Raw genomic sequence first — 56353 nt, forward strand, 5'->3', positions numbered from 1 at the left:
TTTGGCACTGGCTTATCAAACACCCTGTTGAGTTCTCAAAGAACAACCACACACCATCCAGCAACCCTGCAATCCACAGGACCCTGTCCGGGGCATTTCGTTCACCGCGACCGCCGCTCTCGCGCCGGGCACTTTTACTACGTTACCTCACCGTCTCCGCCGTGTCAAACCGTGTGTCCCGGTCTGTCGTGCTTCGTACGGGTTGGCACCGCTGAACTCGCACAGCGACGAACCGCTGCGCTCGATCATCGGATTTGGCAGGCCGGCCGTCGCGGTGACCGCGAACTCGCCCGGTGCCCTGCCGGTCGACAACCTTACCCGGTCGCTTCCGCTCCACCAAATCCGCCCTACGGCGTTTCCGGCGAGCCCCGCCCGGTCCAGGTCCGATGGTGTCAGCCATCCAAGCCTGGTCGTCGTTCCTGCGCCCCGGCCTCCAGGACTTTCGCCCTTTTTCGTCCGTTCCGCGCTGGCAGAGAGAAAGTTACGCGTCTTCGGCTTTGATCGTCAAATCCGCGGGTGGCGTCCCGCGTCACATCATCACGGTTGGACTATCTTCCCTGCTCAACCCGGGTTCGGGGCGTGACACCCCGAGCCGCACTGGCGCTTCGGGCGGTGGAACGACCCCGGCGAGCCGCGAGCCAGCCCCTGATGCCGAGCACTCCCACGGTGGTGCCGATCGCCAGCGAGGCCGCGATCAGCAGGGCGTGCACCCAGAGGAAGCTCGTCGGGGTGCCCTCGCCGATCGTGCCGGTCGACCAGGAGCGCGGGTCCTTCCAGATGGCGACCGCGAACCTCGGCCAGATCACCCAGGTCCACACCCCGACCCCGACCAGGAACAGCGACCAGCCACGCGACAGCACCATGGCAGGCCAGTATGCCAGCGTCGCCATGGCCGGCGGCCCGTTGCGGCGCGGGGACCAGCTGCGTGCCGGCCCGCGCTGGGTGAGGGCGGGCACCCGGCCCGCCCCACCCGACAGGCGGCCATCCTGGAACGGGTCCGCGCCACGACAGGCGTCAGAAGCAGGTGACGGCACCGCCGATGGCCGGGTTCGCCCGGTCGTGGCGATGCAGGGTGCCCGAGGCGTCGGCCATGGCGCCGCCCCAGATCGCGCAACCAGTGCCGACGTACCCGTAGACCGGGCCGGCGGCGTAGAGCCGGTTGCCGTCGTCGACCGAGAAGGAGGGGATCAGCTCCGGGTCCAGATAGACCTGGGTCCTGGTGAGGCTTCCGAGGTACGCCGACTTGAGGGTGACCGTGCACCCGTACCCGGTGAAGGGGTTGCGCAGCAGGTGGACGGTGCCGAGCCGCTCACCGGTGGTCGCGTTCCGGATGGGGTCCTGGTCGACGCTGACGAAGCCGGGCCCACAGAGCCCCTGGGCGGTGTACGGGTTGCCCACGGCGGCCTGCGCCCCGGTCCCGGCCAGCCCGACCAGTACGGCCACCGCGGCCGCCCCGATTCCGATTCGCCGAATTGCCCGCTGCATCTGCGCTTCCTTTCCTCGACACCGGGGACGCGCGACCAGAATCGTCGGGACGGTCGGCCCGACCGAATGTGCCCGACGAACACTCCGAGCCCTTTCCGGGTGTGCTGACGGGCAGGTTCACCCGGCCCCACCTGCGGAGAAGCCTGCTGCCCGGGGAATGGGCGCCGATTATGAGGTATCTCGCAGAAGCCGGAAATGATGAACCGAAAATTGCGTTGATGTTTCGGCGATTCAACGTGCGGGCAGAGTTTCCGTCGACGACGACAGCGGAGGTGGACCATGCAGCCGTTCAATCCGTGGAGTTGGCGGGACCCGGCCGCGCTCGCCGGCGGCTACGACGAGACCGGCCCGGACGACGTGCCGCGGCAGCGGTCGGCGGGCGCCGACGGTCCCGACGCACCCGGCCCGGGCACCCCGATCGACCTCACCGGTTACCGGGTGGAAGCGACCGACGGCCGGATCGGGTCGGTCGACCAGGCGAGCGAGGAAGCCGGGGCCCGCTATCTCGTGGTGGACACCGGGCCGTGGATCTTCGGCCGGAAGGTGCTGCTGCCGGTGGGCACGGTGGCCCGGGTTGACCACCTGGCGCGCGCGGTGCACGTGGACCGTACCCGGGAGCAGGTGAAGCACTCGCCGGCCTTCGAGCCGGACGACTTCGGCCGCCCCGAGTATCAGGAGCAGGTCGGCAGCTACTACGCGGAGAGCTACCGCGAGCGCTGAGCGGAACCCGGGTGATCCGGTGACCTCGGCCAGCCGGGGGCGGCGAGGACCACCGCCGACCGGCTAACCTGTCGGCATGGTCCGGCCGAGCACCCTCGCCCTGGAGACCGAGAACGGTCTCCCGGCGGCTGCTGCTCCAGTTCTTCCGGCCCGTGTCGACGACGGTCGGGAGCAGATCCTCGACGTACTCCGTGCCGGTGGGTTGCGGTTCCGCGCCGGCGGGCGATGGCGGTTCGCGCTCTGACGAGCCGCCTCCACTGATCCGGGTCCGCCCTGGGTCTCTTCCCGCGCGCCCGCGCGTCCTTCCACCGTTCTCTCGGCACGAAAGGCGTACCACCATGTCCGCAGCACGGATGCTCACCGGCGACCGCCCGACCGGGCAACTGCACCTGGGCCACTACGTCGGCAGCATCGCCAACCGGGTGCAGTTGCACCAGCGGTACGAGAGCTTCTTCATCATCGCCGACCTGCACATGCTCACCACGAAGAACAGCCGTGAGGACATCGAGCAGGTGGCCGGCAACGCCCGCGAGATGGTCACCGACATCCTCGCCGCCGGCGTCGACCCGGACCGCGCCACCTTCTACCTCCAGTCGGCGATCCCCGAGGTCGGGGACCTGAACACCCTCCTCCAGAACCTGATCACCGTGCCCCGGTTGGAGCGCGTCCCGTCGCTCAAGGAGATGGCCCGGGACGCCGGCAAGGAGGAGATGCCGTACGGCCTGCTCGGCTATCCCGTCCTCCAGGCCGCCGACATCCTCTGTGTGAAGGGGCAGGTCGTGCCGGTGGGCCGGGACAACGCCGCGCACGTCGAGGTGACCCGGGAGATCGCCCGGCGCTTCAACCACCTCTACGGCGAGGTCTTCCCGGTGCCGGAACTGATCATGTCGGAGACGCCCGCCCTGGTCGGCACCGATGGCCAGGGGAAGATGAGCAAGAGCAAGGGGAACGCGATCGGCCTCGCCGACGACCCGGCGACCGTCCGCCGCAAGGTGATGGGGATGTACACCGACCCGAACCGGGTGCGCGCCGACGTGCCCGGGACGGTGGAGGGCAACCCGGTGTTCGCGTACCACGACGTGTTCAACCCGGACCGGACGAAGGTCGAGGACCTGAAGGCGCGCTACCGGGCCGGCCGGGTCGGTGACGTCGAGGTCAAGGAGCAACTGGTCACCGCGTTGAACCGGTTCCTCGACCCGATCCGCGAGCGGCGGGCCCGCTTCGAGGCCGACCGCGGCCGGGTCGACGAGCTGATCGTCGAGGGCACTGAGCGGACCCGGGCCGAGGTGCACCGCACCCTGGTCGAGGTCCGCCGGGCGATGGGGTTGACCAGCGCGTACACCCAGGTGCGGCGGCGGGCCGAGCGGTACCGCAAGGCCGTCGCCACGCCAGCCTGAGCTTTCGCGTACGACCTGCCGACCGGCCCAGAAGAGCGCTTGCGCCGCCCCCGGGCCGGCCGGTTAGGCTGCTGACATGACCAGCGCGCACGCCCACCAGCCGACGTCCCCCGACGTCCAGCTCGGCGCGCTGCGACGCCGGCGGTCCCGCGACCGCCTGCGCTGAGCACCATCTCTTGCGACCGGCGGATCGAGCCGCCGGTCATCGCCGATCGTCCTCGGTCCGCCCGCATTCCCGTCCGGAGATCCGCGTGAGGCGGATCCAAGCGAGATCGGCGTACCCATGGATCTGGAGAAACTGCTGACCGACCGGCTGGCGCCGGCGTTCAAGAAGGTGGCCGGCCTACCGGTGGACCCGGTGGTGCGCCGCTCGCAGCGCGCGGACTTCCAGTCCGACGCGGCGTTGGCGCTGGCCCGGCGGCTCGGCCGGCCGCCGCGGTCGATCGCGGCGGAGGTGCTGGACCGCGCGGAGCTCGGCGACCTGTGCGCCGTGGCGGAGGTGTCCGGGCCGGGCTTCCTCAACCTGACCGTTGCGGACCGTGCCCTGGGCGGCCTGGTCGCCGCACTGGCCACCGACCCCCGGCTCGGCGTGCCGGTGGCGGCCGAGCCGGAGACCGTGGTGGTCGACTACTCCGGGCCGAACGTGGCCAAGGAGATGCACGTCGGGCACCTGCGGTCGACGGTGATCGGCGACGCGGCGGCCCGGCTGTTGGAGTGGCTGGGCCACCGGGTGGTCCGGGCCAACCACCTGGGCGACTGGGGTACGCCGTTCGGCATGCTGATCGAGCACCTGGCCGACCTGGGCGAGGCCGAGGCGGCACAGGAGCTGTCCATGGGCGACCTGGACGAGTTCTACAAGGCGGCCCGGGCCAAGTTCGACGCGGAGGAGGCGTTCCGGGAGCGGTCCCGGCAGCGGGTGGTGGCGCTGCAGGGCGGCGACGAGGCGACGCTGCGGCTGTGGCGGCTGCTGGTCGAGCAGTCCGAGCGCTACTTCCTCGCCGTGTACGAGCTGCTCGACGTGACCCTGACCGCGCGGGACTTCCAGGGCGAGAGCAGCTACAACGACCTGCTCGCCCCGGTGGTGGCGGACCTGGACCGGGCCGGGCTGCTGCGGGAGAGCGACGGCGCCGCCTGCGTCTTCCCGCCGGGCTTCGCCGGCCGGGACGGTGAGCCGCTGCCGCTGATCGTGCGCAAGTCCGACGGTGGATACGGCTACCCGGCGACCGACCTGGCTGCGATCCGGCACCGGACCGGGTCGCTGGGGGCGACCCGGCTGCTCTACGTGGTGGGCCTGCCGCAGCGCCGGCACTTCGAGCTGGTGTATGCGGCCGCGGCGCAGGCCGGCTGGCTGGTCCCGCCGGCCCGCGCCGAGCATGTGGGGTTCGGGTCGATCCTCGGCCCGGACGGGCGGATGCTGCGCAGCCGGTCCGGTGAATCGGTGAAGCTGGTCGCCCTGCTGGAGGAGGCGGTGGCCCGGGCCACCGCGCTGGCCCGGGAGCGCAACCCGGACCTGGGCGAGGCCGAGGCGGCCGAGGTGGGCAGGGCCGTCGGCATCGGCGCGATCAAGTACGCCGACCTGTCGAGCGACCGGCACAAGGACTACGTGCTGGACTGGGAACGGATGCTCTCGCTGGACGGGAACACCGCACCGTACCTGCAGTACGCGTACTCCCGGATCCGGTCGATCTTCCGGCGGGCCGGAACGTCAGCCCGGCCGGACGCGGCGGTCTCGCTGGTCGAGCCGGCCGAGCGGGCCCTCGCCATCGAGCTGCTCGGCTTCTCCGGGGTGGTCGCCGAGGTGGCGCGGAGTCTGGACTTCCACCAACTGGCCGCGTACCTGTACCGGCTGGCGGCGGCGTTCAGCGCCTTCTACGAGCGCTGCCCCGTGCTGCGGGCCGGTGGTGAGCTGCGGGAGAGCCGGCTGCTGCTCTGCGACCTGACCGCGCGGGTGCTCCGGCAGGGGCTGTATCTGCTGGGCATCCGGACCCCGGAGCGGCTGTGACGGAGCCGTACGCCGCACCCGCATCTGAGCGTGGCGGCAAACGCTGAAGCGGGATTTCCTCCTCGGGCAGCCGAACTGACCGCTCGTGGGCCGGCCGGTGCCGGGCGGAAGCCGCCAGGCCGGGGCCGGGCCCGCGCGCCCGCTTTGCAGATTCCACGGTCGCTTCTCGCACCTTCGGCCCAGGGCGCGTCGCAAGTCCGGCTGCCGTAGTGCGCGGATGACGAGGGTTTGGGTCAGCCTGGGGCAAGGAGGCAGAACTCGTTGCCCTCCGGGTCGGCGAGGACCGTCCACGGGACATCCAGGTCGATGGCGGTGGCGCCGATAGTCCGCAGTCTGGCCGCCTCGGCCTCCAGGTCGTCACCTGGATATGGGCGGACGTCGAGATGGACACGGTTCCACACGGTCTTCACGTCGGGTGTGCGGATGAACTGCAGATATGGGCCGACGCCCTTGGCGGAGCGCAGTACCGCGTTGTGGTCGGTCACCTCGTGCAGGGTCCAGTCCATGGCCTTGCCCCAGAAGCGGGCCATGGCTCGCGGATCCGCGCAGTCGACCACTACCGCGGCGATCGGTCCGGTGTCTCGGTAGAGCGGTCGGGGGTCCAGCACGCAGAACTCGTTGCCCTCTGGGTCGGCCATGACCGTCCATGGCACGTCGCCCTGGCCTACGTCGGCGGGTGTTGCGCCGAGAGCCTTCAGGCGCGTGACCACCTCCGCCTGATGGGCCGCCGAGGTGGTGGCGAGGTCGACGTGCACGCGGTTCTTCACCGTCTTGGATTCCGGGGAGGCGATGAGGTCGATGCAGACGGCGACGGGGTCGGGGTAGACGAAGCCCTCGGGTTCGAGGTTGGTCACGCCGGGTCCCTCGCTGGAGACTCTCCAGCCGAGCGCCTCCGCCCAGAAACCGCCCAGCGCGGAGTCGTTCCGAGCCTTCATGTTGATTTGAACGAGCCGCGTTGCCATCCCGACGATGCTAGGGCAGGGGTCGAGTCGGCGGTGGCGCCCGAACTAGCCGCCAAGGTAGGTCGACCATCGCCAACCATTGCCGCGGCGACTCTCCGTTGCAGTCAAGCATCCTCAGCGGCGGGGCGTGCATCCATGGATGCACGAAAAAGCCCCTCTGGTCGATCATTTTCGATCGCCAGAAGGGCGTTTTCCCTGCTCAACCGCTGCGCGCCCGAAGGGACTCGAACCCCTAACCTTCTGATCCGTAGTCAGATGCTCTATCCGTTGAGCTACGGGCGCTTGTTGCTCGGCCAGTCTACACACCCGGCTTTCGCGCGGAGACTCCGGGATTCGAACCCGGGAGGGGCTTTAAAACCCCAACCGCATTAGCAGTGCGGCGCCATAGACCAGACTAGGCGAAGTCTCCCCGGTGGCCCGGAGACCACCGCGCCCGAGGATACAGGCCCACACCCGCCCGGGGCAAAGCGACTACCGGGAAGGGCCCGTCCGCTGCGTTTCCCCCGTGTGCGACGTCACGCTCCGGACTAGGCTCCATCGATATGCAGGAGCAGCCGCCGAGCGATCCGCCCCGTCGCGAGCCAGCCGTCGACGCCCGGCGAAGCCGCTCCGCGAAACCGACCTTCACCCCGCCCCCGACCTCCGAACCGTCCACGGGCGGTGCCGGAGCCAGCTCCGGGCCACCGCCCCGCGCACGGCGGGCGAAGGTCGCTCCGATCGTGATCTTCCAGCCGCCCGACCCGGCCGCCACCGCGTCGCGCGCCGGCGGTCCCGACGGCAGGCCGGAGGCATCGGCCGCCGCGCCCCGCCCCCGCCCGTCCGCAGAAGATGGCCCGACCTCGAGTACGCGGGACAGCGCGGCCGGGCGTGGGGCGCCCCCGGCCGACGGCGGGACGCCAGACCCGACGGACGGCCGAAGGACGGACCCGGCGGACGGCGGGTCGGCCGAACCGGCCGACGGCCGGGCGACGAACCCGGCCGATGCCGCTCCGGCAGGTGAGGCGGCCCCGATGCCGACCCGCCGTACCCCGGCCCGGAAGGCAACCTCGCCGGCAAAGAAGGCCACCACGACCGGGAAAGCGACCCCGCCGGCAAAGAAGGACACCACGACCAGGAAGGCGGCCACGGCGAAGAAGGCCACCCCGGCCGCCCGGAAGCGGGCCGCCGAGACGGAAGCGGATCCGGCGGCAGCACCGGCGCAGGCCGGCGGGGCGGAGCCGATCGGACCAGCCGGCGCGGCCGGCGTCACGGTCGCTCAGGCGGACGTGTCGGGACCGGGCAGCGCGCCGAGCGGCACCGACGACGGGGCCACCGAAACGGACGGGACGGCAGCGGCCAGCCCGCCGGCTGCCTCCCGGACCGTCGAACCGGGCAGGCCGACCGATGTGGCTGGCGTCACCGAAGCGCGGACAGCGGGCACGGCTCCGGCCGGGACCGCGCGGGCGGAAGACCAACCGCCGGCTCGGACCGGACCGCAGAAGAAGGCCGCGAAGACTGCCAAGAAGGCGCCCCCGGCGGCGAAGGAGACCGGGCCGGCGAGGAGGACGGCCGGCGAAGACCCGACGCCTGCCGCTGCTCCGCCGCCGGAGAAGATCACCGCGGCGACCCCGGATCCGCTCGCCGGGGACGAGCCGGAGTCGGGGCGTACCCCTGAAGTGAGCTGGCGGGCGATGGGCGCGCGCCTGCTCGACCACCCCGGCTTCGCGCCGGAGCTGCTGGCCCGCGCCGCGGTGGAGGCCCTCGGGCCCCGCGCCGGCGCCTGGGTCGAGCGGACCCGGGACAGGTACCCGGACGCGGACGCCGACGGGCTGGCCCGGTTGGCGACCCGGCGGTTCGTCCGGCTGGCCGGGGCGGGTGGGGCGCTCGCGGCGGGCGCCGGGCTCCTCGCGCCGGTGGCCGAGCTGGCGGCGGTGCTGTGGTCCCAGGCCAACCTGGTGCTGCACCTGGCGGCGGTCTACGGCCGCGACCCCGGGCACCCGGACCGGGTGATCGAGCTGCTGGTGCTGACCCAGGTACACCCGGACGCCGGCACCGCCCGCGCGGCGCTGGCCGCGGTGACGTCGGCGGGCGCGCCGGCGGACGGCCCGTGGCCGCGGGCCGCCGAGGCGGCGTGGCGGCTGGCCACGCCGTTGGCCGCGCAGGCGGGCGGGTGGCTGGGACTGCGGGTGGCGTCGCGGCTGTTGCCGGGGGCGGCGCCGCTCGCTGCCGCGGCGGGCGACTCGGCCGCCGCCGAGCGGTTGGCCGCCCGTGCCGTCAGCCTCTACCGGCCAACTCGCCGCCGCTGACCGCGTCGCCGCCGGGGGGAGGCCAGGTTCGCCGGGATGCCCACCCACGGCCGTATCGGCGATCAGCAGGCGGGGACAACCCGAGCTGCCGCAACCAGTGGACGCGGCGGGGGCCGCCGACGGCGCCAGGGCGGTCAGAGCCAGCCGAACCAGGACTTCGGCAGCAGCGCATACCCGACGAAGGCGACCACGTCGAGCAGGGTGTGCGCGACGATCAGCGGGGCCACCCGCCGGGTGCGCAGGAAGAAGAGGCTGAACACCACGCCCATCACGGCGTTGCCGAGGAACGCGCCGAAGCCCTGGTAGAGGTGGTAGGAGCCGCGCAGCAGGGCGCTCGCCGCGATGACCGCCCCGAGCCGCCAGCCGAGCTGCCGCAGCCGGGTGACCAGGTAGCCGACCACGATCACCTCTTCCAGCACGGCGTTCTGCACGGCGGCAAGGATCAACACCGGCACCGCCCACCAGAGGTGCGGCAGGGCGGCCGGGACCAGGGTGGCGTTGATGCCGAGCTGCGCGGCCGCCCAGACCAGCGCCAGCCCGGGCAGGCCGATGAGCGCCGCCAGCGCCGCCCCCCGGGCCAGGTCGGCGCCGGGCCGGGTCAGGTCCACCCCGAGCGTCCGGGCCGGGTCGCCGGGGTCACGGGCCAGCAGATGTACGGCGAGCAGCACCGGCAGCAGCGCGAAGAAGATGCCGAGGAGCTGGTACGTCAGGTCGAGGTACGGCCGGGCCGACGCGGAGGTGTTCAGCGCCGCGGTCTGCTTCGCGAGCCCGCCCGTGGCGGTCAGCTTGGCGATCAGCGAGACCAGCGCGTACACCGCCGACTGCCCGAGGGAGAGGCCGAGCACCAGCAGCGCCTCGGTGCTCAGGGTCCGGCGGGACACTGGCCGGGTCAGCTCGTCAACCGTCACCCGACCACTGTGCCGCACGCGCGGGCGGGCCGGCACCTGTCCGGGCATGACCAGGACGGCGCGGCCTCGCGCGACCCGGGTGAGCCGGTCGCACATTCTGTGCGACCGGCGTACACGCTGCGTGGAGATTCTATGGGGGCCCGATCCGCCGTCAGAAGAAGGAGCGCCCCCCGTGGAGAACTTCGCGCGGCTGCTGAAGGAGAGCTGGACCCTGGTCGAGGAGAACCGGGAACGGCTGAGCGGTCACTTCTACGCCCGGCTGTTCCTCCTCGACCCGGAGCTGCGCAAGCTCTTCCCGGTGCAGATGAACGGGCAGGGCGACCGGATCCTGGAGGCGATCGTCACCGCCACCCAGACGGTGGGCGACCCGGAGAGCTTCGACGAATGCCTGCGGGCGCTGGGCCGGGACCACCGGAAGTACCACGTCGAGGCCGCGCACTACGAGACCATGGGGGTCGCCCTGCTGGACGCGCTGCGCAGCACCGCCGGGGACGGCTGGAACCTGGAGTACGACCAGGCGTGGCGGGAGGCGTACGCGAGCATCTCGGAGAAGATGCTGGCCGGGGCGGCGGCGGACGAGAACCCGCCGTTCTGGCACGCCGAGGTGCTCACCCACGAGCGGTACGGCCCGGACACCGCGGTGCTGACCGTCCGCGCTCTCCAGCAGCCGCTGCGCTGGCAGGCCGGCCAGTACGTCAGCGTCGAGGCGCCCCGCTACCACCCCCGCGTGTGGCGGACGTACTCGGTGGCGAACGCCCCGAACGACGACAACGTGCTCGAGTTCCACGTGCGGACGCCGGCCGGCGCGGCGGGGTGGTTGTCGGGGGCGCTGGTCCGCCGGACCAAGCCGGGTGACCTGCTGCGGGTGGCCGCCCCGATGGGTTCGATGACCCTGGACCGGTCGTCCACCCGGGACATCCTCTGCGTGGCCGGCGGGGTGGGGCTGGCCCCGATCAAGGCGCTGGTGGAGGAGCTGACCGGGTTCAACCGGACCCGCTGGGTGCACATCTTCTACGGGACGCGCCGGCCGGAGGAGCTGTACGGCCTGCCGGGCCTGGAGGAACTGGTGGCCGCGCATCCGTGGCTGTCGGTGACCCCGGCGTGCAGCGCGGATCCGGACTTCGACGGCGAAGTGGGCGACATCTCCGAGGTGGTCACCCGGTACGGCCCGTGGACGACCCACGACTGCTACGTCTCCGGCTCGGCGGCGATGGTCCGGGCCACCCTGCGCGCGCTCGCCGCGGACGACGTTCCGCCGGAGCACATCCGGTACGACACGTTCGGCAACCTGTAGGCGTTTCTCCCCCCAAGCCGGGTCGCGTGCCCCTGCCCCCTGGGGCACGCGACCCGGTCCCCGATCGCCGGTACGCGGGCCGGGCCGGCAACCGGCCCGCGTACCGGATTCTCCCGGCGTTCGGGGCGTCAGTAGCGCCAGGGGTTGCCGGTCTCCCGGTATTCCTCGACCGGCACCAGCGGCACACCGGGGGCCATCCGGTCGACGTAGAGGCGCCCGTCCAGGTGGTCGATCTCGTGGGCGACCAGCCGCGCCATGGCGTACTCGAAGGACGTGATGATCCGGCTGCCGTCCCACTGGGCGTGTTCCACGTCGATCCGCAGCGGCCGGGGCACCAGCCCCCGGTGATCGAAGAAGGAGAGGCAGCCCTCGTACTGCTCGTCGGTCTCGGACGCGGTGTCGACCACCCGCGGGTTGAGCAGGACGACCGGCTCGGCCGCCCGGTCGGCGGGGCGGACCAGCGCGGCGGCCCAGCCGAGCCCGAGCTGCGGGGCGGCGATGCCGACACCCTTGCTGAACGGGTGCAGCTCGTCGAGGCGGACCAGGACGGCGGAGAGCCGGTCGACGACGTCCCGGGCGGCGCGTTCGTCGCGGGGCAGGTCGAACTGGCGGACGGGCTGCCGGAGCAGGTCTTCGCCACGCTGCACGATGCCGAGGGCGCGCATCCGGTCGCTGGCGCGTACCCGGCCGTGGGGAGCGTCGGGCTCGGTGTCCGAGGGCTCGCTGCGGAACCGCCACTGCATCCGGTAGCGGGCGTTCAGCGGCGGGTCTTCGGTGGCCCAGTCGTAGCGTGCCCGGCCGCCGTCGTCACGCCGCTGGATGGGGGTACGCAGCGGCCCCTCCTCGGCGGAGAGGGAGGTCTCCATTCCCCACACCTTCGGGTCGAGCTCGGCGGGGAGGTCGAGCCGGACGGCGAGGTGCCGGGTGGGCAGGCGGACGGCGCGTTGAAACCACGGGCCCCACTTGTCCCGACCGACCTGGTACGCGTACTCGATGGTGACCCGGTCGCCGGGGTAGAGCGGGAAGCGGCCCTCGTCGTTCTCGAAGAGCAGCCAGATCTCCTTGAACGCGTCGCGGTCGTGCTTCGCCCGCCAGTGCATCGGCTCCCGCGCGCCGCCGTCGTCCCGGTAGGCCTGCAGCTGCAGCTCGGCGAAGGTGAGCGGGTGCTCCCGGTGGTGCCGGTTGGAGCGGCCCGGGTCGTTGGGGTAGCGGTCGACGGCGACCCGGACCAGGTAGCGGGTGACCGGTTCGGTGCCCGCGTTGTAGAGCTCACGTCGGATCGCGCAGTGGTAGCTCTCGCCGGTGTGGGTGAGGGTGGCTGACTCCCGCTCGACCACCAGGCCCGTGCCGGGGGGCAGCCACTGTCCGGGGGCGGGCTGGTCCCGGTGCGTCCCGCCGGAGCGGCCGTGCCGCAGCTCGTCGTACTCCCGGAAGCGCTGCCAGATCGCGCCGCTGGCCTCCAGGACGGCCTCGGCCCGGCGGGCGAAGTCCTCGGTGGGCCGGTGCCGGCGCCCCTCGACGTGGCTGACGTACGACGGGTCGAAGCCCATCAGGGTGGCCAACTGCTTCTTGGACAGCCCTCGGCCGGTGCGGTGCCGGGCGAGCTCGGCCGCGAACGAGTCGGCGGCACGCTCGATGGGTGAGGTCGTCATCGGCTTCCTCGGACGCGGGAAGACCATTTTCACGTTGGGTGGCCAAACGTGTACGGAAACTGCCTCGTATTCGACACTCACCTTGACAATCCAGCGGCTCCCGTCGATGCTTGCGCGGTCCGCCGGCCGGCCCCGTGGCGTTTTCCCCCGACCCTGGCGGGTACAACGCGACTGCTCCAGGTCGCGGCGTGGCGTCAGAAACGCCGAGCCGGAGTGGCCGAAGCAGGCCGGCGGAGTGACCGGGACCTCTCCCGCCACCCCTCGATGCGACTTTCCCCCGAGCGGTAGCTGTGGTTAGGCTAGCCTTAGTTCGGGCCGACGAGACGCGCCGGCCGGTGCGCGAGCAGACAGGGGCGGATCAGGTGACAGCGGTGATGCCGAGGCGCGACGCCGCCACGCCGCTCGCCCCGGTCACCGCGGCCCTGCGCGCCATGTTCGGCACCGACGACCTGCCCGGGCTCGCGCCCGGCCTGCTGGTCACCGAGGACGTGGCTCGCTGGGCCCCGGCCAGCCGGCTGGTCGACGGCACCCTGCTGCCGGAATTCCTGCACGCCGCGGCCCGGCGCTGGGGCGGCACCCCGCACGCCTGCGCCGCGGTGGCCTGGAAGTCGTACACCTACTGGACCGCGCTGCCGGTGGTGCTCGGCTGGGCCTCGGCGCGGCGGGTGCCGCTGCTGGACCCGGCCGACGTGCTGATCCACTTCGAGGACCACCACCAGCTGCTCACCCTGGGCCTGCGCAGCTCGACCACGATCGCCGTGCTGCCGAGCGATCCGCTGGCGCTGGCCGGCGCCCCGCACGTACGGGTGGTCGCCGACGAGGCCGCGCTGCTCGACGCGCTGCGCGCCTCGCTGCTCGACGCCCATTTCGCCCCGCTGATCGCGGCCATCCAGGCCGAGGTCCGGATCGGCACCCGTACGCTGCTCGGCTCGGTCGCCTCCGGCATCGCGCACGGCGTGCTGCGCGCCTCGGACGCGCTGCCCGGCTCCTCGACCGAGAGCATCGGGACGCTGCTGGACGCGCTCGGCCTGGGCGACCTGGTCGAGCTGGTGCCCGGCCCGGGTGGGGAGCCGACCGTGCAGCGGCGTACCTGCTGCCTGGCCTTCACCCTGCCCCGGCCGAAGATCTGCCAGGGCTGCTGCGTTCGCCCCTCCTGACCCGCACACCGGCCGCCGCCGAGGCGGTGTCAGTCGACCAGCGGGCGGACGTCCCAGAGCCACACCCCGCCGGTGGACACCGGCTGGATCCCGGTCAGCGCGATCATCCCCTCGCGCAACGCGTCGGCCTGCCGCAGCCGGGGGTCGAGGATCACCGCCCCCGCCCGCCAGTAGCGCAGGTCCTCCAGCGCGGCCATCCGGTCCGCCGGGCTGATCGGCGGCACTCCGTCCGTACGCCGGATCGTGGTGAAGAAGCTGCTGGTGGGGCGGGGCGGAGCGCTGAACAGGGCCACCCGGTGGCCGTCGGGGCGGGTGTCCGGGTAGAGGAAGTACCCACGGGCCAGCGGCATGCCCAGCCGGGTCTCGGCGGACCAGCGCAGCGGGTCGGCGTAGTCGGTGTCGGGCAGCGGCAGCGTGACGACGCTGTGCCCGCCGGCCACGTAGGGCCGCCAGGCGCCGGTGGTGACGAAGTCGGGTGTCGGGTTGAGGCGTACCGAGGGGAGCGGGGTGGGCAGGATCGGCAGCAGCGCCATGGTCAGCACGGTGGCCGTGGCGAACCGGATCTGCGGGCGGGCGGCCGGGTGTCGCCGAGCCACCCGCCGGACGTGGTCCGCGCCGAGCGCGAGCAGGATCCCGACGATCGGGGTGAGCGCCAGCGACCAGCGGGTGGGCACCACCGAGTGCAGCACCGGCAGCTTCTCCAGCACGGCCCACGGCCCGGGGATGCCGGTGTCCCGCCCGTCGAAGCGGACCTCCCGGCCGAGGGAGAAGGCCGCGAAGATCACTCCGACGGCGGCCAGGCCGAGCACCACGACGTTGCGCCGCAGCCACCACACCAGCGCGACCACCAGGACGGCGAGCGGCCAGCCGAAGAACGCGTTCTCCTCGGTGGCGTTCTTCACCAGCCGGGCGCTGGTCCGGGCGTCCCCGGCGATTGACTCCCGGGACCAGGCGACGAACGAGGCGAGGTCGGTGCGGTAGCCGCGGATCAGCCGGGACAGCCCCTCGTAGGCCCCGGGTCCGAAGAACTGCACGTACAGCGGGTACGCCAGCAGCACCACGGCGACGGCGGCGGCGACTCCGAGCCCGGCCCAGAAGGTCCGGGCCGACCGGCGCAGGTGTGGCCGGCCGAGGGCGAGCGCGACCACCACCACCCCGAGCCCGATCGCCGTCATCAGCAGGATCTCCAGGTTGAGGAAGGCCTGCCAGACGATTACCAGGCCGAGCAGCACGCCGTTGCGCAGCCAGCGGCCCGGGTCGGTCAGCCGCAGCGTCCGCCAGATGATCAGCGGCACCACGAACTGGCTGACGATGTTGGGGTGGGCGTTGGCGTGCGAGACCATCGCCGGCGCGAAGGCGCAGAAGCCGGCCCCGAGCCAGGCCGGCCCCCGGGCCCCGATCAGCACTCGGGACAGGACGAAATACCAGGCCACACCGGTGGCGAGCAGGCCGACGGTGAGAAAGACCAGAAATGACGTACGCGGTCCGAACAGCGAGGTGATCGGCGTCATTGGCAATGAAACCGATAATACCGACGTATTTGCCATCAAATTGACACCGTCCGGCACATTCATCCGGTCCGAGGTGAACGGGTAGACAAAATCCGTCACCACCCGGGCACCGTGCGCCATCATCCACTCGAACTGCGCCTGATCGGTGCGGTTGTCCCGCACCCCGTGCGCCGGGTTCAGCCAGAACCGGGCGGTCACCCAGAACGCGAGCAGCACGAAACTGAGCACGGCGGCGGCGTCGACCCACCTGCCCCGCGCCGGCCGTCCGCCCTCGTCGGGCCCGTCCTCGCCAGCGCCACCGGAGGCGGCGTCCGATTCAGGAGTAGTCATGACAATTCAGAGCGTAGTCAGGGAATCGCGGTGGCCGTGCATGTTTCTGGGTACTGGCGTACTATGTGCCGAGTTCGCCGACCGCCGATCACGTGCCCACCCCCGACCACAATTCGGCCACTCCCGGTACCCCGATTCCCGCACCATCCATCGGGATGGTTGACTCTGTCGGTCCAGGCGCGGGTCAGTCATATCGTGAGGAATCGACGCATGGCAGATATCACTGGGGATCAACGCGTCCAGTCGGAGGTGCTCGAAGGCCTGGCGACCGCGGTCAACCACCGGAGATGGTTCGTCGAGCTGGCGGTGCCCCACCTGGGTGACAACCCCATCGAGATCGGCAGCGGGCTGGGCGACTACGCCCTGGAGTGGTCCGCGCACCTGCCCCGACTCACCGCCACCGAGGCGGACCCGGACCGGCTGGTCCGGCTCAAGGAGCGGCTGGCCGAGCACCCCACCATCGAGGTACGGCAGATGCTGCTGCCGCACTCCGAGCGGGGCGACTACAGCGCGGCCGTGTCGTACAACGTGCTGGAGCACATCGAGGACCACGTGGGCGCGCTGCGCAGCATGCGCGACCTGGTCCGGCCCGGCGGCGCGGTGATCATCATCGTGCCGGCCTTCCAGTTCGCGATGAGCCCGGCGGACATCGCCACCGGTCACGTCCGGCGCTACACGAAGCAGACGCTCGCGGCGGCGATGACCGAGGCCGGGCTCACCGTGGAAAAGATCCACTACGCCAACGCGCTCGGCCTCATCGGCTACTTCATGGCCACCAAGGTCTTCCGGCTGATGCCGAAGGAGGGCCCGATGGTGAAGATCTACGACAGCCTGGTCCTCCCCGCCACCAAGGCGGCGGAGCAGCGGCTGCGCCCGCCCTTCGGCCAGTCCGTCTTCGCGGTCGCCCGGGTACCGGGCTGACGCTGCTACGGGCACGGGCCCCGCGTCGGCGGGGCCCGTGCCCTGTCACGGCTCGTGGACAGTCACTCCGCGATCTGGTACGTCGGACGGATGACCGCCCGGGCCAGGGTGTGGAACGCCAGGTTGAAGCCGACGTAGGCCGGGCTGGCGGTGGGGCCGACGTCGAGCTGATCCACGTCCACCGCGTGCACCGCGAAGACGTAGCGGTGCGGGCGGTCGCCGGCCGGCGGGGCGGCGCCGCCGTAGCCGGTGTCGCCGTAGTCGCTGCGGACGCTGAAGGCGGCGCCGAATTCGCTCTCCTTGACGCCGGTGGGCAGCTCGGTGACCGAGGCGGGCAGGTTCACCAGCACCCAGTGCCAGAAGCCGCTGCCGGTCGGGGCGTCCGGGTCGAAGCAGGTCACCACGAAGCTCCTGGTCTCGTCCGGGAAGCCCGACCAGGCCAGGTGCGGGGAGACGTTCTCGCCGCCGACGCTGCCGTGCGCGTACCGCACGTTCATCGGCTCGCCGTTACGCACGTCGTCACTGGTCAGCGTGAACGACGGTACCGTCGGCAGCAGCTCGTACGGGTCCGGGGCGATCGGTCGTTCCAGGGTCATCGAGAGGATCCTTCCGGGTGCGCGAGTTCCTGCGCCCCTTCATACCCCGCGAGCGCCCGCCGTGCGCGAGGACGCGACGGGGGACCCGGGTTGCGGAGGGTGTGGGATTCGAACCCACGAAGGACATCGCTGCCCTTACCGGTTTTCAAGACCAGCGCCATCGGCCACTAGGCGAACCCTCCCGGACACGTCCCCCACGGGGCGCGCGACCGTGCCTAGTCTGCCACGGACCGCACCGCGGGCGAGCCGCCGTCCCACCCTCGCTGGCAGGATGGCCCCGTGTGGGAAACCCCGGCGGTGGTGCTGATCACCGGAATCATGGCGGCGGGCAAGTCGACTGTGGCCGAACTGCTGGCCCGGCGGCTGCCCCGCTCGGTGCACCTGCGCGGTGACGTGTTCCGGCGGATGGTGGTGAACGGGCGCGCGGAGATGACCGCGCAGCTCTCGGACGAGGCGTGGCGGCAGCTCCGGCTCCGCTACGACCTGGCCGCCACGGCGGCGGACCGGTACGCCGCCGAGGGCTTCACCGTCGTGCTCCAGGACATCGTGGTCGGCGCCGAACTGTCGGCCATGGTCGAACGGATCCGGCACCGGCCGCTCGCGGTGGTGGTGCTCGCGCCGCACGCCGAGGTGGTCGCCGCCCGCGAGCGGGACCGGCCCAAGCAGGGGTATGGGGACTGGCCGGTCGCCGACTTCGACGCCGGGTTCCGCGCCGAGACGCCCCGGATCGGGCTCTGGCTGGACACCTCGGAGCAGACCCCGGCGGAGACGGTGGACGAGATCCTGACTCGGGCGTGGACGGACGGTCGGATCGGGTAAGACTGGGCCATGCACGCGATCACGATCCCGAAACCCGGCGGACCCGAGGCCCTCGTCTGGTCGGAGGTGCCCGATCCGGAGCCCGGCCCCGGCGAGGTGGTCGTCGAGGTGTCGGCGAGCGCGGTGAACCGCGCCGACCTGCTGCAACGGCAGGGGCAGTACCCGCCGCCGCCGGGCGCGCCGGCGTACCCGGGGCTGGAGTGCTCCGGGATGGTCGCCGCGCTCGGCCCGGGCGTGACCGGCTGGGCGGTCGGCGACGAGGTCTGTGCGCTGCTGGCCGGCGGCGGGTACGCCGAACGGGTGGCCGTGCCGGCCGGGCAGCTGCTGCCGGTCCCGCGCGGCGTCGACCTGGTCGACGCGGCCGCGCTGCCCGAGGTGGCCTGCACGGTCTGGTCGAACGTTGTCCAGCTCGCCCGGCTGGCCGAGGGCGAGACGCTCCTGGTGCACGGCGGGGGCAGCGGGATCGGCACCTTCGCCATCCAGCTCGGCGTGGCGCTCGGCGCCACGGTGGTGGTGACCGCCCGGTCGGGCAAGCACGACCGGCTGCGCGAGCTGGGCGCCGCGCACGCGATCGACTACCGGGAGCAGGACTTCGTCGAGGAGGTCCGCCGGGTCACCGACGGGCGGGGCGCGGACGTGATCCTGGACATCATGGGTGCCGCGTACCTGCCGCGGAACGTGGCGGCGCTGGCCACCGGTGGTCGGCTGGTGGTGATCGGCATGCAGGGCGGCCGCAAGGGCGAGCTGGACCTGGGAATGCTGCTGGCGAAACGCGGTTCGGTCCACGCGACGGCGCTGCGCTCCCGCCCGCTGGACGAGAAGGCGGGGATCGTCCGGGGGGTACGCGAACAGGTGTGGCCGCTGGTCGAGTCCGGGGCGGTCCGGCCGGTGGTGCACGCCCGGGCGAAGCTGGCCGACGCCGCCGACGCGCACCGCCTGCTGGAGACGAGCGACCACCTGGGCAAGGTGCTGCTGGTCCGGTGACCGGTCAGGCCGGCGCCGGGTCCGAGTCGGGGCGGGGCAGCATGAGCCGCGCGCCCGGGCCCTCGGCGGCCAGCGAGTCAGCGGGGTTGTAGAGGGTGCAGCGCTGCAGCGACAGGCAGCCACAGCCGATGCAGCCGTCCAGGTCGTCGCGGAGCTTGCCGAGCAGCCGGATCTTCTCGTCCAGCCGGTCCCGCCAGCTGCGGGAGAGGGCGGCCCAGTCGTCCGGGGTGGGCGTACGCGACGACGGCAGGGAGTCGAGCGCCTCCCGGATCTCTTCCAGCGAGACACCCACCTGCTGCGAGATCCGGATGAACGCCACCCGACGCAGCTCGGTGCGGGCGTACCGGCGCTGGTTGCCGCCGGTGCGCTGGGACCGGATCAGCCCGAGCCGCTCGTAGTAGCGCAGCGCGGAAGGGGCCACCCCGCTGCGGGCGGCGAGCTGTCCGATGGTGAGTGCTTCGTGCATCACAGGGCCTTGAGTTGAAGTGCGCTTCAACTCCGAGGCTAGCGGCATGACGACGACGACCGCCACCGACCCCGCCGTGCTGCGGGCGCTGCTCGACCGGGTCCGCGCCGGGCGCGAGTTCGGCGCGAACGTGTACTCGACGCTGGACGTGCTTCAGGTGCTCTACGACCGGGTGCTCCGGATCACCCCGGAGACCGTCGACGACCCCGACCGGGACCGCTTCCTGCTGTCCAAGGGGCACGCCGTCGCCGGCTACTACGCGCTGCTCGCCGCGAAGGGCTTCATCCCGCTCGAGTGGCTGGACGACCAGGGCGGGCCGGACAGCCGCCTCGGCGACCATCCGGACCGGCTCCTGGTGCCCGGCGTGGAGATCGGGTCCGGGTCGCTCGGGCACGGGCTCGGCCTGGGTGTGGGCACCGCGCTCGGGCTGCGGGCCCAGGGCCGGTTCGACCCCCGGGTGTACGTGCTGCTCGGCGACGCCGAACTGGACGAGGGCTCCAACCACGAGGCGATCGCGTACGCCGGGGCGACGGGGCTGGCCAACCTGACCGCGATCGTGCTGGACAACCGATCGGCAAGTCACGGCTGGCCGGGCGGCGCGGCGAGCCGGTTCACCGTCAACGGGTGGAGCGCCGCGACGGTGGCCGGCCGGGACCACGAGGCCCTGCACACCGCCCTCACCGGGCACGACAACCACCGGCCGCACGTCGTCGTCGCGGTCGTCACCGACGGGGAGTGATCATGCGCGACACCTTCGTGGCCACGGCCACCGCCTTCCTGGACGACCCCCGGACCACCATCGTGCTGGCCGACATCTCCGCCGCGGCGTTCGCCCCGGCCGCCGAACGCCACCCGGACCGGGTCATCAACGTCGGCATCCGGGAGCAGCTCATGGTGGGCGTGGCGGGTGGCCTCGCGCTGACCGGTCAGCGCCCGATCGTGCACAGCTACGCGCCGTTCCTCATCGAGCGGGCGTACGAGCAGATCAAGCTGGACCTCGACCACCAGGGGGTCGGGGCGGTGCTGGTCAGCGTCGGCGCGTCGTACGACCGGGCGACGGCGGGCCGCACCCACCTGAGCCCGGCGGACGTCGCGCTGATCGACACCCTGCACGACTGGACGGTCCACGTGCCCGGCCACCGGGACGAGGTGCCGGGGCTGCTGCGCGGCGTGGTGTGCGGGTCGGATTCGGCGTACGTGCGGTTGTCCACCCAGAGCAACGCGCGGGCGTACCCGGAGGCGGGTGACCTGCGGGTGGTCCGCGACGCGGGACCGGGTGCGCCGCTGCTGGTGGCGGTCGGGCCGCTGCTCGACCAGGCCCTCGCGGCAGTCGCCGACCGGCCGGTCACCGTGGCGTACACCCATCGGCCGCGGCCGTTCGACACGGCGGGGCTGCGGGCCCTTGCCGGCACCGAGGTGATCCTGGTCGAGCCGTACCTGGCCGGCACCTCGGCGCGGGTGGTCGGCGCGGCGCTGGCCGACCGGCCGCACCGGTTGCTCGCTCTCGGGGTGGGCCGGTCGGAGCTGCGCCGCTACGGCACGCCCGAGGATCACGACCGCTGGCACGGCCTGGACGCGGCCGGCCTGCGCCGGTCGGTCGAGGAGTTCCTCGCCGCCTGACCGGGGATCGCGGTGTCGCGGGATCAATCAGCCCGGGACACCGCCGCATCCGCGACCTGGCGATGAGAGATCAGGAGTCGACCGGGCGGCGCCGGGCACGCTCACGGGCCAGGATCCAGATCGCCTCGACGCCGTCCTTCCAGGTGATCTTCTTGCCCTCCTCGCGGCCCCGCGCGCGGTAGCTGATCGGCACCTCGTACGGGCGGATGCGCTGGCGGAGCAGCTTGCCGGTGACCTCGGCCTCCATGCCGAAGCCGCGGGAGCGGATCCGCAGCGAGCGGTAGAGCTCCAGCGGCATCAGCTTGAAGCAGGTCTCCAAGTCGCCGATGTAGGAGTTGAAGAGCACGTTGGCCGCCATCGTGACGCCCTTGTTGCCCATCACGTACCAGAAGCTGTAGGCGCTGTGGCTGCCGAAGGTCCGATTGCCGTAGACGACCGTCGCCCGGCCGTCAAGCACCGGCTCGAGCAGCCGCGGGATGTCCTGCGGGTCGTACTCGAGGTCGGCGTCGAGGATGACCAGGTAGTCGCCCTCGGCGTTGTCGACGGCGGTCTTGATCGCCGCGCCCTTGCCGGCGTTGCGCTGGTGGGTGATGACCCGCAGCCGGGCGTCGTCCACCCGGCCGAGCACCTCGGCGGTGCCGTCGCGGCTGCCGTCGTCGACGACGACGAGTTCGATCTCGCACGGGTAGTCCACTGCCAACGCCTGCTTGAGGGCATCCGCGATGCGTTCTTCCTCGTTGTAGACCGGCATGAGGATCGACAGCTTCACGGGTGCTCCACGGTGGCGACGGCAGATCGGGCCTAGCGTAACCTGGCTGGTCCCCGCGGTCAGCAAAGCATGGCAGCGAATTCGACGAGGTTGAACATCCGGACGGTCCGCTGCCGCCCGCACGGCCGACCCGATATGTCGGAAGGGTCCACTTCCGCACCCGCCGCAACGTTTCTGAGACGCATTCACATCCCTCCTCCATTCGGGTTACCTTCCGGTAACTCAATCGACGTCGAGCGATTGAACCGAAAGGAGTGCGTCGATGCTTGGTACCCCCGCCAGGCGCGCGCGGACGACCCGACGGCGGGCCCTGGCCGTCGTGTCCGCCGCCGCTCTCGCCCTGCCGCTCCTGGTCGGACCGGCCGACCCCGCGGCCGCCGCCGATCGGCCGGCCGTCCAGCCGCTCCCCGCCGCCCTCGAGACCGTCCGGGCCGCCGAGGCCACCGCCCTCTACGGATCCCCCGAACTCCGGCCGCTGGAGCAGCGGCGGACCGCCCTGGTCACCATGGGCGACAGCGAGATCTCCGGGGAGGGGGTGGGCAACTACGTCCCCGGCACCCATCAGCCCGGCAACTGGTGCGACCGTTCGTACGACCAGGCCGTCTTCCGTACCGGCATCCCGGCCGACGAGCGCTACAACCTGGCCTGCTCGGGCGCCACCCCGTGGCACCTGATGGCCGGCGGCCCGACCCAGCACAACGAGCTGAACCAGGGCGACTACCTGGCGATCAAGGCGCGTAACACGCACGTCGAGCTGATCTGGGTGGTCGTCGGCGCGAACGGCGAAGGCACCATCCAGTTCGGGCCGGTCGCCACCGACTGCGCGATCCGCCGGGTCTTCTTCCAGGGGGCGTGCTGGCCGACGTACACCGACCAGTGGACGATCCGCACCGACGGCAGTCGGGTCGCGGTCGAGGCCGCGATCAACTCGATCCGGCAGACCATGACCTCCGCCGGCTACCTGCGCTCCGACTACGAGCTGGTGCTGATGTCGTACCCGAGCCCGGCCAGCCCGGACGTCGAGGACAACCCCGACTTCCCCGGCTGGTACGCCGGCGGCTGCCTGCTCTACCTGGCCGACATGGCGTTCGCCCGGAACAAGGCGGTGCCGCTGTTCGAGTCGGCGCTGCGCGCGGCCGCCGCGAACACCGGGACCCGCTACCTGGACGCCAGCCGGCTCTTCCACGGCCACGAGGTGTGCACCGACAACACCTCGGTCCGCGGGCTCTACATCGAGGTCGGGATCTGGGACGAGAACGCGGCCCGGCAGTCGTTCCACCCCAACTACCGGGGCCACGGCATGTTCGCCCAGTGCATCACCCAGTTCTGGACCGCAGGCCAGCAGCAGGCCACCTGCGTCGACCCGGCCAGCACGGGGCAGGGCGTGCTGGTCAACGGGCTGCTGGCGTTCCGGCAGTTGCGCAACGTCGCCACCGGCACCTGCGTGGACGGCAAGGGATACGACTCGCGCAACGGCACCGTGCAGCAGTCGTACGCCTGCCACGGCGGGCGGAACCAGGGTTTCTGGTACGACCCGGCGCGGCAGTCGCTGCACTCCGAGCTCTCCCACGACCGCTGCCTGGACGTGACCGGCGGCTCGCTGACCGCCGGCACCACGGTCAACAGCTACGACTGCCACGGCGGGCCCAACCAGAAGTTCGTCTTCGCCGGCAACCAGCTCAAGCCGGCCGGCGCGAGCAACCTCTGCGTCGGCTTCGACAACCCACTGCTGGGGACCCCGCGGCTCCGGCTGGCCGCCTGCTCCACCAGCACCCGTCAGCAGTGGTCCTTCGAGTCCCGGTCGTACGCCAACCCGGTCGGCTACGGCCACGACGACTTCATCGGATCCCACGTCTACTGAGCAGAGCGGTCAACCGGGGCCCCCGCTACCACCGGCGGCAAGCGGGGGCCCCGCCGTTCACTGCTGCCTGACCGGCACCACGATCAGCCGGGCGCTGCCACCGTCGCCGTCCTTGGCACCCGCGACCCCGACGGTGGTGCCGACCTTGATGTCGCTGGACCGCACGGTGGTGCGCCGCTCGACGACCCGCAGCTTGTCGCCGAAGGTCCAGGTCATCGTGAAGCCGTCGGTGGACTTCACGGTCATCGACCGCTCGTCGATGGCGGTCACCTGGCCGCGCTGGACGGCGATCGTCTTCGTACCGCCGTCCTTGGTCCGCACCACGACCTCGCCGTGCAGCGTGTTCTTCCGGAGCAGCACCCGGGCCCGGTGCCGCTTCCGCCACTCCTCCGCCCGCTCACCCCGCTTGTCCTGCGGACCGGCCTGCTCACCGGCCGGGGCGGCGGCCGAGGGGGCGGCGACCGGGTCGACGTCCAGCTCGGCGGCGTCGAAGCCCAGCGCGGCGAGCGCCTGACCGTCCGCCCCCATGGCGGCGGCCACCTCGACCGCGGTCTCCTTCGCGGGGTCCGCGGCGAGCGGGGCCGGGCCGCAGCCGGTGAGGCCGAGCGCGGTGGCCGCGAGCAGCGCGGTGACGCCGGTGACGATTCCCTGACGTGCCATCGGTTGTCCTCTCTGGTCCGTGGTGCCGTCATCGTCGCCTGGGCGGACGAGCGGATCGTCAGGCCGATGTTCGGGTCAGGTAAGGATCACCGGGCAGCCGGACGGCGAAGGCCGCGCCGCCCTCCGGGGCGTGCCCGGCGGCGATGTCGCCGCCCAGGCGGCGGACCAGCCCGGCGGCGAGCGCCAGGCCCAGGCCGCTGCCCACCTTGCGCACACCCCGGTACCGCTGGTGCAGCGCGCCGCGCTCGAACGCCACGGCCAGGTCGTCGTCGGTGAAGCCGGGTCCGCCGTCGCGGACCTCGACGACGCCGCCCGCGGCCGGGTCCGCGCCGGCCGGCCGGACCGCGAGCACGATCGGCGCCCCCGGCGGTACGACCCGCAGCGCGTTCTCCAGCAACCCGTCCACGACCTGCCGGATCCGCCCCGGATCGGTGTACGTGGGCACCGGCCCGCCGGGCGTCTCCACCCGGAACGGCACCCCGACCGCCGCGCACCGGTCGGACCAGGTCCGTTCCGCGTCGGCGGCCAGCCGGGTCAGGTCGACCGGGCCCGGCTCCAGCGGGAAGTCGGCGGCCTCCAGCCGGGCCAGCGCCAGCAGGTCGGCGACCAGCCGGTCCAGGTGCTCGGCCTCGGCGAGCATGGTCCGCCCGGTGGCCGGCACCGCATCCGCCTCGATCACCCCGTCGGCCAGCGCCTCGGCATAGCCCCGGATCGCGGTGAGCGGGGTGCGCAGTTCGTGCGAGACGGAGAGCAGGAACTCCCGCTGCCGCCCCTCGCTGGTGGCCAGCGCGGCGGCCAGCCCGTTCAGCGCGTACGTCAGGTCGGCCACCTCGTCCGGGGGCTCCACCGGTACGCGGACCGCCCGGTCCCCGCCGCGCAGCCGGGCGGCGGCCCGGGCGGCGGTCCGGATGGGCCGGGCCAGCCGGCGGGCGAGCAGCAGGCCGGCGACCACCCCGGCGGCGAGCCCGGCGAGCAGCGGCAGCCAGAGGCCGCGCAGCACCTGCCGCCAGGGTCCGCTGGTGGTGGCCCGGGTCAGCACTAGCCCGTCGCCGCCGGCCAGCGTCCGCCCCTCGACCAGCGCCCGCCCCTCGACCAGCGCCCGTTCGCCGTTGACCAGCCGCCGGCCGGAGACGTCCCGCCCGGACGCCACCCGGCTCACCACCTGCCGGGGCAGGCCGGGGCGATCCACCTGGCCGGCCCGGATGAGGTACACGTCGATGTCCTGCTGGCGGAGTTGGCGGATCAGCCGCTCCCCGGCGGCGTCCCGCTGCCGCGCCGCGCTGACCCGGAGCACACCGGCCGCGAGCTGGGCCTGGGCGGCGAGCGCCTCCTGGTCGCGCCGCTCGGCGCCGCGTACCGCCAGCGGGACCGCGACCAGCGCGGTGACCAGCACCGACACCAGCGCCACCGCGCAGGTGACCAGGACCGCGCGGGCGGTCAGGGTGTGCGCGAGGCGCCGCCGGGGCGGGGCCGGGCGGGGCCCGAGCACCGGCAGCGCGACGGTGGGCTGGTGGGTGTGCTCAGGCATCGGCCGCGTACCCGACGCCGCGGTGGGTGCGGATCACGCTGGCCGGGCCGAGCTTGGCGCGTACCTGCGCGACGTGCACGTCCACCGTCCGGGTGCCGGCGTGCGCGGCGTACCCCCAGACGCCGGCCAGCAACTCCTCCCGGGTGAAGACCCGGCCGGGCCGGGCCATCAGGTGCGCGAGAAGGTCGAACTCGGTGGAGGTGAGCTGGACCGGGGCACCGGCCGCGGTGACCGTCCGGCGGGCCGGGTCCAGGGTGACCGCGCCGACCACCCGGGGCTGCTCGGCCCCGGCGGCCGCCCCGGCGGCCCGGCGCAGCACCGCCCGCACCCGGGCGACCAGCTCGCGCGGGCTGAACGGCTTGGTCACGTAGTCGTCCGCGCCCAGTTCCAGGCCGACGATCCGGTCGACCTCGTCGTCCCGGGCGGTGAGGAAGATGACCGGCGTCCAGTCGCCGGCCTCGCGCAGCCGCCGGCAGATCTCGGTCCCGGCCAGGCCGGGCAGCGCGATGTCGAGCACACAGGCCACCGGGCGCATCCGCCGCGCGGCGGCCAGCCCGGCCGTGCCGTCCCGTTCCAGGTGTACGGCGAACCCGTCCCGGGCCAGATAGAGCCGGACCAGATCGGCGATGGCCGGCTCGTCCTCGACCACGAGGACGAGCCCGCGCGGCGCGGTGTCGGCGGTCACCGGCCAATGATTACCGACCGGCGCCCGACCGGGATGTCAGGGACTGTTCGGGTTCGGTAAGGAGCCGGTCAACGCACCGGCGCCGGGCGGAACACGACCGGCCGGGTGCCGACCGGCGGCTCGCCGATGGTGGCGACCAGCCGCTCCGCCGACGTCCGGAGCCGGGTCCGGAAGGCGTGGTTGAGCAGGGCGTCGACCTGCCACACCTGCTTCGGGTGGTGGGTACGGATGAGGAACCGCTCGCGGACCCCGTCGATCGCGGTGGCGGCCAGCTCGACGCTGTGCGACCGGGGGTCCGGGCTCCAGGTCACGTTGCTCAGCTCGCGCAGTTCGGTGTTGAGGTGCAGGCGCAGCCGGTGCAGCACCCGGGTCTGCTGGGTCACCACCAGGCGGCGGTGGGTGAGGAGCATCAGGTACTCGCCGCCGATCGGATGGTCCGGGCGGCTGCATCGGGTCACCAGGATGGTGGCGTCGCCGGAGCCCACGCACCGGCGGAACACCGGCATGTGCCGGCTGACGGTCTGGGTCGCCAGGCCGGTCTCGGCGGCGGCCGGAAGGAACGTTCGCGAGAACACGTCCATGCAAGATGCAACGAGCATGTGAGCAGGGGTGATATGGGTCACTCCCGATTTCTGGAACTTCCAGCTATGCAACTCGCACTCGTTGTCCGGCCGCCGGCCCCGGCCCAGCCCGCCGAGTGCGGGCGCGCCCGTGATCGCCGGGTGGCGGCGCTCGCCAGGTCCGGCCGGACGGGTGGCCGACCGGCGGGCGAGGAGATCGTCCGATCAGAGCAGCTCGACGATGGTGGCGTTGGCCATGCCGCCGCCCTCGCACATGGTCTGCAGGCCGTAGCGGATTCCGTTGTCCCGCATGTGCTGGAGCATGGTGATCATGATCCGGGCACCGGACGCGCCGAGCGGGTGGCCGAGGGCGATCGCCCCGCCACGCGGGTTGAGCCGCTCCGGGTCCGCCTCGGTCTCCGCCAGCCAGGCCAGCGGCACCGGGGCGAACGCTTCGTTCACCTCGTACACCCCGATCTCCTCGATGCCCAGCCCCGCGCGGCGCAGCGCCTTGGCGGTGGCCGGGATGGGGGCGGTGAGCATGGTGACCGGATCGTCGGCGGCGACCACGGCGGTGTGTACGCGGGCCAGCGGGCGCAGTCCGTGCCGGCTGGCCCACTCGCTGGTGGTGACCGCGAGCGCCGCGGCCCCGTCGGAGATCTGCGACGCGGAGCCGGCGGTGACCACGCCGTCGGCCTTGAACGGGGTGGCCAGCTCGCCGAGCTTGGCCAGCGAGGTGTCCCGGCGGATGCCCTCGTCGGCGGTGAACTTGCCGCCGTCGGCGAGCGCCACCGGGGCCAGCTCCGGGTCGAACGCCCCGGCGTCCTGCGCGGCGGCCGCCTTCTCGTGGCTGGCCAGCGCGAACTCGTCGAGCTGGCTGCGCGAGAAGCGCCACCGCTCCGCCATCAGCTCGGCCCCGACGCCCTGGTTGAACGGCAGCGGGCTGTCCGCGGCGACGCCCTCGACGCCGCGGTAGCGCTCCAGGATCGCCGCGCTGAACGGCATCCCGCCGGCCACGCTGGAGCCCATCGGCACCCGGGTCATCGACTCGACGCCACCGGCGACCACCAGGTCGGCCTGACCGGAGAGGACGGTGGCGGCGGCGAAGTGCAGCGCCTGCTGGCTCGACCCGCACTGCCGGTCGAGAGTGGTGCCGGGGACCGACTCGGGCCAACCGGCGGCGAGGACGGCGTTGCGCGCCACGTTCCACGACTGCTCGCCGACCTGGGACACGCAGCCCCAGACCACGTCGTCGACCTGGCCCGGGTCGATGCCGGTCCGCTCGGCGAGGGCGCGCAGCACATGCGCCGACAGGTCGACCGGGTGCACGCCGGCGAGGCTGCCCTTGCGCCGCCCGACCGGGGTCCGTACCGCACCGACGATGACCGCGTCACTCATGTTTACTCCCCGGTAACTTGGGCTGCCCCGATCCTACGTCCTCACCCGGCCGGCCGTCCTCCCCCCGCTACCCGTCCGTCGCGCCGGGGACGGGTCGGCTGGCATGCTGGGACCGTGCATCCCCAGTCGACTCCGGCCCGGCAGTGGCGGGTGCCGGCGGTCCTGCCGGTGGCCAAGCTGGTCGCGGCGCTCGTCCTGGTCGCGCTCGGCCTGCTCTTCGCCGGCGGCGACCGGGTCCAGCTCGTGCTCGCCGGCCTGGCCGCCGCCGCGCTGGCCGGTTGGGGGGTACGCGACCTGGTCGCGCCGGTCCGGCTGGCCGTGGACGCGGAGGGCGTCACGGTGATCCAGGGCTTCGCCGGCCGCCGGCAGCTGCCCTGGCCGGCCGTGGAGGCGATCCGGGTGGAACGGCGTACCCGACGGGGGCTGACCGCCGAGACGCTGGAGATCGACGCGGGCGAGTCGTTGCACCTGTTCGGCCGGTACGACCTGGACGCGCCGCCGGAAGAGGTGGCCGATGCGCTGCGCGCCGCCCGCGCCGCCGGGACCGGCTGACCCGGCCAGCGGCTGACCCGGCCAGCGGCAGGGCCGGCCGGGCTGCCCGTTCAGCCGGTGAGCATCGAGGTGCGGACGAGGACCAACCCCAGGAGCGCGACCAGCACGATCGCCCCGCCCGCCGCCTGGAACCCGGTCCGCCGCATCCGCGGCGCGTACGCCAGGACCAGCGCCATCACCGCGCCGGTGACCAGGCCGCCCAGGTGACCGGCGATGGAGATGCCCGGCACGGTGAACGTGAAGATCAGGTTGATCACCAGGATCGGCAGGATGGCCGAGGTGTCCCGGCCCAGCCGTCGCATGATGACGAAGGTCGCGGCGAACAGACCGAAGATGGCGGTGGACGCCCCGACGGTGCTGGAGTTCGGCGGGCTGAACAGATAGGCGGCGACGTTGCCGCCGATTCCGGCGATCAGATAGAGCGCGAGGAAGCGCAGCGGCCCGAGCACCGCCTCCAGGCTCCGGCCGAGCACCCAGAGCGCCCACATGTTGAGCAGCAGGTGCACCAGGCCGTAGTGCAGGAACATCGCGGTGACCAGGCGGTACCACTCGCCGGCGGCGATGCCGTGGAGCGGGCCGAATGGGACGTACGCGGCGTAGGCGAGTACGCCGCCCCCGCGGGTCAGCGGGGTGGAGCCGCCGAGCAGGCCGCCGAAGCCGGAGCCGCCGACGGCCGCGTCCCCGCCCCGGTCCGAGGCGATGGACAGGATCATGACCAGCACGTTCAGCGCGATCAGGGCCTTCGTGACGTAGCCCTGGCGGCCGGCGGCACCGCCACCGAAGGCGGTACGCGCCGGCCGCACGCTACGGCGTCCCTCGCTGACGCACTCGGGGCACTGGTGCCCGACGGAGGCGTCCCGCATGCACTCCGGGCAGATCGGCCGGTCACACCGGGTGCACCGGACGTACGTCTCCCGATCGGGGTGCCGGTAGCAGACCGGAGTGGTCGGCGTCGGTCCTCCGGTGGCGTCACCTGTCTGCCCGGAGCGCTCAGTCATGCGAGCAAAGGTACCCGGGCCGTGGTCAGGACGGCTTGCGCTCGATCTCGACGCGCTCGATGACCACGTCCTGCAGCGGCCGGTCGCTCGGGCCGGTCGGGGTGTTCGCGATCGAGTCCACGACCTTCGCCGACTGCTCGTCGGCGACCTGCCCGAAGATGGTGTGCCGGTTGTTCAGGTGCGGCGTCTGGGAGACCGTGATGAAGAACTGCGAGCCGTTGGTGCCCGGCCCGGCGTTCGCCATCGCCAGCAGGTAGGGGCGGTCGAAGCGCAGCTCCGGGTGGAACTCGTCGGCGAACTTGTAGCCCGGGCCGCCGCGACCGGTGCCGGTCGGGTCGCCCATCTGGACCATGAACCCGCTGATCACGCGGTGCGAGATGGTGCCGTCGTAGTACGGCCCGCTGCCCGGCTGGCCGGTCCGCGGGTCGATGTATTCCTTCGTGCCCTCGGCCAGCTCGACGAAGTTGCGGACGGTCTTCGGCGCGTGGTTGGGGAAGAGCTCCAGCCGGATCGGGCCAGCGTTGGTGTGCAAGGTGGCGTAGACAGCCTCGGCCACGGGTACTCCTCACTCGTTGGTCAGTTCCATGCGGATCCTCCCATGTGCCCGATCTGGCCATGCGGAGGCATCCGAAGGTGGAGGATGACGGAGGAACAACTCCCAGGAGGTGGGACCGTGTTTGGAATCGGGCGGCGTAAGACCCGGGGGCAGCTCGCGAAGGCGGAGCTGAGCCAGGGCATCGGTCACCTGAGGCAGGCCGCGGCGCATGCCGCGAAGGGTGTCGGCCCGCGGGTCCAGGCAGCCCGGGCTGCCGCCGCGCCCACCGCGATCATGGTCCGGGACCGGGCGTCGGACGGGCTCGCTTCGACGGCGGCCTCGCTCGCGCCGCTGGTCCTGGCCGTGCGCAACGCGCAGGCCGAGGCCGCGGGCAAGAAGGCGGTGGTTGGCCGGAAGGCCGCCGCCCGGAAGGCCGCGGTGACGCGGCAGGCCAAGGCGAAGAACCTCAAGGCCGCCAGGAAGCGGAAGCGGTCGCGGGGCATGATGACGGGCCTGTTCGCCGCCGGCGCGGTGGCCGGCCTGGCTGGCGCGATGGCCATGCGCCGCCGCCGCGAGCAGCAGGAGTGGGCCGAGTACGACCCGACCGGCACGCTGGAGCCGATGCGCGAGGACGTCGACACCATCGTGGTGGAGACGCCCGACCCGACGGCGAAGGTGACCCAGGCCGGCCGGACCGGCGCCGGCAACTCGGCGATGGCCGGCAACGGCAGCGCCGCCACCGCCAAGTCCAGCAGCCAGCCGGTGGTCCAGCCGACCGACAAGGTCCCCTCGGTCGCCGAGGGTGCCCGGGACACCTCCGGCCGCCCGGCCACCGACGTCAGCAAGGCAGTGAACGCGGGGAAGAACTCCGCCAAGTCCAGCGGTGGTCGCTGACCCGGGTCGACCACGGAAGCGCCGGCCGTGCGGGCCGGCGCTTCCAGTTGCCCGGGACCGGCTACAGCCAGCCGTTGCGGCGGAACCAGCGGTAGAGGGCGAGCGAGATGGTGAGCATGACCGCCAGCACGACCGGGTAACCGTACGTCCATTTCAACTCGGGCATGACATCGAAGTTCATGCCGTAGATGCCGGCGATCGCGGTCCACACCGCGGCGATGGCGGCCCAGGCGGCGATCTTGCGCATGTCGTTGTTCTGGTCGACGGTGACCTGGGCCAGCCGGGCCTGGAGGATCGAGTTCAGCAGGTCGTCGTACGAGCTGACCTGCTCCACAGTGCGGCTGAGGTGGTCCTGCACGTCCCGGAAGTAGCGCCGGATCTCCTCCGGCACCTCCCGGTTGACCTGGGAGGTGAGGGTGAGCAGCGGACGCTGCAACGGTGCCACCGCCCGTTTGAACTCCACCAGCTCCCGCTTCATCTGGTAGATCCGCTGGATCCGCCCGCTGCCCTGCCGGTCGAAGACGTCCGCCTCCAACACGTCGAGGTCGTCCTCCAGCCGGTCGGCGACCTCCAGGTAGAGGTCCACCACCCGGTCGGTGACCGCGTACGCGACCGCCCACGGGCCGTGCCGCAGCAGGTCCCGCTTCTCCTCCAGGTCGGCCCGGACCGGCGCGAGCCGGCAGGCGTCGCCGTGCCGGACACTGATCAGGAAGTTCGGCCCGATGAAGAGCATCACCTGGCCGGTCTCCACCACCTCGGAGTTCTCCGTCAGCTCCGCGTGCTCGCAGTAGCGGGCGGTGCGCAGCACCAGGAACGTCACCTCGCCGAAGCGCTCCAGCTTGGGCCGCTGCTCGGCCTTGACCGCGTCCTCCACGGCGAGCTCGTGCAGGCCGTAGGTGGCGGCGATCGCGCTCATCTCGTCCAGTTCCGGCTCGTGCAGGCCGAGCCAGACGAAGGCGTTGCGCTCCTTGCGGGCCGCCGCCAGGGCGTCGGCGTAACCCCACTCGCCCGACTGGCGCTTGCCGTCCACGTAGAGGCCGCAGTCGACGATCCCGCTGCGGCCGGTGTCGGCCGGCTCGGGCGTCCGGGGAGAGCCGTCGGCGTTGAGAATGCGGGACATGGCGCGTACCGGTGCCGCCCAGGCCCGTGGTCTGATCATCCGCCCGCCGTTCTGCCCGGCGGTGCGCTCGCGTGCCACCCGGTCCGTCATCTCGCCCCCTTCCGACGGTGCTGCGGCTTGCAGGTTACGCCGATCGGGGCGAATCGCAGCCCGAGCGGCCGGCAGCGGCGGCCGCGCTGCGACCGGGGTCACGCCGCGAAGGTGGCGCCGGGCGGGCCGGCCGCGTCAGGGGGGTGAGGGGCGACACGGCCCACCCGGCACCCTTGGGGGCGGGAGTTGTGCTGCGCGCGCCGGGGGTCCGGACGAGGGCCGGGTGCGGCTCCCCGGGCAACGGACCCGTCAACGACAGGCGAACGGCGCTCGCAGCATTGTGAGCCGCCGGCCGGCCCAGCGGGAGTGCTGAACCGGCCGGTATCGCCTTTTTGTCAGAAACCCGACAGAAATTCAGCCCCGGACGGCCGCCACCGCCTCGGCCAGCCGCCGGACACCCTCGTCGATCCGGTCCGCGGTCACTGCGGAGAACGCCAGCCGGAGCGCGTGCCGACCGCCGTCGATCATGAAGTCGCTGCCCTTGACCACGGCCACCCCGCGCTCGGCGGCGGCCGGGGCGACCCGGTCGACCTCGACGTCCTCCGGCAGCTCCACCCAGAGGAAGTAGCCACCGTCCGGCTCGACGAACCGGGCCTCGGGCAGATGCCGGCGCAGCGATTCCGCGAGCACCTGGGCCCGCTCGCCGAGGGCGGTCCGCACGGTCTGGATCGACCGCTCGATGTCGCCGGAGACGCAGAACTGGTGCACGATCGCCTCGGAGACCATGCCGGGCGAGATGTAGAGGTTGGTCGCCCGCTTCGCGATCCCGGCGATCAACTCCGGCGGGCCGACCAGGTAGCCGACCCGGACCCCCGGGCAGACCGTCTTGGTGAAGCTGGAGGCGTGCACCACCACGCCCCGGGTGTCCATCGACAGCATCGACGGCAGCGGCTCGCCGCGGAACCGGATGTCCGCGTACGGGTCGTCCTCGAAGATCGTGAAGCCGTACTCGGCGGCCAGGTCCAGCAGCTCGCGGCGCTTCTCCAGGGACAGGGTCACGCCCGCCGGGTTCTGGTAGTTCGGGATGACGTGGGCCAGCCGGGGGCGCACCCCGGACTCCAGCAGCTTGCGCAGCTCGGCGGTGTCCAGACCGTCGGGCTGGATCGACACGCCGTGGATCTCGCCGCCCATCTGCTGGAGGTTGAGCAGCGTCCGGTCGTACGTGGGGCGCTCGACCACCACCGCGTCGCCGCGGCGGACCAGGTGGTCGAAGAGGAAGGCGTCGGCCTGGAGGGAGCCGTTGGTGATCAGCACCTGGTCGGCCTCGACGCCGTGCTTGTCCGCGATCCACTTTCGCAGGGGCGGGTAACCGACGGAGGTGCCGTACGCCGTGATCCCGGCGGGATCGGCGTCGAACGCGCGGACGGCGGCGGCCTTGAGCCCCTCGACATCGACGATGTCCAGCGAGGGAGCGCCACGGGCGAAAGAGATCAGCTGCTCGGCGGTCATGCGCACGAGCCTAGGGCCTGGTCCGGCCGCTCCGACCGGCATACACGCGAAGTTCAACATGCGGGCGGTCGATCCGTCCGACCAGGGGCCGCCGGAGATCCGAACCGGGCTCGTGAGCTGTCGTACCTCGGGCGCTCCGCCGGCGTGGACAAGGTGGACTGGCGGGCCCCGGCGGCCTTCGCCGGGCCCGTGATCTGACGACCGCCCGGCCGTTCCGGCCGGGCCATCGTCATTTCCGCCCTCGGCTCAGACCTTCGCGGCGGCGTGCTCCCGCGCCCAGACCCGCATCAGGTCGCGTACCGAGATCACCCCGGCCACCTCCCGGCCGTCGAGCACGACCAGGTGCCGGAAGCCGCCGCGGGCCATGGCGACCGCCGCCTCCTCCACCGTCCAGTCCGGGCCGGCGTAGACGACATCCCAGGTCAGGTGGGCTCCGGTGCGTTCGACATCCGGATCGAGCCCGGCGCCGATCGCCTTGAGTACGTCGCGTTCGGTCATGATCCCGACCCCTTCGGAGTCCGGGTCGATCACGACCGCCGACCCGACCCGGCGGGCCGACATCATCTGGGCCGCCTCGCGGAGCGTGTGCTCCGGGCCGACCACGAGAACCTCACTGGACATCGCTTCCCGAACCTGCATCACGCATCACCCCTGTGGGACGGTGGCCTCGGTACGGACATGGTGGGCCATCGATGCGTACCGGGACAAGCCCGTCACCGCCACGAGCATGCCGCGACATCAAGGACGAGCTGATCGCCGCGGACGCCTTCGCCGCCCGGCGTTCGATCAGCGGTGACCGACGCCGTTGAGCTGCGGAAACGGCCGCGCATTATAGCCGAATTCAGGGCGCTTCCTGGCTGAACGACCGGCTAACACCAGTTGGCCGGAGCACTGCCGGGCGGTGACGCTATTCTCCACGATGACCATGTGTCAGTCGTGGGGAGGCGTCGGCATGATCGGGATGGTACTGGCAGCCGGTGCGGGGCGTCGGCTGCGCCCGTACACCGACACCCTGCCGAAGGCATTGGTGCCGGTGGACGGGGAGATCACCATCCTCGACATCGCGCTGCGCAACCTCGCCGAGGTGGGCCTGACCGAAATCGTGATCGTGGTCGGCTACGCGGCGGACGCGGTCCGCCAGCGGCAGGCGGCGCTGGAGGAGAAGTACGGCGTCAAGATCACCCTCGTTTTCAACGACAAGGCCGAGGAGTGGAACAACGCCTACTCGCTCTGGCTGGCCCGGGAGCACTTCTCCCGGGGCGTGCTGCTGGTCAACGGCGACACCGTGCACCCGGTGAGCGTGGAGAAGACCCTGCTGGCCGAGCGCGGGCCGGCCATCCTGCTCGCCGTCGACACCCTCAAGCCGCTGGCCGAGGAGGAGATGAAAACCACCTTCGACGCGGCCGGCCAGCTCACCCGGATCACCAAGCTGATGGACCCGGGTGAGGCGTACGGGGAGTACATCGGCGCGACGCTGATCGAGCCACAGGTGGCCGACGCGCTCGCCGACGCCCTGGAGGCGACCTGGCGGCGCGACCCGAACCTCTACTACGAGGACGGCTACCAGGAGTTCGCCGACCGGGGTGGCGAGGTGCGGGCGGCGCCGATCGGCGACGTCTCCTGGGTCGAGGTCGACAACCACGCCGACCTGGCTCGGGCGTGGGAGATCGCGTGCCGCTACTAGCCCGGACCGTCAACACCCCGCTGGCGATCGAGGTCCGCCGCGGTGCGGTCGCCGACCTCGGTCCGCTCCTCGCCGACCGCCGGATCTCCACCGGGGGCGACGTGGCGGTGGTGGTCGGCCCCGGTCAGGGCGAGAAGATCGTCGAGCTGTGTCGGCCGTCCCTCGGCGCGGCCGACGTGTTCACCGTCACCGGCGGCACCATCGACGCGGCCAACCAGCTCGGTGACCGGCTGCGCCGCCGCCAATACGACGCCGTGGTGGGCATCGGTGGCGGCAAGACCATCGACACCGCCAAGTACGCCGCCACCCGCTACGGCATCCCGATGGTGACCGTGGCGACCAGCCTGGCGAACGACGGCATCGCCTCGCCCACCGCCTCGCTCGATCACGAGGGCGGCAAGGGCTCCTACGGGGTGCACATCCCGATCGCGGTGATCGTGGACCTGGACTTCGTGGAGAGCGGGCCGGACCGGCAGACCCAGGCGGGCATCGGCGACGCGGTGAGCAACCTGAGCGCCTGCGCCGACTGGGAGCTGGCGCACGAGGTACGCGGCGAACCGATCGACGGCCTGGCCCTCACCCTCGCCCGGACGGGCGCCGAGGCGCTGCTCAACCACCCCGGCAAGATCACCGACGACGGCTTCCTCACCACCCTCGCGGAGGCGCTCATCCTCGGCGGCATCGCGAGCTCGGTGTGCGGGTCGACCCGACCGGCCAGCGGCGGCGACCACGAGATCTCGCACGCCATCGACAAGCTCTACCCCGGCACCGGCTCACACGGCGAGCAGGTCGGCCTCGGCGCGCTGTTCTGCACCTTCCTGCGCGGGGAGACCGAGCGCTTCCGGCAGCTCGTTCGCTGTCTGCACCGGCACGGCCTGGCGACCACGCCGGCCGAGCTGGGCCTGACCGACGAGCAGTTCGTCGAGGCCGTGCAGTACGCGCCGGCCACCCGGCCGGGCCGTTACACCATCCTCGAACACCTTGCGATGTCGCCCGACGAGACCCGCCGGCGGCTGGGAGATTACGCCGATGAACTTCGCGATGACCTTGGCTGACCCGTCCCGGCCCGCCGTCGCCGACTTCCACCGGGCCAACCGGGGTGGCGGTCTGTTCAGCGAGTCGATAAGCCAGTGGATCGGGGCGTTCTTCGCGCTGGTCGCCCAGCGGCTCGGGCTGCGTCCCACCGCGCTGACCCTCACCAACCTGGTGCTCGGCCTGACCGCCTCGGTAACCGTGATCGCGCTCGCCGGCCCGGTGGCCGCCGGTGACGTCCCGGCCTGGGCGGTCGGACTGGTCGCCCTGGTCGGCTGGCAGCTCGCCTACGCGCTGGACTGCGCGGACGGGCAGCTCGCCCGGGTCACCGGGCAGGGCAGCTCGGCGGGTGCCCGGATCGACGTGCTCTGCGACGTGGCCGCCCAGATCGCCCTCGTCGCCGCCCTGGGGGCGACCGTCGTGGCGCAGCGCCCGTCGACGCCGACCTGGCTGGTGGCGGTCTTCGCCGGCACCTGGATGGTCAACCTGGTCACCTCGGTGATGCAGGCCGGCCCGAACGCGGCCAGCATGGTCACCTCGTCCTCGCTCCCGGTACGCCTGGTGAAGCTGGTCCGGGACTACGGCGCGGTGATCTTCCTGGCCGGCCTGGTGCTGACCTTCGCCCCGGCGCTGGCCGTCTGGCTGGTCGTCGCCTTCACGATCGTCAACGGCGGCTTCCTGCTCGCCAGCATCGCGTTCTCCGCCCGCGCCTCCCTCCGCTGACGACCGCGGCTGGGACCGGCCACGCCCAACAGTCCCGGGTTACGGTGAGTGACCTTCCGAAAGCGGTCGCACCCAACCACCCCACTCGCTTTGCTCTGCAGCCACCGGCGCAGCGGTAGCTGAAAGTGCCTGTTGCGTCGATGGCTGCAGAGCAAAGGCGGCGAAGCGGGGTCTGGTGGGAATCCCTGGGAATCCGGCATCGGCCCAGCTCAGCGCCGAAAATGCTCAGGGGCGGGTGCAGCACTCCCCGAGCGGGCACCCTTCGCCGGTTACGTTGAGTGAGACCTGGGCGACCACCGAGGCGGATCACATTCGGTGATGACCCACGGAGGTCCGCAGGATCAGCGGTCCCCGGCGATCGCCGTCCGACTCCGCGCGACATCCGCGTAGATGTCGATGAGGCGCTTGGTGACCACGTCGGGGTGGAAGGTGCGCTCGTAGCGGGCCCGGGCCGCCGGGGCGAGCCGCGCCGCACCGGCCCGCGCCACCGGCAGGGCGGCGGCCAGCGCGGCCGGGTCCGGGGCCACCACCCAGCCGGCCTCGCCCACCTGGACACCGTCGGGGATGGCCGGGCCAGCGGAATCCCCGGCGACGGCGGAGGCCACCTCGGCCGGCCCGGTGCCCGCGGGCTCCCGTGGGGTGTCCGCGCCGACCAGGTACGGGATCCCGCCGAGCGCGGTGCCGAGCACCGGCCGGCCGCTGGCCAGCGCCTCGATGATCACGGTCGGCAGCACGTCGTGCCAGGTGGAGGTCGCCAGCACCACGGCGCTCGCCTCGATCGCGGCGCACACCCCGGCCCGGTCGAGCTGGCCCAGGTAGACCACGTCGGGGCGGTCGGCAGCGGCCGCCTCGGCCAGCGGGCGCAGCTCGCCGTCGCCGGCGATTCGCAGCGTGCCCAGGGCCCCCACCGGATGCCGTCGCCACGCCTCCAGCAGCAGGTCGAGCCCCTTCTCCGGGGTGAGGCGGGCCATGAAGAGGAACCCGTCGCCGAGCGGCGCCGGCGTACCCGGGTCGGGGACGGCGTTGGGCTTGACCACGATCCGCTCGTCCGGGATGCCGTAGTCCCGCAGGTGGTCGGCGACCGCGGTGGTGAGCGCGATGAACCGGTCCACCGACCGCCAGGTCGGGCGGTGCACGGCGAGGGTGGTGGCCATCAGGGCGCTCTGCGCCCGCGAGCCCCGGTAGCAGCGATGCACGATCGCCGGCACGCCCAGCGCCCGCCCTCGGCAGTCCTGGCAGATAACCCCGTCCCGGAAGTAGAGCCCGGAGGAGCACACCTGCCGGTAGTTGTGCACCGTCTGCACCACCGGCACGCCGCGCTTGTGCGCGGTCCGCACCACCCAGGGCGAGAGCAACGGGTACGGGTTGTGCAGGTGCAGCACGTCCGGACGGTGCTCGGCGAGCAGCCGGTCCAGGTCCTGCTGGGCCTGCGGCGCCCAGATCGGCGAGATCGGCAGCAGCGCCTTGGCCGGCTTCGACATGGTGGGAATCTCGTCGGAGCTGCGCAGGAACGGCAGCACCTCCACCCCGGCCGCGGTGAGCTGGGCGATCTCCGCGTCGACGATCGTGTTCTCGCCGGAGGGCTGGGCTTCCCGGTACCGGTTGTGCGCCACCACGATTCTCACGGGAAAGAAGGCTACCGTTGTACGGTGCCCGAACTACCGGAGGTGGAAGCGCTCGCCGGCTACCTGCGCGAGCGGGCGGTGGGCCGGCGCGTCGAGCGCGTCGAGGTCGCCGCGATCAGTGCCCTGAAGACGTACGATCCGCCGCCGAGCGCGGTGGCGGGCAAGGCGGTGGTCGGCGCGGGCCGGCACGGCAAGTTCCTGGACGTCCGATTCGACGGCGGGCTGCACCTGGTGGTCCACCTGGCCCGCGCGGGCTGGCTGCACTACCGGGAGGCGTTCCCGTCGACCGCCCCGCTGCGCCCCGGCAAGGGCCCGATCGCCCTGCGGGTACGCCTCGACGACGGCTCCGGCTTCGACCTGACCGAGGCCGGCACCCAGAAGAAGCTGGCCGCGTACCTGGTGACCGACCCGGCGCTGGTGCCCGGGGTGACGAAGCTGGGCCCGGACGCGTTCGACGCCGACCTGGCCACCTTCGCCGAGCGGATACGCAGCCGGCGGGGCCAGGTCAAGGGGGTGCTGACCGACCAGGCGGTGCTGGCCGGGGTCGGCAACGCGTACTCGGACGAGATCCTGCACGCGGCGAAGCTGTCCCCGTTCGCGATCACCGACCGGCTCACCGACGACCAGCTCGCCACGCTGCACGCGGCGACCCGCGCGGTGCTCGGCGACGCGGTCCGGCGCTCGATGGGCCAGCGGGCCGCCGAGCTGAAGGGGGAGAAGCGCTCGGGCCTCAAGGTGCACGCCCGGACCGGGCTGCCCTGTCCGGTCTGCGGCGACACCGTCCGCGAGGTCTCGTTCGCCGACTCCAGCCTCCAGTACTGCCCGACCTGCCAGACCGGCGGCAAGCCGCTCGCTGACCGAAGGTTGTCACGCCTCGTACGGTGAGTAATCACACGGGACGACTACGGAGAGGAATCGGCCGCGGATCGCCGAACGTCCCACTCGCGCCTCTACCGGGGCCGCCATCCATCGGTATAGTGGCTCGGTCCCCGGCTTCACAACCGATACGGAGCCGGCCAGATCCCCACGAGCACCGACGGACGGCATCTCCCTCCGGGGGGCCGTCCCGACCGGGCCCGCGTGGGAGACTGGGACGGTGGGCGACCCGGGTCCTCACGGCGAGTGAGGGCGCGTGTCATGCGGGAGGACATGGGTTGAGGTGACGACAAGCCTCCAGCGCCCGGTAACCAACACAGGCCGGAGCAAGAGCGTGCGGCACGTCGACAGCTTCGAGATCCAGCCGCCGACTCCGCCGTCGCACAACGGCGTACCCCGGTCGGCGTGGGCCCGCGCCCGTCGCCGGGTGTCCCGCTGGCACCGCCCCTACACCGCGATCCTGCTCCTGCTGGACTTCGTCGCAGTGGTGGCGGCCGACTGGATCGCGCAGAGTGCCTTCGGCCAGGCCCGGGCCGGCTTCTACAACGCCAAGGAAGACCCCACCTGGTTCTACACGGTGGCGTTCCTGCTGCTGCCGCTCGGCTGGTTGATCATCCTCTGGGGCAACCGGGCATACGATCGGCGCTACCTGGGCCTGGGGCCGGACGAGTTCAAGCGGGTGATCCGTGGTGGTGTCGCGGTCGCCGCGACGGTCTCGTTCATCGCGTTCGCCACCAAGACCGACCTTTCGCGTTACACGGTCGGCTTCGCCCTGCTCGGGGCGCTGGTGCTGATCCTGCTGGAGCGCCTCGTCGCCCGTTTCCTGCTGCACGTCGTCCGGAGCCGGGCGGGTCAGGCCGGGCATCGGATGGTGCTGGTCGGCACCCTGCCGGAGTGCCTGGAGGTCTACACCACGGTCACCCGCAGCCCCGGGGCCGGCCTGGTGCCGGTGGCCATCCACCTGACGGACGGGTATGCCGCCGCGCGCGGCATCGAGACCCCGGTGCCGGTCTACGCCGGCCGGGACGTGCTCGCCCTGGTCCGGGAGGTCGGCGGGGACACCATCGCGGTCTGCGGCTCGGCCAGCGCCGAGCCGGGCGAGCTGCGCCGGCTGGCCTGGCAGCTCGAGGGCTCCGGCGTCGACCTGGTGGTCGCGCCCCAGCTCACCGACATCGCCGGCCCCCGGGTGCACATCCGCCCGATCGAGGGCCTGCCGCTGCTGCACGTCGAGGAGCCGACCCTGTCGGGCCCGGCGCTGCTGGTCAAGAACCTGATGGACCGGATGGCCGCCGGGCTGGGCCTGGTGCTGCTGATCCCGCTCTTCCTCGCCATCGCGGTCGCCATCCGGATCTCCGACCCCGGGCCGGTCTTCTTCCGGCAGCCCCGGGTCGGGCACGAGGGGCGGACCTTCCGGGTCTGGAAGTTCCGGACCATGTACACCGACGCCGAGGAGCGGCTGGCCAGCCTGGTCGACCAGAACGAGACCGACGGCATGCTGTTCAAGATCAAGCAGGATCCGCGGGTGTTCCCGGTGGGCCGCTTCCTGCGCGCCTCCTCGCTGGACGAGCTGCCCCAGCTGATCAACGTGCTGTGGGGCGAGATGTCGCTGGTCGGGCCGCGTCCGCTGCCGGCCGACGACGGTGACTTCCTCGGCGACGTCCGCCGCCGGCTGCTGGTCCGGCCGGGCATCACCGGGCTCTGGCAGGTCTCCGGTCGCTCCGACCTCTCCTGGGACGAGGCGGTCCGGCTCGACCTCTACTACGTCGACAACTGGTCGCTGGCGTACGACCTGAGCATCCTGTGGCGGACCATCGGGGTGGTGGTGGCCCGCAAGGGCGCGTACTGACCCCTTGGCGGGCGGCCGCCGAGCCGCGAGGATCTGGGCCGTGGGTGGCAACCTCTCCGCCGTCTTCGGCGTCGTCTCGCTGGTCACCGCGCTCGCCGCGGCACTCTGGGCGGTGCTGCGGCTGCGCGCCCGGCGGGGCATCGCCACGGCCACCCAGCGGGCCACCTACGAGGTGCTGCACACCGCCGGCCTCGCCGCCGAGCCGCTGCGGGCCGGGTTGAGCAGCACGGGCGCGGCGAAGGCCGTACGCCATCTGCGGGCGCTGGTGGGCGCGGCCGGGCTGGCCCTGACGGACCGGGAGGCCCTGCTCGCCCTCGACGGGCGCGGCGCGCACCACGGCGACCAGTTGCTCGCGGCGGCCCGGCGGGCGGCGTCCGCCGGGCGGTCGACCGTGCTGCGGGAGTCGGAGCTGCGCTGCGACCTGGTGGACTGCCCGGTGCGGGGCGCGGTGGTGGCGCCGCTGAGCGCGGACGGCCGGGTGGTCGGGGCGCTGGTGGCGATCGCCGACGAGCAGCCGGCCCCGGGGCTGGTGCAGGCGACCCTGGAGACCGCGCACTGGGCCGGCGACCAGCTCGCCCTGGCCGAGCTGGACTCGTCCCGGGAGCGGCTGGCCCGGGCCGAGGTACGCGCCCTGCGCGCCCAGATCAGCCCGCACTTCATCTACAACGCGTTGACCGCGATCGGCTCGTTCGTCCGGACCGACCCGGAGCGGGCCCGGGAGCTGATCCTCGAGTTCGCCGAGTTCACCCGGTACTCGTTCCGGGCGCACGGCGAGTTCACCACCCTCGCCGAGGAGCTGCGCTCGATCGACCGGTATCTGACCATCGAGCGGGCCCGGTTCGGCGACCGGCTCCAGGTGCGCCTGCAGATCGCCCCGGAGGTGCTGCCGGTGACCCTGCCGTTCCTCTGCCTCCAGCCGCTCGTGGAGAACGCGGTCCGGCACGGGTTGTCCCGCAAGCCGGGCACCGGCATGGTGAGCATCGAGGCCCGGGACGCGGGCGCCGAGTGCCACATCACGGTGGAGGACGACGGAGTGGGGATGGATCCGACCACGCTCACCGCCGGCATTGCCGAGCTGGCCGCCGCGGGCGGCGACCCGACCGACGACGCGGGGCAGCACGTGGGCCTGTCGAACGTCGACGAGCGGCTGCGGTCGGTCTTCGGGGACCGGTTCGGCCTGACCGTCGAGACCGGCCTGGGCTCGGGTACGAAGGTGAGCATGCGGGTGCCGAAGTTCCATCCCGGGGTACGGGCGGGTTCGTGAGCGAGCGCGGCGAGCGAACGGCGGGGTCAGCGCAGTGACGGCATCCGGTTTTCTCAGGGTGCTGGCGGTGGACGACGAGCCGCCGGCGCTGGACGAGCTGGCGTACCACCTGCGGGCCGATCCCCGGGTGGCCCGGCTGCACACGGCCGGGGACGCCACCGAGGCGCTGCGGGTGCTCCGCGACGCCGACGTGGACGTCGTCTTCCTGGACATCCGGATGCCCGGGCTGGACGGGATGGAGCTGGCCCGGGTGCTGCGGCGGTTCGCCCGGCCGCCGGCGATCGTCTTCGTCACCGCGTACGACGACGGCGCGGTCGACGCGTTCGACCTGGGCGCCACCGACTACGTGCGCAAGCCGGTACGCGCCGAGCGGCTGGCCGAGTCGCTGCGCCGGGTGATCGGCTCCCGGGTGGTGCCGTCGCACCCGGCGGCCCTGGCCCGGGCGGAGGAGGACCCGACCATCCCGATCGAGCTGGCCGGGACGACCCGGATGCTGCCCCGCTCGGCGGTGCGCTGGGTGGAGGCGCAGGGCGACTACGCCCGGCTGCACACCGCGGACGCTTCGCACCTGGTCCGGGTCTCGCTGGCCACCCTCGCCGAGCGCTGGGCGGACGCCGGTTTCGTGCGGATCCACCGGTCGTACCTGGTGCAGTTGAAGCTGATCGCGGAGCTGCGGCTGGTCAACTCGGGCTACGTGGTGGTGATCGACGGGACGGAGCTGCCGGTCAGCCGCCGGCACACGCGGGAACTGAAGGACAAGCTGGTCCGGGCGGCGAAACAGGACTGGAACCGCTGAAACGGCGCTCGGCCGTCCGGCCGGCACGGCGAGCAACGCCCGGTCCGGCCGCGGCGGCACGGCCGTTCGGCCGCGCCGCCGCGCCAATCAGAGGGCGAGGTCGAACTGGGTCCAGGTACGCCCGTCGCGGGTGAGGACGAAATGGTCCGGCTCGCCGTTCGACCCGTCGTACCGGCCGAAGAGCCAGGCATAGCCGGGGGCGACACTGACCGAACCGACGGGCCAGCCCTTCCCCCGCGCCACCGTGAAACTCCGTCCGTCGTCCCGGCTGACCAAAACTTCGGCCGAGTGGCTGTCCTCCGGGCCGGTCTGCGTGATCGCCAGCAGGGACCCGTCCGTCCCCACCGTCAGGTCCCAGTGCGGTCCCTCCGGCAGGTCGGCGCCGGTGGCGGTCCAGCTCGCCCCGCCGTCCGTGGTCCGCGCCAGCGTGGTCGAGCCGGCCGGGGACGACATCAGCTGGTACCCCTCCCGGTCGTCGACCCCCACCAGCGCCAGGAGGCTCGTACTGTCCGGTGGCTGCCAGGTCTTCCAGGTCGCGCCCCGGTCGGCGCTGCGGGCCCCGGTGGTCGCCGCACCACCTGCCCGGTACGTCGCCCAGATGGTGCCATCCGGAGCCGGGTAGAGGCTGAACAGCTGGAGCGGCGACGGCGGCTCGCCTGTGAGCCGGTAAACCTTGCCGGTCGACGGGTCCACCGCCAGCGGCTCATTCATCGCCCCGCAGCCGAACTGGCAGAAGACCGGCCGGGCTGCCGCCGGAAACGCGCGCACCCCCACGATCGCCCGGTCCGCGTCATGCCACGTACGGCCGTAGTCCGTTGAGAGGCGGAGCAGTCCACCGTCGTCGACCAGATACGACCGGTCACCGAGCACGGAGTACTCCAGTTTCTCCGCCGTCTCGGTGGAGCCACGCTTGCATCTGGTGGCCTGGTACCGGGCCGCGTCCCAGTCGGACCAGGTCCGGCCCCCGTCGTCGGTGCGCGCGAAGCGGAGTAGACAGCTGTCGATGCGCACGTCCACCCCCGAGGCGGGACCGGTAAGCGTGAAGTCGCCGGGGTTGCCAAACAGGGTGGGACCGGGCGATGGCCTGTCCGGCACCGCCGGCTCATGCTGCTCTGGCGGGGACACCAGCGGTACGACCGCCATCGCGGCCAGCGCGGCCAGGGCCGTCGCCGCTAGCGCGACCGACCGGTGCCGGCGGGAGCGGGCTACAGCACGCAACTCATCGAGGGGCGGCTGCCGAACGGCGTCTGTCATGGTGTCGATGTCGAAGCCGGAGAACTCACGATCGGACATCGGTCCTCCTGGTGCTCGTGCTGCCAGTGACGTCGGAGTCGCTGAGCAGCGCTGCCAGAGCCTGCCGCCCACGGGAGAGGCGGGACTTCACCGTGCCGGCGGAGACGCCGAGGGTTGCCGCGACCTCGTCGACCGGCAGGTCGACGAGGTAGTGCAGGGCCAGCGCGTGTCGCTGCCCCTCGGGCAGGTCCCGCAACGCCGCCAGCAGGGCCAGGTGCTCTGGCGAGCGATCGGCGACGGCGGGTGGCGGACCGATCCGGAGCAGCAACCGGTCCAGCACGCGTCGCCGCCGGTGCCGGCTGCGAGCCACGTTCACCGCGACCCGCCGCAGCCACGCCTCCGGGTTGTCAAGCCGGGCGAACCGTCCGGGCGCCGTCAGAGCCCGGGTGAACGCCTCCTGGACCGCCTCCTGTGCCTCACTCAGATCCCCGGTCACCGCGTAGATCTGGACCACCAGCCGGCGGAAGCAGCCAGCGTAGAGCTCGGAGATCAATTCACCGTCGGACACCGTCACCTCCCCTCTCCACCTCTCCCACTCGCGGGCGGGGACGAAGGTTCCGGGACGCGCTCAGAAGATGTCAGCGACCGGGAGGACAAGCGGGAACGGCTGATCCGTTCGGAGGACTTCCGCCGCGCCGAGGACGGCCGTCTCCCGGTAGCCGCCGACGTGCTCCAGCACGGTCAGCGTCTGCTTCCGTGGCTCCACCAGCCAGTAGCGGGGGATGTCGGCCGCAGCGTATTCGTGGCGCTTGAGCACCAGGTCCCGGCCGGCGTTGTTCGGCGAGATCACCTCGACCACGAGGAGCACATCAGCCGGGTCGAGCGCGGCACCGCTCCGGTCGAGGGCGTCCTCCCGGGCCACGAAGAGATCCGGTACGGGTCACCGTCACACCTCCTCCCTACCCGACCACCCTGACATCCCGCCCCGTCGTCCACAACGAACCCACCGTCATCCACCGGGTTGTCCACAGGAGTGACGCGTTCTCCACAAGTTGTCCACAGGCCGGTGCGACGGACGCCTCGCGGAACCTTGACATTCGCGGTGATCAGGCGAGACTGCCGGAGATGACCGGAGCGGACGATCGGGGCGTTCCGGGGCGGCCGGCTGCCGCTCCGGTGCCGGCCCCGCGCGCGGCCGAGCCGCCCCGGCGTACCCGGATCGTGCTGGCCGAGGTGTCCCGCTCGGGCAGCCGGGCGGACCGCACCCGCTCCGAACTGACCCAGCAGACCCGGGTCGGCGAGGCGCTGGTCCGGGGGCTGGTGCGGGCCCAGCTCGCGCTGGCCCTGCGGCTCAGCCTGCTGGTGCTGATCGGGCTGGGCGGCCTGCCCTGGCTGTTCGCCATCGCACCCTCGGTCGGTCGGGTCACCGTGCTCGGGGTCAACCTGCCGTGGCTGCTGCTCGGGGTGGCCGCGTTCCCGTTTCTGATCGCGGTCGGCTGGGCGTACGTGCGGCTGGCCGAACGGAACGAGCAGGACTTCACCGACCTGGTCCAGCGGCCGGAGCGCTGAGATGGGCAACGGGTACGTCGTCCCGGCCATCGTGGCGGTCACCCTGGTCACGGTCGGGATCGGCTTCTACGGGCTGCGGCTGGCCCGCACGACCTCCGACTTCCTGGTCGCCTCCCGGGCGATCAGCCCGACCTGGAACGCCGCCGCGATCGGCGGCGAGTACCTGTCGGCGGCGAGCTTCCTGGGCGTGGCCGGCCTGATCCTCAAGTACGGCGTGGACGTGCTCTGGTACCCGGTCGGCTTCGCCGCCGGCTATTTGGCACTGCTGCTCTTCGTGGCCGCCCCGCTGCGCCGCTCGGGGGCGTTCACCCTGCCGGACTTCTGCGAGGTGCGGCTCGGCTCGCGGCGGCTGCGCAAGCTGGCCACCGTCTTCGTGATCTTCATCGGCTGGCTCTACCTGGTGCCCCAGCTCCAGGGCGCCGGACTGACCCTGGCCACGGTCGCCGGCTCGCCGTACCCGGTGGGTGCGCTGCTGGTCGCCGTGGTGGTGACCGCGAACGTGGCGCTGGGCGGGATGCGGGCGATCACCTTCGTCCAGGCCTTCCAGTACTGGTTGAAGCTGACCGCGCTGGCCGTACCCGCGATCTTCCTGGCGTTGCAGTGGCAGGCCGACGCCCGCCCGGCGGTGACCCCGCCCGACGGGCCGGCGTTCCGGACCGCGACCACCGTCGTGGTCGAGCACCGCGCGACCCTCACCTTCCCCGACGGCGACGTCCGGGAGGTACGCCCCGGCGACCGGCTCGACTTCGCCGCCGGCGACCCGGTGCCGGAGGTCTCCGGTACGGCCACCGACGCGGCGGACTGGCTGCTGCCGGACACCGCCGGGGACGACGACCGGGGGCTGTTCGCGACGTACTCGCTGATCCTGGCCACCTTCCTCGGCACCATGGGGCTGCCGCACGTGCTGGTGCGCTTCTACACCAACCCGGACGGCGCGGCCGCCCGCCGGACCACCCTGGTGGTGCTCGCCCTGGTGGGTGTCTTCTACCTGCTGCCCACCATCTACGGCGTGCTGGGCCGGATCTACACCCCGCAACTGCTGGTCACCGGCCAGACCGACGCGGTGGTGGTGCTGCTGCCCGGGGCGGTGCTCGGCGACGGGCAGGTCGGCCGGCTGCTCGCCGCGCTGGTCGCCGCCGGGGCGTTCGCCGCGTTCCTCTCCACCTCATCCGGGCTGCTCACCAGCGTGGCTGGGGTGATCTCCACCGACGTCCTCGGCCGCGGCTCGGTACGCGGCTTCCGGCTGGCCACGGTGATCGCCGGCGGGGTGCCGGCGGTGCTCGCGCTCAATCTGTCCGGGCTGGACGTCTCCCAGGTGGTCGGGCTGGCCTTCGCGGTGGCCGCGTCGAGCTTCTGCCCGCTGCTGGTGCTGGGCATCTGGTGGCGCGGGCTGACCGACCTGGGCGCCGCCGCCGGGGTGCTGGTGGGCGGCGGTGCCGCGATGGGCGCCGTGCTGCTCACCGTGCTGGGTCCGCCGCTGACCGGTTGGCCGGCCACGTTGACCACCCAGCCGGCCGCGTGGACCGTGCCGCTGGCGTTCACGGTGATGGTGGCGGTCTCGATCGCCACCCGGCGGCGGCTCCCGCCCGACGTCGGCACCACCATGCTCCGCCTGCACGCCCCGGAGGCGCTGCGGCTCTGAGCGTGTCCAGGCCTGAGCGGGTGGCGCATCGTGACGATCGCGCTGGGCGAACGGCACGGACGCAGGGGGCTCTGCCGTCAAGTGGCGGAGATGTCCGAAACCCGATTAATCAGTGGACATATTTCGATGTCACAAGAAAGGCTTGTCGCATTTATCGCCACCCGGGGGAGGCGTCCTCATGCGCAGCCGCGCAAGGCTCGGCCGTACGTTCCTGACCACCGCCGCCGCTATCGCCCTGTTGACCGGCCAACTCGCCGTACCAGATCCGGCCCGGGCGGAGCCCGGCCCGGGGGCACCGAAGCCCGGCACGGCAACCGCGAAACCCGACCCGACCACGCCGGACGGCACGGCCCCGGACCCGAACGGGCCGTCGCGTACCGCGATCATGCCGCAGCTCGACCAGGTGCCGCCCGTCAACCCGGCACCCGGCTCGGTGCGGGTCGACCGGGGGCCGTCCGCCGCGCTGACACCGATCGCCCCGCTACCCGCGGTCGATCCGGCCGCCGGGACGGTCGCCATCGACCGGGCCCCGGTCGTGCCGGACCCGCCGGTCCGGCCCGCGCCGCTCACCCTGCCGCTGCATCCGGGCCAGGAACTGGTCGACGCCACCGCCGCGGATGCCATCACCACGCTCGACCGGGCCGGGCGGCTCCACCCGGACCGCACCCCGGACCTGGACGCCCGCAAGCTCCAGCCCCAGGTCTCCTCGGCCCAGTTCGTCGATCCGGCGCAGCCGGTCACACTGGAAGCGCTGATCACGGCTCTCGCCAGCGGAAACATCCCGCCGCCCCTGCCGGTCGACCCGCTGGCGCTGCTCGAGCAGCTGCCCGACGGCATTCCGCGCATCACCTACCGGATCTGCTCGGAGTCGGCCACCAAGACGGTGTCCTGCTCGCTCACCCTGCCGCTGGCCGTACCCGCGATCGTGGACGTGACCGGCGACGGCACCCCGGACGTGCTGGCCGACCTGCTGCCGGTGGCGCTGCCCGGCGACGTGGTCGCCGCGGTGCGCCAGCTCCTCGAGGTGCAGTCCGCCCTCAAGGCGGCCCAGGACCGCCTCGCCGTCGTCCTGGAGCTGCTCAAGGACCCGCTCCAGGTCATCCTCCATCCCGAACTGCTGCTCGAACGGCTGCGGTTGCAGGACCTGATCGCGGATCTCCAGGCGCAGCTGGCGGACAAGCTGGAGGCCCTGCTCGACCTGATCAACGTCGGCGTCGCCCTGCTGGCGCTCCGCCTGCCCACCAGCGAACTGGCCGGCCAGCCGCTGCCGGCACACGTCTGGGCCGTCTACGACATCCCCGGCCACCAGCGGCTCTCGGTCGGCTTCGACGGGCTGCGGCGCGGCACCACCCTGCCGACCGGCACGTTGGGGCTGTTCACCTTCAACCCGGTGACCCTGCTGCGGGGCGTGTACGACATCCAGGCCCGGCTGCTCCAGGGCGGTGCCGGCGACGCGCTCGCGGTGACCGCCGGGCTGGCCTCGGTGACCGACGACAGCGCGGGTGACCCGTACCAGCCGACGGTGGCGAGTGCCCGCTTCTCCCCCGTACCGTCGATCTTCTCGGCACGGGCCCGGATCGATCCGGGCAGCGACACCACCGACCAGCACGTGCTGGTGGACTCGACCAGCGACAAGGCCACCCAGCTGGACGTCCAGGTGCTCAGCAACCGTGACGGCGTCGACGAGTTCACCCAGCTCGTCGTCGACGAGCTGCCCACCAGCGTGTCCGTCGAGCTGACCCGGCCACCGGGCGGGAAGGCCACCCTCGCCTACCGGGCGTCCGCCGGCATCGACCGGGTGCTCTTCGCCGACTTCGGCTACCAGCCGGCGGGCCTGGTCAACGCGGTCCAGGCCAGCGCCGAGGCGATTCCCACCTCGTTCGACGCGGCGTTGGCGAACACCGACACCGGGGTCGACCTCGACTACACCGCGAGCAGCCAGCTCGCCGCGCTGGACGTCGCCGTGTACGACAAGGCCGGCGGCCTGGTCGGCCGGGGCTCGCTGCGCAAGCTGCCCACCGAGGTGACCCTCACCGCCGACACCGGCGCCAGCCACGTGACGTTCAACGGCGCCCAGCCGCTCGGCTCCGGCACCGTGGCCATCTCGCGCAACCTCGGCGCGTTCGCGCCGTACGACAGCGACCACGCGACGCTGGTCACCGCTGGCACCGCGCTGGGCGTCTCCGCCCGGGTCACCGGAATGCGGCAGGTCGACGCCTACTACGACGGGCATCCCCGGCTGACCACCACGTTCGATCCGGGCGGCCAACCCTTCGTCGCCGCCGGTGACCTGGACGGGCTGCACAAGGCCCGGCTGGAGCTCTCCAATCTGCCGGCCACCGCGTCGCTGGACGTGGACACGGCGGCGCGTACGGTCGCGTACCAGACCAGCTCGGTGATCCACCGGGTGTTCGCCGCGTACACCAACACGGCCGCCGGGCCGACCCTGTTCGCCACCGTCACCGAGCTGCCCGAACGGATCAACCTCTCCTACGACCTGGGTGACCGGCCTCGACTGCGGTACGAGGCGACCAGCCGGGTGCAGAAGGTGGAGGTGTTCGCCAGCCCGGCGCACGTGGAGACGTTGCGCCCGCAGCAGGACCACTACCTGTCGGCCGCCGCGGCCGGGCTGGCCACCACCATGGACTTCCTGCTGGACCTGCCGGCCCGGCACCTCGACGGCACCCAGTCCGATCCGCTGACCAGCCTGGCGGCGGTGGTCCGGTTGCCGTCCGGTGGCCGGGACTGGACCGCGATGGCCGACCTGACCGGCGTGCCGGCCCGGTTCGACGCCGACTTCGCCGAGGGCACCTATCGGTTCCGGGGCCTGTCCGGGCCGCTCGGCGGGGCCCGGCTCGCGGTCACCAACCACGGCGGCCAGGTCGCCCCGACCGGGCTGCACCTGGGCGTGCACTACCGGCAGGTCACCGGTGACCTGGACGGCAGCGTGTCGGTGCGCAACCTGTCCTGGGTGGAATACGCGCGCGACGGCGGCGGGCAGACCTTCCGGCTGGACACCGACACCGGCGGCGATCCGGTGTTCGTGGACGCGGACGTGCTGCTCGCCGCGAACGGCGTGGACGACACCCAACTCTCCGCGGTGGCCCGGGTGGACGGCCTGCCGAACACCATCCGGTCCACCTTCGCCGACGGCCGGCTCAGCTACACCGCGACCGGCCACCTCGGGCTGACCATCGGGGTACGGGTGGGCAAGGTGGGTGCGCTGGCGGGCCTGGGCGCACCGCTGTTCGCCAACGGGGTGGCCCTGGTCGGCAACGGCTGCGACACCGGCAACGGCTGCGCCAAGGACGAGAGCGTCTTCTGCACGGTGTTCGCCCGCTGCCTCGGGCTGGTCGGCACGGTCCGGCTGCCCGGGCTGCCGAGCAACCTGGCCGTGGACACCCGGGCGCGGACGGTGGTGTTCACCGGCTACCGGCCGCCGGCCGCGCCGTTGCAGGCGTATCTGCGTCTGGCCGGGCTGGTCGACAGCCTGCCGGACGTGCGGGCCCTGGCCAGCCTCTCCGGGTTGCCGGCCGAGCTGGACATGACGGTCGGCCCGGTCGAGGTCGCCGGCGGCTCGATCGACTTCCGGTACACCGCTTCGGCACCGCTGGGCAGCCTGCGCTTCGACGCCGACGTGACCACCACCGACCAGACCTTTCCGGTGGTACGCGGCCGCGCCACGATCGGCCGGCTGCCGGCCACGATGCACGTCAACGGCACGATCGGTGACCGGACCACGGTGGCGGTCCGCAACTCGGCCGCGGTGGACTCGATCGGGCTCACCGTGACCAACGCCAGCACGGGTTACCTGACCGCGTCGGTGACCGGCGTGCCGGCCACCGTGGACGCGCTGGTCGACCTGCCGGCCCGGCACGCCGAGACCACCATGTCGGCGCCGATCTCGGCGATCTCGTTCCTGGCCCACGTGCCGTACGGGGGCCGGACCTGGTCGGCGTTCGCGGACGTCCGCGGCGTACCGGCCCGGTTCGACGCGGACTGGGGCAACGGCACGTACGCGTTCCGGGCCGCCGAGGGCAGCTCGCTGGGGAGCGCGGCGTTCGCGGTGACCAACCACGCGGCCGCCCTGGCACCGGCCGGGTCGCACCTGGCCACCCACTACGACGAGGTCACCGGCAACATCGACGGCAGCGCGTCGATCACCGGACTGCAGGACGCCGAGTTCGGTCATTCCGGTTCGTCGGTCACGGCCAGCTACCACGCGCAACGGCAGACCATCGCGCTCGACGGCGACGTACGGCTGGCCGCGGGCGGCGCGCAGGACGTCCGGCTGGGGGCACTGGGCCGGCTCGGGCCGATTCCGGGCACCATCACCTTCAGCTCGAACGGCGGTGTGATCAACTACGCCGCCGACGCGACGCTGGACGTGGAGACGCAGTTCTGGCTGGGCAAGGTGGCCGCGCTGGACGGGCTGGGGGCGCCGCGCTACGCCAACGGCGCCTCGGTGGTGGACCGGAGCTGCACCGTCGGGCCGGGCTGCGCCAACCAGGGCCCGTTCTGCGTGGACGGGAAGTGCTTCGGGTTGACCGGGATCATCAACGTCTCGGGGCTGCCCAGCCGGGTGACCGTCGACCCGACCACCCGGAGCTACTCGTTCGCCGGCTACCAGCCCCGATCGAACAAGTTGACCCTGTACGTCGACGACTCGGTCTTCGTACCGTCGCCGCCGGACCGGATCAGGGCCGAGGCGACCCTGACCGACCTGCCGTCCGGGATCAACTTCACCCTCGGCCCGATCGCCCTCACCGACACGCTCAGCATCAAGTACGACTCGGACGTGGCCTCGGCCGGCATCCTGGACGTGCACGCCCAGGCCGACCAGGTGCCGAAGTTCGACTCGACCAGGGCGCTGGCCCACCTGGACCCGATCCCCGGTGGCCTGGAGGTGAGCGGCAAGGTCGGCTCGCCCACCTCGGTGCGGGTCAAGAACTCGACCGTCATCGACAACCTGTCGATCAAGGCCACGGGCACCTTCCGCAATGACCCGGCCACCGGCCAGGTGCAGCTGCGCGACGTGCCCACCGACATGACGTTCAGCGCCCGCGGATTCGGCAACGCCGAGGGAGACAACCTGCCCACGGTGGACTACACGGCGAACGACGGGCGGGACACCCTCGACATCGACGTCGAGGTCGAGGCGAATCTGGTGAAGAAGACCGACGACTTCGAGGCCGGGCCCGACGATCTCGAACTGCACATCACCAACCTCGGCCACCGGACCACTGTGGAACTCGCGCCGGAGACCCAGGTCGTCACCATCACGTCCGTACCGAAGACCGACGAACTGCAGATGGTCGGCAACCTGCACCTCTCGGTGTCGAGGAAGGAGATGGACCTGGAGTTCTTCAACTGCTTCGGCCTGGTCCGCGGGTTGTTCACCGGACACGCCGAGGTGCGGGACAGCTGGATCAGCGACATCACCTTCAACCTCACCGACATCCAGGCGGCGACGCTGCGGCCCGGCAACGTCCGCACCGACCTGCCGTTCGGGCTGCCCCGCGAGTTGGGCTACCTGTTCCTGGCCTTCGACGGCACGTTCGGTCAGGCGACCATGTCGATGGCCGGCGTCCATCTCGATCTCGACATCGACCTGCTGCTCCGCATCGACAAGATCGTCGGGCCGGACTTCTTCAAGCAGGACCTCAAGCTGGTCGGGTTGTACGACAGCGTCGACTACCATCGCTACGATCTGCAGCAGCCCAGCAAGGTGACGGTCGAGGTCAGCACCTGGGGCATCCCGCTCGCCGAGATCGTCCTGGCGATCTGGCCCGGCCTGGCGGAAAAGTCCCGTAACGGGGTGACTGTGCCCGGCGGCCGGCCGAGCGTGGTGACCATGCTCGACCCGGGAGACGACGTGGACGACTACATCTTCGACCTGCTGGCGTACGCCGCCTGGCCGTTCGACGGCGAGCACGCGCCCAAGCAGGAGAACACCGGCGACGGCGGGGCGTGCTGACCGGCATGCCGACCGCGAGCCGTCGGCGAGTCACCGGGCTGCTGGCCCTGGTGCTCGCCGGCGGCCTCGTCGGTCCGCTCAGTGGCTGTTCCGACGGCTGCGCCGACACCGTGCTCCAGGTGTCGCCGGTCGAGGTCGACGACGTGACCGCCCCGCTCACGGTCAGCGCGCGGCTGACCCGGGACGGCAGGCCGGTCGCTGGGGTCACCGTCAAGCTGGCGGTGACGGTGGTGGGCCCGAACAACGCACACAGTGAGGCACTGTTCCACGCCACCACCGACGCCGACGGCCGGGCGAGCGTGACCCGGCCGGGCGGCGTCGCCCGGCTGTCGCCCGTCAACCACCAGGTGACCGAGTACAGCGCCTACTTCCAGCCGATGAACAAGATCGACGGGGAGCGCCTCTGCTGGTCGAGCGTGTCGGCGCCGATCACCTGCCGCACCGCGGCCGGCACCGGCCCGTGCCCGGTCCGGACGGCGACCTGAGGGCGCCAGGTACGGCTGGGGGATGACGCCGAATCATCCTCCGGCCGGAGCGGCGCCTGGTCCGGGCCGGATACGGTCTGGTTCATGAGCGATCAGCACCCCGCGTTGTCCCTCCGTGGCCTGGCCAAGCGGTTCGACACCAAGGTCGCGGTCGCCGGGGTCGACCTGGACGTGCCGGCCGGCTCGTTCTACGGGCTGCTCGGCCCGAACGGGGCCGGCAAGACGACCACCCTGTCCATGGCCGTCGGCCTGCTGCGGCCCGACGCCGGCCAGGCCCAGGTGCTCGGGTACGACGTGTGGGCCGACCCGGTCCGCGCCAAGGGTCTGCTCGGCGTGATGCCCGACGGGGTACGTCTCTTCGACCGGCTCAGCGGCGCCGAGCTGCTGGCGTACCACGGTCTGCTGCGCGGCATGGACCCCGCGGTGGTCGACCAGCGGGCGGCGGAGCTGCTGGACGTGCTGGCGCTGGGCGACGCCGGCCGCACCCTGGTGGTCGACTACTCGGCGGGCATGAAGAAGAAGATCGGCCTGGCCTGCGCGCTGCTGCACGGCCCCCGGCTGCTGGTGCTGGACGAGCCGTTCGAGGCGGTCGACCCGGTCTCCGCGGCGCTGATCCGGGACATCCTGCACCGGTACGTGACCGGCGGCGGCACGGTGGTCTTCTCCAGCCACGTCATGGAGGTCGTCGAGCGGCTCTGCTCGCACGTGGCGATCCTCGCCGAGGGGCGGATCAAGCTGGTCGGCACGCTCGACCAGGTACGCGGCGAGCGGTCCCTGGAGGAGGTCTTCGTGGAGGTGGTCGGCGGGCGGACCGCGACCGGCGAGGAGCTGTCGTGGCTGTCCCGGTGACCGCGCCCGCCGAGCCGGTCCGGCAGGTCTCCGCCCGGCACTTCGTCCGGCTCAAGCTGCGCGTGCTGGCCAACAACTTCCGCGGCCAGGGCTGGCGGATCGCCCTCTTCGTGGTGGGCGTCGTGATCGGGCTCTGGTTCGCCGCCGGCGGCTTCTTCCTCCTGGCCGCGCCGGGCCTGGCCGGCGAGTCCCGGTACGCGCTCATGATCGCCGCCTTCGGCGGCGGGCTGCTGGTGCTCGGCTGGCTGCTGCTGCCGCTGGCCTTCTTCGGCGTGGACGAGACCCTGGACCCGGCCCGGTTCGCGCTGCTCCCGCTCTCCCGCCGCGCCCTGGTCACCGGCCTGTTCGCGGCCGCCCTGGTCAGCGTCCCGGTGCTGGCGACGCTGATCGCGGTCACCGGGCTGGTGATCACCGCCGGCGCGCTGGGCGGCTGGCCGGCTGCCCTGGTGCAACTGGTCGGGGTGATCGTCGGCCTGCTGCTCTGTGTGGCCGCCGCCCGCGCGGTGACCAGTGCTTTCGCCACCATGCTGCGCTCCCGCCGGGT

The 56353-nt window shown here is 72.4% G+C and carries 50 protein-coding genes, 3 tRNA genes and 1 pseudogene (1 of these 54 cut by a window edge); 28 read left to right on the forward strand and 26 right to left on the reverse strand.

Translation table 11 applies throughout. The features are described from left to right. Nucleotides 1-548 precede the first annotated feature (548 nt). Nucleotides 549-863, reverse strand: coding sequence for a hypothetical protein (locus ABZ783_RS03295; protein ID WP_357434303.1), 315 nt, complete (start codon nucleotides 861-863; stop codon nucleotides 549-551). A 151-nt stretch (nucleotides 864-1014) separates the two neighbouring features. Then, the gene (locus ABZ783_RS03300; RefSeq protein ID WP_357434304.1) at nucleotides 1015-1485 is read right to left on the reverse strand and encodes a hypothetical protein; all 471 of its coding nucleotides are present in this window, start codon (nucleotides 1483-1485) and stop codon (nucleotides 1015-1017) included. Nucleotides 1486-1764: 279 nt separating this feature from the next. Here ABZ783_RS03300 and ABZ783_RS03305 point away from each other — a divergent pair, with 279 nt between their 5' ends. From ABZ783_RS03305 to argS, 4 genes are all read left to right on the forward strand, one after another. Next, a complete protein-coding gene (locus ABZ783_RS03305) occupies nucleotides 1765-2205 on the forward strand; it encodes a PRC-barrel domain-containing protein (RefSeq protein WP_357434305.1) in 441 nt (146 codons plus the stop codon). Nucleotides 2206-2281: 76 nt separating this feature from the next. Next, nucleotides 2282-2449: a hypothetical protein gene (locus tag ABZ783_RS03310; protein ID WP_357434306.1), complete on the forward strand. Its 168-nt coding sequence runs from the start codon at nucleotides 2282-2284 to the stop codon at nucleotides 2447-2449. A 94-nt stretch (nucleotides 2450-2543) separates the two neighbouring features. Continuing rightward, nucleotides 2544-3602, forward strand: coding sequence for a tryptophan--tRNA ligase (trpS, locus tag ABZ783_RS03315; RefSeq protein ID WP_357434307.1), 1059 nt, complete (start codon nucleotides 2544-2546; stop codon nucleotides 3600-3602). A gap of 283 nt (nucleotides 3603-3885) precedes the next feature. Beyond that, the gene (argS, locus tag ABZ783_RS03320; protein WP_357434308.1) at nucleotides 3886-5604 is read left to right on the forward strand and encodes an arginine--tRNA ligase; all 1719 of its coding nucleotides are present in this window, start codon (nucleotides 3886-3888) and stop codon (nucleotides 5602-5604) included. A 233-nt stretch (nucleotides 5605-5837) separates the two neighbouring features. Here argS and ABZ783_RS03325 read toward each other — a convergent pair whose 3' ends face one another. The 3 genes from ABZ783_RS03325 to ABZ783_RS03335 form a co-directional block, all read right to left on the reverse strand. After that, entirely contained in the window at nucleotides 5838-6566 is a 729-nt protein-coding gene (locus ABZ783_RS03325) for a VOC family protein (protein ID WP_357434309.1), read from the reverse strand. Between the two features lie 209 nt (nucleotides 6567-6775). Further along, a tRNA-Arg gene (locus ABZ783_RS03330) sits at nucleotides 6776-6848 on the reverse strand. Between the two features lie 36 nt (nucleotides 6849-6884). Further along, a tRNA-Ser gene (locus ABZ783_RS03335) sits at nucleotides 6885-6975 on the reverse strand. A gap of 601 nt (nucleotides 6976-7576) precedes the next feature. Between ABZ783_RS03335 and ABZ783_RS03340 the strand changes: the two genes are divergently transcribed. After that, nucleotides 7577-8851 (forward strand): hypothetical protein, encoded by a 1275-nt coding sequence (locus ABZ783_RS03340; protein ID WP_357434310.1) that lies wholly within the window; start codon nucleotides 7577-7579, stop codon nucleotides 8849-8851. 134 nt (nucleotides 8852-8985) lie between these two features. On the opposite strand, the gene ABZ783_RS03345 is transcribed toward ABZ783_RS03340, so the two are convergent. Continuing rightward, nucleotides 8986-9759 carry a CPBP family intramembrane glutamic endopeptidase gene (locus ABZ783_RS03345; RefSeq protein ID WP_357434311.1) on the reverse strand — a complete coding sequence of 258 codons (774 nt, stop codon included), beginning with the start codon at nucleotides 9757-9759 and terminating at the stop codon, nucleotides 8986-8988. A gap of 172 nt (nucleotides 9760-9931) precedes the next feature. Between ABZ783_RS03345 and ABZ783_RS03350 the strand changes: the two genes are divergently transcribed. Beyond that, nucleotides 9932-11053: a globin domain-containing protein gene (locus ABZ783_RS03350; RefSeq protein ID WP_357434312.1), complete on the forward strand. Its 1122-nt coding sequence runs from the start codon at nucleotides 9932-9934 to the stop codon at nucleotides 11051-11053. A 128-nt stretch (nucleotides 11054-11181) separates the two neighbouring features. Here ABZ783_RS03350 and ABZ783_RS03355 read toward each other — a convergent pair whose 3' ends face one another. Next, the gene (locus ABZ783_RS03355; RefSeq protein WP_357434313.1) at nucleotides 11182-12705 is read right to left on the reverse strand and encodes a peptide deformylase; all 1524 of its coding nucleotides are present in this window, start codon (nucleotides 12703-12705) and stop codon (nucleotides 11182-11184) included. Between the two features lie 374 nt (nucleotides 12706-13079). Here ABZ783_RS03355 and ABZ783_RS03360 point away from each other — a divergent pair, with 374 nt between their 5' ends. Further along, the gene (locus ABZ783_RS03360) at nucleotides 13080-13862 is read left to right on the forward strand and encodes a hypothetical protein (protein ID WP_357434314.1); all 783 of its coding nucleotides are present in this window, start codon (nucleotides 13080-13082) and stop codon (nucleotides 13860-13862) included. A 29-nt stretch (nucleotides 13863-13891) separates the two neighbouring features. Here ABZ783_RS03360 and ABZ783_RS03365 read toward each other — a convergent pair whose 3' ends face one another. Further along, on the reverse strand, nucleotides 13892-15703 hold the full coding sequence (locus tag ABZ783_RS03365; protein ID WP_357434315.1) for a hypothetical protein: 1812 nt from the start codon (nucleotides 15701-15703) through the stop codon (nucleotides 13892-13894). A gap of 210 nt (nucleotides 15704-15913) precedes the next feature. Between ABZ783_RS03365 and ABZ783_RS03370 the strand changes: the two genes are divergently transcribed. After that, entirely contained in the window at nucleotides 15914-16624 is a 711-nt protein-coding gene (locus ABZ783_RS03370; RefSeq protein ID WP_357434316.1) for a class I SAM-dependent methyltransferase, read from the forward strand. Between the two features lie 62 nt (nucleotides 16625-16686). Here ABZ783_RS03370 and ABZ783_RS03375 read toward each other — a convergent pair whose 3' ends face one another. After that, complete coding sequence (locus ABZ783_RS03375; RefSeq protein ID WP_357434317.1) at nucleotides 16687-17220, reverse strand: YbhB/YbcL family Raf kinase inhibitor-like protein; 534 nt, start codon at nucleotides 17218-17220, stop codon at nucleotides 16687-16689. A gap of 93 nt (nucleotides 17221-17313) precedes the next feature. Beyond that, nucleotides 17314-17402: transfer RNA gene (locus ABZ783_RS03380), tRNA-Ser, on the reverse strand. Between the two features lie 97 nt (nucleotides 17403-17499). Here ABZ783_RS03380 and ABZ783_RS03385 point away from each other — a divergent pair. Then, nucleotides 17500-18039, forward strand: coding sequence for an AAA family ATPase (locus ABZ783_RS03385; protein WP_357434318.1), 540 nt, complete (start codon nucleotides 17500-17502; stop codon nucleotides 18037-18039). Between the two features lie 9 nt (nucleotides 18040-18048). After that, complete coding sequence (locus ABZ783_RS03390) at nucleotides 18049-19023, forward strand: NAD(P)H-quinone oxidoreductase (RefSeq protein WP_357434319.1); 975 nt, start codon at nucleotides 18049-18051, stop codon at nucleotides 19021-19023. Nucleotides 19024-19027: 4 nt separating this feature from the next. Here the strand turns inward: ABZ783_RS03390 and soxR are convergent, their stop codons facing one another. Continuing rightward, nucleotides 19028-19489 carry a redox-sensitive transcriptional activator SoxR gene (soxR, locus tag ABZ783_RS03395; RefSeq protein ID WP_357434320.1) on the reverse strand — a complete coding sequence of 154 codons (462 nt, stop codon included), beginning with the start codon at nucleotides 19487-19489 and terminating at the stop codon, nucleotides 19028-19030. A 46-nt stretch (nucleotides 19490-19535) separates the two neighbouring features. Between soxR and ABZ783_RS03400 the strand changes: the two genes are divergently transcribed. Further along, nucleotides 19536-20228, forward strand: coding sequence for a transketolase (locus ABZ783_RS03400; protein ID WP_357434321.1), 693 nt, complete (start codon nucleotides 19536-19538; stop codon nucleotides 20226-20228). A gap of 2 nt (nucleotides 20229-20230) precedes the next feature. Then, nucleotides 20231-21109, forward strand: coding sequence for a transketolase (locus tag ABZ783_RS03405; RefSeq protein WP_357434322.1), 879 nt, complete (start codon nucleotides 20231-20233; stop codon nucleotides 21107-21109). A gap of 70 nt (nucleotides 21110-21179) precedes the next feature. On the opposite strand, the gene ABZ783_RS03410 is transcribed toward ABZ783_RS03405, so the two are convergent. Then, complete coding sequence (locus ABZ783_RS03410; RefSeq protein ID WP_357434323.1) at nucleotides 21180-21878, reverse strand: glycosyltransferase family 2 protein; 699 nt, start codon at nucleotides 21876-21878, stop codon at nucleotides 21180-21182. A gap of 262 nt (nucleotides 21879-22140) precedes the next feature. Between ABZ783_RS03410 and ABZ783_RS03415 the strand changes: the two genes are divergently transcribed. Continuing rightward, nucleotides 22141-23739 (forward strand): ricin-type beta-trefoil lectin domain protein, encoded by a 1599-nt coding sequence (locus ABZ783_RS03415; RefSeq protein WP_357434324.1) that lies wholly within the window; start codon nucleotides 22141-22143, stop codon nucleotides 23737-23739. Nucleotides 23740-23796: 57 nt separating this feature from the next. Here the strand turns inward: ABZ783_RS03415 and ABZ783_RS03420 are convergent, their stop codons facing one another. From ABZ783_RS03420 to ABZ783_RS03440, 5 genes are all read right to left on the reverse strand, one after another. Next, the gene (locus tag ABZ783_RS03420) at nucleotides 23797-24399 is read right to left on the reverse strand and encodes a hypothetical protein (RefSeq protein WP_357434325.1); all 603 of its coding nucleotides are present in this window, start codon (nucleotides 24397-24399) and stop codon (nucleotides 23797-23799) included. Nucleotides 24400-24457: 58 nt separating this feature from the next. Continuing rightward, nucleotides 24458-25927 carry a HAMP domain-containing sensor histidine kinase gene (locus ABZ783_RS03425; RefSeq protein WP_357434326.1) on the reverse strand — a complete coding sequence of 490 codons (1470 nt, stop codon included), beginning with the start codon at nucleotides 25925-25927 and terminating at the stop codon, nucleotides 24458-24460. Then, nucleotides 25920-26612 carry a response regulator transcription factor gene (locus ABZ783_RS03430; protein ID WP_357434327.1) on the reverse strand — a complete coding sequence of 231 codons (693 nt, stop codon included), beginning with the start codon at nucleotides 26610-26612 and terminating at the stop codon, nucleotides 25920-25922. Before ABZ783_RS03430 ends, ABZ783_RS03425 begins: the two co-directional genes overlap by 8 nt. A gap of 68 nt (nucleotides 26613-26680) precedes the next feature. Then, entirely contained in the window at nucleotides 26681-27193 is a 513-nt protein-coding gene (locus ABZ783_RS03435) for a hypothetical protein (protein ID WP_357434328.1), read from the reverse strand. Between the two features lie 204 nt (nucleotides 27194-27397). Next, entirely contained in the window at nucleotides 27398-28570 is a 1173-nt protein-coding gene (locus ABZ783_RS03440) for an acetyl-CoA C-acyltransferase (RefSeq protein WP_073837066.1), read from the reverse strand. Nucleotides 28571-28684: 114 nt separating this feature from the next. On the opposite strand from ABZ783_RS03440, the gene ABZ783_RS03445 reads away from it, so the two are divergent. Further along, nucleotides 28685-29122 (forward strand): PH domain-containing protein, encoded by a 438-nt coding sequence (locus ABZ783_RS03445; protein WP_357434329.1) that lies wholly within the window; start codon nucleotides 28685-28687, stop codon nucleotides 29120-29122. Between the two features lie 50 nt (nucleotides 29123-29172). Here the strand turns inward: ABZ783_RS03445 and ABZ783_RS03450 are convergent, their stop codons facing one another. Together ABZ783_RS03450 and ABZ783_RS03455 are read right to left on the reverse strand one after the other, a co-directional pair. Further along, nucleotides 29173-30120, reverse strand: coding sequence for a rhomboid family intramembrane serine protease (locus ABZ783_RS03450; protein WP_357434330.1), 948 nt, complete (start codon nucleotides 30118-30120; stop codon nucleotides 29173-29175). 25 nt (nucleotides 30121-30145) lie between these two features. Further along, complete coding sequence (locus ABZ783_RS03455) at nucleotides 30146-30676, reverse strand: peptidylprolyl isomerase (RefSeq protein WP_357434331.1); 531 nt, start codon at nucleotides 30674-30676, stop codon at nucleotides 30146-30148. A gap of 84 nt (nucleotides 30677-30760) precedes the next feature. On the opposite strand from ABZ783_RS03455, the gene ABZ783_RS03460 reads away from it, so the two are divergent. Further along, nucleotides 30761-31549: a hypothetical protein gene (locus ABZ783_RS03460; protein WP_357434332.1), complete on the forward strand. Its 789-nt coding sequence runs from the start codon at nucleotides 30761-30763 to the stop codon at nucleotides 31547-31549. A 61-nt stretch (nucleotides 31550-31610) separates the two neighbouring features. On the opposite strand, the gene corA is transcribed toward ABZ783_RS03460, so the two are convergent. The 3 genes from corA to ABZ783_RS03475 form a co-directional block, all read right to left on the reverse strand. Further along, nucleotides 31611-32759, reverse strand: a complete 1149-nt coding sequence (gene corA / locus ABZ783_RS03465; RefSeq protein ID WP_357434333.1) for a magnesium/cobalt transporter CorA — start codon at nucleotides 32757-32759, stop codon at nucleotides 31611-31613. A gap of 354 nt (nucleotides 32760-33113) precedes the next feature. Then, a complete protein-coding gene (locus tag ABZ783_RS03470; RefSeq protein WP_073837060.1) occupies nucleotides 33114-34208 on the reverse strand; it encodes a PLP-dependent aminotransferase family protein in 1095 nt (364 codons plus the stop codon). 246 nt (nucleotides 34209-34454) lie between these two features. Beyond that, the gene (locus tag ABZ783_RS03475; protein ID WP_357434334.1) at nucleotides 34455-34847 is read right to left on the reverse strand and encodes a CBS domain-containing protein; all 393 of its coding nucleotides are present in this window, start codon (nucleotides 34845-34847) and stop codon (nucleotides 34455-34457) included. A 313-nt stretch (nucleotides 34848-35160) separates the two neighbouring features. On the opposite strand from ABZ783_RS03475, the gene ABZ783_RS03480 reads away from it, so the two are divergent. From ABZ783_RS03480 to ABZ783_RS03490, 3 genes are read left to right on the forward strand one after another with little or no spacing between them, the layout of a single operon-like run. Beyond that, nucleotides 35161-35892 carry a phosphocholine cytidylyltransferase family protein gene (locus ABZ783_RS03480; RefSeq protein ID WP_073837058.1) on the forward strand — a complete coding sequence of 244 codons (732 nt, stop codon included), beginning with the start codon at nucleotides 35161-35163 and terminating at the stop codon, nucleotides 35890-35892. Beyond that, the gene (locus tag ABZ783_RS03485) at nucleotides 35880-36947 is read left to right on the forward strand and encodes an iron-containing alcohol dehydrogenase family protein (RefSeq protein WP_073837057.1); all 1068 of its coding nucleotides are present in this window, start codon (nucleotides 35880-35882) and stop codon (nucleotides 36945-36947) included. Before ABZ783_RS03480 ends, ABZ783_RS03485 begins: the two co-directional genes overlap by 13 nt. Beyond that, nucleotides 36922-37647 carry a CDP-alcohol phosphatidyltransferase family protein gene (locus ABZ783_RS03490; RefSeq protein ID WP_357434335.1) on the forward strand — a complete coding sequence of 242 codons (726 nt, stop codon included), beginning with the start codon at nucleotides 36922-36924 and terminating at the stop codon, nucleotides 37645-37647. Before ABZ783_RS03485 ends, ABZ783_RS03490 begins: the two co-directional genes overlap by 26 nt. A gap of 341 nt (nucleotides 37648-37988) precedes the next feature. Here the strand turns inward: ABZ783_RS03490 and ABZ783_RS03495 are convergent, their stop codons facing one another. Further along, on the reverse strand, nucleotides 37989-39272 hold the full coding sequence (locus ABZ783_RS03495; RefSeq protein WP_357434336.1) for a glycosyltransferase: 1284 nt from the start codon (nucleotides 39270-39272) through the stop codon (nucleotides 37989-37991). Nucleotides 39273-39296: 24 nt separating this feature from the next. On the opposite strand from ABZ783_RS03495, the gene ABZ783_RS03500 reads away from it, so the two are divergent. The 4 genes from ABZ783_RS03500 (at nucleotide 39297) to ABZ783_RS03515 (ending at nucleotide 44054) form a co-directional block, all read left to right on the forward strand. Next, entirely contained in the window at nucleotides 39297-40157 is an 861-nt protein-coding gene (locus ABZ783_RS03500) for a DNA-formamidopyrimidine glycosylase family protein (RefSeq protein ID WP_357434337.1), read from the forward strand. 325 nt (nucleotides 40158-40482) lie between these two features. Then, the gene (locus ABZ783_RS03505) at nucleotides 40483-41994 is read left to right on the forward strand and encodes a sugar transferase (protein WP_357434338.1); all 1512 of its coding nucleotides are present in this window, start codon (nucleotides 40483-40485) and stop codon (nucleotides 41992-41994) included. 40 nt (nucleotides 41995-42034) lie between these two features. Next, a complete protein-coding gene (locus ABZ783_RS03510) occupies nucleotides 42035-43258 on the forward strand; it encodes a histidine kinase (RefSeq protein WP_357434339.1) in 1224 nt (407 codons plus the stop codon). Between the two features lie 34 nt (nucleotides 43259-43292). After that, nucleotides 43293-44054, forward strand: a complete 762-nt coding sequence (locus ABZ783_RS03515) for a LytTR family DNA-binding domain-containing protein (protein WP_357434340.1) — start codon at nucleotides 43293-43295, stop codon at nucleotides 44052-44054. An 87-nt stretch (nucleotides 44055-44141) separates the two neighbouring features. Here the strand turns inward: ABZ783_RS03515 and ABZ783_RS03520 are convergent, their stop codons facing one another. The 3 genes and pseudogenes from ABZ783_RS03520 to ABZ783_RS03530 form a co-directional block, all read right to left on the reverse strand. Then, nucleotides 44142-45347 (reverse strand): hypothetical protein, encoded by a 1206-nt coding sequence (locus ABZ783_RS03520; protein WP_357434341.1) that lies wholly within the window; start codon nucleotides 45345-45347, stop codon nucleotides 44142-44144. After that, nucleotides 45334-45855: a sigma-70 family RNA polymerase sigma factor gene (locus ABZ783_RS03525; protein ID WP_357434342.1), complete on the reverse strand. Its 522-nt coding sequence runs from the start codon at nucleotides 45853-45855 to the stop codon at nucleotides 45334-45336. The genes ABZ783_RS03520 and ABZ783_RS03525 overlap by 14 nt, the downstream gene beginning before the upstream one ends. A 60-nt stretch (nucleotides 45856-45915) precedes the next feature. Then, nucleotides 45916-46215, reverse strand: a pseudogene (locus ABZ783_RS03530) (Uma2 family endonuclease); the annotation flags it as partial. A gap of 197 nt (nucleotides 46216-46412) precedes the next feature. On the opposite strand from ABZ783_RS03530, the gene ABZ783_RS03535 reads away from it, so the two are divergent. The 6 genes from ABZ783_RS03535 to ABZ783_RS03560 all read left to right on the forward strand — a co-directional run. Next, the gene (locus tag ABZ783_RS03535; protein ID WP_357434343.1) at nucleotides 46413-46856 is read left to right on the forward strand and encodes a hypothetical protein; all 444 of its coding nucleotides are present in this window, start codon (nucleotides 46413-46415) and stop codon (nucleotides 46854-46856) included. 1 nt (nucleotide 46857) lies between these two features. Next, nucleotides 46858-48498 carry a cation acetate symporter gene (locus ABZ783_RS03540; protein WP_357434344.1) on the forward strand — a complete coding sequence of 547 codons (1641 nt, stop codon included), beginning with the start codon at nucleotides 46858-46860 and terminating at the stop codon, nucleotides 48496-48498. A gap of 178 nt (nucleotides 48499-48676) precedes the next feature. After that, nucleotides 48677-54475 (forward strand): hypothetical protein, encoded by a 5799-nt coding sequence (locus ABZ783_RS03545; RefSeq protein WP_357434345.1) that lies wholly within the window; start codon nucleotides 48677-48679, stop codon nucleotides 54473-54475. Nucleotides 54476-54480: 5 nt separating this feature from the next. Further along, complete coding sequence (locus tag ABZ783_RS03550) at nucleotides 54481-54960, forward strand: hypothetical protein (protein ID WP_357434346.1); 480 nt, start codon at nucleotides 54481-54483, stop codon at nucleotides 54958-54960. Between the two features lie 84 nt (nucleotides 54961-55044). After that, complete coding sequence (locus ABZ783_RS03555) at nucleotides 55045-55809, forward strand: ABC transporter ATP-binding protein (protein WP_357434347.1); 765 nt, start codon at nucleotides 55045-55047, stop codon at nucleotides 55807-55809. Next, nucleotides 55794-56353, forward strand: the start of a protein-coding gene (locus ABZ783_RS03560) for an ABC transporter permease (protein ID WP_357434348.1). The gene runs 1135 nt beyond the window's last position; the window shows 560 of its 1695 coding nt (coding positions 1-560); its start codon is at nucleotides 55794-55796; its stop codon lies off the right edge, out of view. Before ABZ783_RS03555 ends, ABZ783_RS03560 begins: the two co-directional genes overlap by 16 nt.

Origin of the sequence: Micromonospora sp. NPDC047738 (assembly GCF_040642675.1) — a bacterium.
Lineage (GTDB): Bacteria > Actinomycetota > Actinomycetes > Mycobacteriales > Micromonosporaceae > Micromonospora.

Bases quoted from the DNA above. Each gene is read 5' to 3' on its own strand.
- ABZ783_RS03480 (WP_073837058.1), top strand. From the start codon at position 35,161: ATGATCGGGATGGTACTGGCAGCCGGTGCGGGGCGTCGGCTGCGCCCG.
- ABZ783_RS03300 (WP_357434304.1), bottom strand. From the start codon at position 1,485: ATGCAGCGGGCAATTCGGCGAATCGGAATCGGGGCGGCCGCGGTGGCC.
- ABZ783_RS03545 (WP_357434345.1), top strand. From the start codon at position 48,677: ATGCGCAGCCGCGCAAGGCTCGGCCGTACGTTCCTGACCACCGCCGCC.
- ABZ783_RS03470 (WP_073837060.1), bottom strand. From the start codon at position 34,208: ATGACCGCCGAGCAGCTGATCTCTTTCGCCCGTGGCGCTCCCTCGCTG.
- ABZ783_RS03475 (WP_357434334.1), bottom strand. From the start codon at position 34,847: ATGCAGGTTCGGGAAGCGATGTCCAGTGAGGTTCTCGTGGTCGGCCCG.
- corA (WP_357434333.1), bottom strand. From the start codon at position 32,759: ATGACGGACCGGGTGGCACGCGAGCGCACCGCCGGGCAGAACGGCGGG.
- ABZ783_RS03460 (WP_357434332.1), top strand. From the start codon at position 30,761: ATGACGGAGGAACAACTCCCAGGAGGTGGGACCGTGTTTGGAATCGGG.
- soxR (WP_357434320.1), bottom strand. From the start codon at position 19,489: ATGCACGAAGCACTCACCATCGGACAGCTCGCCGCCCGCAGCGGGGTG.
- ABZ783_RS03390 (WP_357434319.1), top strand. From the start codon at position 18,049: ATGCACGCGATCACGATCCCGAAACCCGGCGGACCCGAGGCCCTCGTC.
- trpS (WP_357434307.1), top strand. From the start codon at position 2,544: ATGTCCGCAGCACGGATGCTCACCGGCGACCGCCCGACCGGGCAACTG.
- ABZ783_RS03415 (WP_357434324.1), top strand. From the start codon at position 22,141: ATGCTTGGTACCCCCGCCAGGCGCGCGCGGACGACCCGACGGCGGGCC.
- ABZ783_RS03420 (WP_357434325.1), bottom strand. From the start codon at position 24,399: ATGGCACGTCAGGGAATCGTCACCGGCGTCACCGCGCTGCTCGCGGCC.
- ABZ783_RS03310 (WP_357434306.1), top strand. From the start codon at position 2,282: ATGGTCCGGCCGAGCACCCTCGCCCTGGAGACCGAGAACGGTCTCCCG.
- ABZ783_RS03360 (WP_357434314.1), top strand. From the start codon at position 13,080: ATGCCGAGGCGCGACGCCGCCACGCCGCTCGCCCCGGTCACCGCGGCC.
- ABZ783_RS03490 (WP_357434335.1), top strand. From the start codon at position 36,922: ATGAACTTCGCGATGACCTTGGCTGACCCGTCCCGGCCCGCCGTCGCC.
- ABZ783_RS03520 (WP_357434341.1), bottom strand. From the start codon at position 45,347: ATGTCCGATCGTGAGTTCTCCGGCTTCGACATCGACACCATGACAGAC.
- ABZ783_RS03400 (WP_357434321.1), top strand. From the start codon at position 19,536: ATGACGACGACGACCGCCACCGACCCCGCCGTGCTGCGGGCGCTGCTC.
- ABZ783_RS03450 (WP_357434330.1), bottom strand. From the start codon at position 30,120: ATGACTGAGCGCTCCGGGCAGACAGGTGACGCCACCGGAGGACCGACG.
- ABZ783_RS03555 (WP_357434347.1), top strand. From the start codon at position 55,045: ATGAGCGATCAGCACCCCGCGTTGTCCCTCCGTGGCCTGGCCAAGCGG.
- ABZ783_RS03425 (WP_357434326.1), bottom strand. From the start codon at position 25,927: ATGCCTGAGCACACCCACCAGCCCACCGTCGCGCTGCCGGTGCTCGGG.
- ABZ783_RS03550 (WP_357434346.1), top strand. From the start codon at position 54,481: ATGCCGACCGCGAGCCGTCGGCGAGTCACCGGGCTGCTGGCCCTGGTG.
- ABZ783_RS03325 (WP_357434309.1), bottom strand. From the start codon at position 6,566: ATGGCAACGCGGCTCGTTCAAATCAACATGAAGGCTCGGAACGACTCC.
- ABZ783_RS03405 (WP_357434322.1), top strand. From the start codon at position 20,231: ATGCGCGACACCTTCGTGGCCACGGCCACCGCCTTCCTGGACGACCCC.
- ABZ783_RS03370 (WP_357434316.1), top strand. From the start codon at position 15,914: ATGGCAGATATCACTGGGGATCAACGCGTCCAGTCGGAGGTGCTCGAA.
- ABZ783_RS03340 (WP_357434310.1), top strand. From the start codon at position 7,577: ATGCCGACCCGCCGTACCCCGGCCCGGAAGGCAACCTCGCCGGCAAAG.
- ABZ783_RS03535 (WP_357434343.1), top strand. From the start codon at position 46,413: ATGACCGGAGCGGACGATCGGGGCGTTCCGGGGCGGCCGGCTGCCGCT.
- argS (WP_357434308.1), top strand. From the start codon at position 3,886: ATGGATCTGGAGAAACTGCTGACCGACCGGCTGGCGCCGGCGTTCAAG.
- ABZ783_RS03440 (WP_073837066.1), bottom strand. From the start codon at position 28,570: ATGAGTGACGCGGTCATCGTCGGTGCGGTACGGACCCCGGTCGGGCGG.
- ABZ783_RS03305 (WP_357434305.1), top strand. From the start codon at position 1,765: ATGCAGCCGTTCAATCCGTGGAGTTGGCGGGACCCGGCCGCGCTCGCC.
- ABZ783_RS03540 (WP_357434344.1), top strand. From the start codon at position 46,858: ATGGGCAACGGGTACGTCGTCCCGGCCATCGTGGCGGTCACCCTGGTC.
- ABZ783_RS03295 (WP_357434303.1), bottom strand. From the start codon at position 863: ATGGTGCTGTCGCGTGGCTGGTCGCTGTTCCTGGTCGGGGTCGGGGTG.
- ABZ783_RS03435 (WP_357434328.1), bottom strand. From the start codon at position 27,193: ATGGACGTGTTCTCGCGAACGTTCCTTCCGGCCGCCGCCGAGACCGGC.
- ABZ783_RS03355 (WP_357434313.1), bottom strand. From the start codon at position 12,705: ATGACGACCTCACCCATCGAGCGTGCCGCCGACTCGTTCGCGGCCGAG.
- ABZ783_RS03365 (WP_357434315.1), bottom strand. From the start codon at position 15,703: ATGACTACTCCTGAATCGGACGCCGCCTCCGGTGGCGCTGGCGAGGAC.
- ABZ783_RS03375 (WP_357434317.1), bottom strand. From the start codon at position 17,220: ATGACCCTGGAACGACCGATCGCCCCGGACCCGTACGAGCTGCTGCCG.